At 53.6% G+C, this 57671-nt stretch carries 53 protein-coding genes and 1 pseudogene (1 of these 54 running past the window's edge); 30 read left to right on the forward strand and 24 right to left on the reverse strand.

What is annotated here, in order from left to right; translation table 11 throughout:
* The first annotated feature begins 36 nt into the window (after positions 1 to 36).
* The 7 genes from aspS to RDN66_RS12285 all read left to right on the forward strand — a co-directional run bounded on the left by aspS (position 37) and on the right by RDN66_RS12285 (position 5927).
* Positions 37 to 1824, forward strand: coding sequence for an aspartate--tRNA ligase (gene aspS, locus RDN66_RS12255; protein WP_202217739.1), 1788 nt, complete (start codon positions 37 to 39; stop codon positions 1822 to 1824).
* A gap of 1 nt (position 1825) precedes the next feature.
* The gene (nudB, locus tag RDN66_RS12260; RefSeq protein ID WP_035891712.1) at positions 1826 to 2269 is read left to right on the forward strand and encodes a dihydroneopterin triphosphate diphosphatase; all 444 of its coding nucleotides are present in this window, start codon (positions 1826 to 1828) and stop codon (positions 2267 to 2269) included.
* Positions 2270 to 2297: 28 nt separating this feature from the next.
* Positions 2298 to 3041 carry a YebC/PmpR family DNA-binding transcriptional regulator gene (locus RDN66_RS12265; RefSeq protein WP_035891711.1) on the forward strand — a complete coding sequence of 248 codons (744 nt, stop codon included), beginning with the start codon at positions 2298 to 2300 and terminating at the stop codon, positions 3039 to 3041.
* Positions 3042 to 3075: 34 nt separating this feature from the next.
* Positions 3076 to 3597: a crossover junction endodeoxyribonuclease RuvC gene (ruvC, locus tag RDN66_RS12270; RefSeq protein ID WP_035891708.1), complete on the forward strand. Its 522-nt coding sequence runs from the start codon at positions 3076 to 3078 to the stop codon at positions 3595 to 3597.
* An 81-nt stretch (positions 3598 to 3678) separates the two neighbouring features.
* Positions 3679 to 4290, forward strand: coding sequence for a Holliday junction branch migration protein RuvA (gene ruvA, locus RDN66_RS12275; protein WP_035891707.1), 612 nt, complete (start codon positions 3679 to 3681; stop codon positions 4288 to 4290).
* 8 nt (positions 4291 to 4298) lie between these two features.
* Positions 4299 to 5309 (forward strand): Holliday junction branch migration DNA helicase RuvB, encoded by a 1011-nt coding sequence (gene ruvB / locus RDN66_RS12280; RefSeq protein WP_202217741.1) that lies wholly within the window; start codon positions 4299 to 4301, stop codon positions 5307 to 5309.
* Between the two features lie 165 nt (positions 5310 to 5474).
* Positions 5475 to 5927, forward strand: a complete 453-nt coding sequence (locus RDN66_RS12285; protein WP_202217742.1) for a hypothetical protein — start codon at positions 5475 to 5477, stop codon at positions 5925 to 5927.
* Positions 5928 to 6010: 83 nt separating this feature from the next.
* Here the strand turns inward: RDN66_RS12285 and znuB are convergent, their stop codons facing one another.
* A complete protein-coding gene (gene znuB, locus RDN66_RS12290) occupies positions 6011 to 6799 on the reverse strand; it encodes a zinc ABC transporter permease subunit ZnuB (RefSeq protein ID WP_202217743.1) in 789 nt (262 codons plus the stop codon).
* A complete protein-coding gene (gene znuC / locus RDN66_RS12295; RefSeq protein WP_035891701.1) occupies positions 6796 to 7551 on the reverse strand; it encodes a zinc ABC transporter ATP-binding protein ZnuC in 756 nt (251 codons plus the stop codon). The genes znuB and znuC overlap by 4 nt, the downstream gene beginning before the upstream one ends.
* 77 nt (positions 7552 to 7628) lie before the next feature.
* Here znuC and znuA point away from each other — a divergent pair, with 77 nt between their 5' ends.
* From znuA to lpxM, 3 genes are all read left to right on the forward strand, one after another.
* On the forward strand, positions 7629 to 8588 hold the full coding sequence (gene znuA, locus RDN66_RS12300; RefSeq protein ID WP_035891699.1) for a zinc ABC transporter substrate-binding protein ZnuA: 960 nt from the start codon (positions 7629 to 7631) through the stop codon (positions 8586 to 8588).
* 12 nt (positions 8589 to 8600) lie between these two features.
* The gene (gene mepM / locus RDN66_RS12305) at positions 8601 to 9923 is read left to right on the forward strand and encodes a murein DD-endopeptidase MepM (protein ID WP_035891697.1); all 1323 of its coding nucleotides are present in this window, start codon (positions 8601 to 8603) and stop codon (positions 9921 to 9923) included.
* 130 nt (positions 9924 to 10053) lie between these two features.
* Entirely contained in the window at positions 10054 to 11031 is a 978-nt protein-coding gene (lpxM, locus tag RDN66_RS12310) for a lauroyl-Kdo(2)-lipid IV(A) myristoyltransferase (protein ID WP_123652041.1), read from the forward strand.
* Positions 11032 to 11116: 85 nt separating this feature from the next.
* Here the strand turns inward: lpxM and pyk are convergent, their stop codons facing one another.
* Entirely contained in the window at positions 11117 to 12559 is a 1443-nt protein-coding gene (gene pyk, locus RDN66_RS12315) for a pyruvate kinase (protein ID WP_035891694.1), read from the reverse strand.
* Between the two features lie 101 nt (positions 12560 to 12660).
* Positions 12661 to 13530, reverse strand: coding sequence for a MurR/RpiR family transcriptional regulator (locus RDN66_RS12320; protein WP_035891692.1), 870 nt, complete (start codon positions 13528 to 13530; stop codon positions 12661 to 12663).
* 397 nt (positions 13531 to 13927) lie between these two features.
* Here RDN66_RS12320 and zwf point away from each other — a divergent pair, with 397 nt between their 5' ends.
* The 3 genes from zwf to RDN66_RS12335 all read left to right on the forward strand — a co-directional run bounded on the left by zwf (position 13928) and on the right by RDN66_RS12335 (position 18128).
* Entirely contained in the window at positions 13928 to 15403 is a 1476-nt protein-coding gene (gene zwf / locus RDN66_RS12325; RefSeq protein WP_035891689.1) for a glucose-6-phosphate dehydrogenase, read from the forward strand.
* A gap of 232 nt (positions 15404 to 15635) precedes the next feature.
* Positions 15636 to 17447 (forward strand): phosphogluconate dehydratase, encoded by a 1812-nt coding sequence (gene edd / locus RDN66_RS12330; protein WP_035891688.1) that lies wholly within the window; start codon positions 15636 to 15638, stop codon positions 17445 to 17447.
* Positions 17448 to 17486: 39 nt separating this feature from the next.
* Entirely contained in the window at positions 17487 to 18128 is a 642-nt protein-coding gene (locus tag RDN66_RS12335) for a bifunctional 4-hydroxy-2-oxoglutarate aldolase/2-dehydro-3-deoxy-phosphogluconate aldolase (RefSeq protein ID WP_061284674.1), read from the forward strand.
* A 76-nt stretch (positions 18129 to 18204) separates the two neighbouring features.
* On the opposite strand, the gene purT is transcribed toward RDN66_RS12335, so the two are convergent.
* Positions 18205 to 19383, reverse strand: coding sequence for a formate-dependent phosphoribosylglycinamide formyltransferase (purT, locus tag RDN66_RS12340; protein ID WP_202217745.1), 1179 nt, complete (start codon positions 19381 to 19383; stop codon positions 18205 to 18207).
* 177 nt (positions 19384 to 19560) lie between these two features.
* Between purT and ptrB the strand changes: the two genes are divergently transcribed.
* Complete coding sequence (ptrB, locus tag RDN66_RS12345) at positions 19561 to 21612, forward strand: oligopeptidase B (protein ID WP_202217746.1); 2052 nt, start codon at positions 19561 to 19563, stop codon at positions 21610 to 21612.
* Here the strand turns inward: ptrB and exoX are convergent, their stop codons facing one another.
* The 3 genes from exoX to RDN66_RS12360 form a co-directional block, all read right to left on the reverse strand.
* A complete protein-coding gene (gene exoX, locus RDN66_RS12350) occupies positions 21613 to 22272 on the reverse strand; it encodes an exodeoxyribonuclease X (RefSeq protein ID WP_202217747.1) in 660 nt (219 codons plus the stop codon).
* A 22-nt stretch (positions 22273 to 22294) separates the two neighbouring features.
* Positions 22295 to 22963 (reverse strand): carbon-nitrogen hydrolase family protein, encoded by a 669-nt coding sequence (locus RDN66_RS12355; protein ID WP_202217748.1) that lies wholly within the window; start codon positions 22961 to 22963, stop codon positions 22295 to 22297.
* A gap of 89 nt (positions 22964 to 23052) precedes the next feature.
* Positions 23053 to 23283 carry a DNA polymerase III subunit theta gene (locus RDN66_RS12360; protein WP_035891678.1) on the reverse strand — a complete coding sequence of 77 codons (231 nt, stop codon included), beginning with the start codon at positions 23281 to 23283 and terminating at the stop codon, positions 23053 to 23055.
* Between the two features lie 137 nt (positions 23284 to 23420).
* On the opposite strand from RDN66_RS12360, the gene yobA reads away from it, so the two are divergent.
* From yobA to lpxP, 4 genes are all read left to right on the forward strand, one after another.
* Positions 23421 to 23795 carry a CopC domain-containing protein YobA gene (gene yobA, locus RDN66_RS12365; protein ID WP_308537882.1) on the forward strand — a complete coding sequence of 125 codons (375 nt, stop codon included), beginning with the start codon at positions 23421 to 23423 and terminating at the stop codon, positions 23793 to 23795.
* 1 nt (position 23796) lies between these two features.
* Complete coding sequence (copD, locus tag RDN66_RS12370; protein ID WP_202217750.1) at positions 23797 to 24666, forward strand: copper homeostasis membrane protein CopD; 870 nt, start codon at positions 23797 to 23799, stop codon at positions 24664 to 24666.
* Between the two features lie 12 nt (positions 24667 to 24678).
* Positions 24679 to 25017 carry a YebY family protein gene (locus RDN66_RS12375; protein ID WP_115074432.1) on the forward strand — a complete coding sequence of 113 codons (339 nt, stop codon included), beginning with the start codon at positions 24679 to 24681 and terminating at the stop codon, positions 25015 to 25017.
* Between the two features lie 742 nt (positions 25018 to 25759).
* The gene (lpxP, locus tag RDN66_RS12380) at positions 25760 to 26695 is read left to right on the forward strand and encodes a kdo(2)-lipid IV(A) palmitoleoyltransferase (RefSeq protein ID WP_202217751.1); all 936 of its coding nucleotides are present in this window, start codon (positions 25760 to 25762) and stop codon (positions 26693 to 26695) included.
* Positions 26696 to 26726: 31 nt separating this feature from the next.
* Here lpxP and RDN66_RS12385 read toward each other — a convergent pair whose 3' ends face one another.
* The 4 genes from RDN66_RS12385 to yebS form a co-directional block, all read right to left on the reverse strand.
* Positions 26727 to 26966 (reverse strand): YebV family protein, encoded by a 240-nt coding sequence (locus tag RDN66_RS12385; RefSeq protein WP_035891671.1) that lies wholly within the window; start codon positions 26964 to 26966, stop codon positions 26727 to 26729.
* Between the two features lie 110 nt (positions 26967 to 27076).
* Positions 27077 to 28516 carry a 16S rRNA (cytosine(1407)-C(5))-methyltransferase RsmF gene (gene rsmF, locus RDN66_RS12390; protein WP_202217752.1) on the reverse strand — a complete coding sequence of 480 codons (1440 nt, stop codon included), beginning with the start codon at positions 28514 to 28516 and terminating at the stop codon, positions 27077 to 27079.
* Positions 28517 to 28595: 79 nt separating this feature from the next.
* On the reverse strand, positions 28596 to 31229 hold the full coding sequence (locus tag RDN66_RS12395) for a PqiB family protein (protein ID WP_202217753.1): 2634 nt from the start codon (positions 31227 to 31229) through the stop codon (positions 28596 to 28598).
* A complete protein-coding gene (yebS, locus tag RDN66_RS12400) occupies positions 31198 to 32481 on the reverse strand; it encodes a membrane integrity lipid transport subunit YebS (RefSeq protein WP_035891665.1) in 1284 nt (427 codons plus the stop codon). The genes RDN66_RS12395 and yebS overlap by 32 nt, the downstream gene beginning before the upstream one ends.
* Before the next feature lie 143 nt (positions 32482 to 32624).
* On the opposite strand from yebS, the gene RDN66_RS12405 reads away from it, so the two are divergent.
* The 4 genes from RDN66_RS12405 to htpX all read left to right on the forward strand — a co-directional run bounded on the left by RDN66_RS12405 (position 32625) and on the right by htpX (position 37059).
* Entirely contained in the window at positions 32625 to 33122 is a 498-nt protein-coding gene (locus RDN66_RS12405; RefSeq protein WP_035891663.1) for a GAF domain-containing protein, read from the forward strand.
* 97 nt (positions 33123 to 33219) lie between these two features.
* Entirely contained in the window at positions 33220 to 33912 is a 693-nt protein-coding gene (gene proQ, locus RDN66_RS12410) for an RNA chaperone ProQ (protein WP_035891662.1), read from the forward strand.
* Positions 33913 to 33931: 19 nt separating this feature from the next.
* Positions 33932 to 35980 (forward strand): carboxy terminal-processing peptidase, encoded by a 2049-nt coding sequence (gene prc / locus RDN66_RS12415; protein WP_202217754.1) that lies wholly within the window; start codon positions 33932 to 33934, stop codon positions 35978 to 35980.
* Positions 35981 to 36174: 194 nt separating this feature from the next.
* Complete coding sequence (gene htpX, locus RDN66_RS12420; RefSeq protein ID WP_035891656.1) at positions 36175 to 37059, forward strand: protease HtpX; 885 nt, start codon at positions 36175 to 36177, stop codon at positions 37057 to 37059.
* A gap of 52 nt (positions 37060 to 37111) precedes the next feature.
* Here htpX and pgaD read toward each other — a convergent pair whose 3' ends face one another.
* The 4 genes from pgaD to pgaA are packed head-to-tail and all read right to left on the reverse strand — an operon-like array spanning position 37112 to position 43333.
* On the reverse strand, positions 37112 to 37546 hold the full coding sequence (gene pgaD / locus RDN66_RS12425; RefSeq protein ID WP_035891655.1) for a poly-beta-1,6-N-acetyl-D-glucosamine biosynthesis protein PgaD: 435 nt from the start codon (positions 37544 to 37546) through the stop codon (positions 37112 to 37114).
* Entirely contained in the window at positions 37546 to 38874 is a 1329-nt protein-coding gene (gene pgaC / locus RDN66_RS12430; RefSeq protein ID WP_202217755.1) for a poly-beta-1,6-N-acetyl-D-glucosamine synthase, read from the reverse strand. Before pgaC ends, pgaD begins: the two co-directional genes overlap by 1 nt.
* On the reverse strand, positions 38871 to 40877 hold the full coding sequence (pgaB, locus tag RDN66_RS12435; RefSeq protein ID WP_202217756.1) for a poly-beta-1,6-N-acetyl-D-glucosamine N-deacetylase PgaB: 2007 nt from the start codon (positions 40875 to 40877) through the stop codon (positions 38871 to 38873). The genes pgaC and pgaB overlap by 4 nt, the downstream gene beginning before the upstream one ends.
* 8 nt (positions 40878 to 40885) lie before the next feature.
* Positions 40886 to 43333 (reverse strand): poly-beta-1,6 N-acetyl-D-glucosamine export porin PgaA, encoded by a 2448-nt coding sequence (gene pgaA / locus RDN66_RS12440; protein ID WP_308537883.1) that lies wholly within the window; start codon positions 43331 to 43333, stop codon positions 40886 to 40888.
* Between the two features lie 618 nt (positions 43334 to 43951).
* Between pgaA and RDN66_RS12445 the strand changes: the two genes are divergently transcribed.
* Positions 43952 to 44551, forward strand: coding sequence for a LuxR C-terminal-related transcriptional regulator (locus RDN66_RS12445; protein ID WP_308537884.1), 600 nt, complete (start codon positions 43952 to 43954; stop codon positions 44549 to 44551).
* Between the two features lie 19 nt (positions 44552 to 44570).
* Here RDN66_RS12445 and RDN66_RS12450 read toward each other — a convergent pair whose 3' ends face one another.
* Complete coding sequence (locus RDN66_RS12450; RefSeq protein ID WP_123652027.1) at positions 44571 to 45944, reverse strand: MFS transporter; 1374 nt, start codon at positions 45942 to 45944, stop codon at positions 44571 to 44573.
* Between the two features lie 177 nt (positions 45945 to 46121).
* Here RDN66_RS12450 and kdgR point away from each other — a divergent pair, with 177 nt between their 5' ends.
* The gene (gene kdgR / locus RDN66_RS12455; protein WP_035891649.1) at positions 46122 to 46913 is read left to right on the forward strand and encodes a DNA-binding transcriptional regulator KdgR; all 792 of its coding nucleotides are present in this window, start codon (positions 46122 to 46124) and stop codon (positions 46911 to 46913) included.
* Positions 46914 to 46963: 50 nt separating this feature from the next.
* Here kdgR and RDN66_RS12460 read toward each other — a convergent pair whose 3' ends face one another.
* Complete coding sequence (locus RDN66_RS12460; RefSeq protein ID WP_035891647.1) at positions 46964 to 47203, reverse strand: YobH family protein; 240 nt, start codon at positions 47201 to 47203, stop codon at positions 46964 to 46966.
* A 168-nt stretch (positions 47204 to 47371) separates the two neighbouring features.
* Here RDN66_RS12460 and mgrB point away from each other — a divergent pair, with 168 nt between their 5' ends.
* From mgrB to rlmA, 5 genes and pseudogenes are all read left to right on the forward strand, one after another.
* Positions 47372 to 47515 carry a PhoP/PhoQ regulator MgrB gene (gene mgrB, locus RDN66_RS12465; RefSeq protein WP_035891646.1) on the forward strand — a complete coding sequence of 48 codons (144 nt, stop codon included), beginning with the start codon at positions 47372 to 47374 and terminating at the stop codon, positions 47513 to 47515.
* A gap of 73 nt (positions 47516 to 47588) precedes the next feature.
* A complete protein-coding gene (locus tag RDN66_RS12470) occupies positions 47589 to 47882 on the forward strand; it encodes a YebO family protein (protein WP_202217757.1) in 294 nt (97 codons plus the stop codon).
* A 759-nt stretch (positions 47883 to 48641) separates the two neighbouring features.
* A pseudogene (locus tag RDN66_RS12475) lies at positions 48642 to 48786 on the forward strand (DUF2627 domain-containing protein).
* Positions 48787 to 48798: 12 nt separating this feature from the next.
* On the forward strand, positions 48799 to 49008 hold the full coding sequence (gene cspE / locus RDN66_RS12480) for a transcription antiterminator/RNA stability regulator CspE (RefSeq protein WP_001062678.1): 210 nt from the start codon (positions 48799 to 48801) through the stop codon (positions 49006 to 49008).
* Between the two features lie 157 nt (positions 49009 to 49165).
* Positions 49166 to 49963: a 23S rRNA (guanine(745)-N(1))-methyltransferase gene (gene rlmA, locus RDN66_RS12485; RefSeq protein WP_202217758.1), complete on the forward strand. Its 798-nt coding sequence runs from the start codon at positions 49166 to 49168 to the stop codon at positions 49961 to 49963.
* Here the strand turns inward: rlmA and mntP are convergent.
* From mntP to manX, 5 genes are all read right to left on the reverse strand, one after another.
* A complete protein-coding gene (gene mntP, locus RDN66_RS12490) occupies positions 49960 to 50529 on the reverse strand; it encodes a manganese efflux pump MntP (protein WP_035891640.1) in 570 nt (189 codons plus the stop codon). The genes rlmA and mntP overlap by 4 nt on opposite strands.
* Before the next feature lie 378 nt (positions 50530 to 50907).
* On the reverse strand, positions 50908 to 51366 hold the full coding sequence (locus RDN66_RS12495; RefSeq protein WP_035891639.1) for a DUF986 family protein: 459 nt from the start codon (positions 51364 to 51366) through the stop codon (positions 50908 to 50910).
* Positions 51367 to 51419: 53 nt separating this feature from the next.
* Complete coding sequence (locus RDN66_RS12500; protein ID WP_035891638.1) at positions 51420 to 52274, reverse strand: PTS mannose transporter subunit IID; 855 nt, start codon at positions 52272 to 52274, stop codon at positions 51420 to 51422.
* A 12-nt stretch (positions 52275 to 52286) separates the two neighbouring features.
* Entirely contained in the window at positions 52287 to 53087 is an 801-nt protein-coding gene (locus RDN66_RS12505) for a PTS mannose/fructose/sorbose transporter subunit IIC (protein WP_035891636.1), read from the reverse strand.
* A 62-nt stretch (positions 53088 to 53149) separates the two neighbouring features.
* Complete coding sequence (gene manX / locus RDN66_RS12510; RefSeq protein ID WP_035891635.1) at positions 53150 to 54118, reverse strand: PTS mannose transporter subunit IIAB; 969 nt, start codon at positions 54116 to 54118, stop codon at positions 53150 to 53152.
* Positions 54119 to 54573: 455 nt separating this feature from the next.
* Here manX and yoaE point away from each other — a divergent pair, with 455 nt between their 5' ends.
* Positions 54574 to 56127, forward strand: a complete 1554-nt coding sequence (gene yoaE, locus RDN66_RS12515; RefSeq protein ID WP_202217759.1) for a CNNM family cation transport protein YoaE — start codon at positions 54574 to 54576, stop codon at positions 56125 to 56127.
* Between the two features lie 91 nt (positions 56128 to 56218).
* Here yoaE and RDN66_RS12520 read toward each other — a convergent pair whose 3' ends face one another.
* Positions 56219 to 57671: the 3' portion of an EAL domain-containing protein gene (locus RDN66_RS12520; protein WP_308537885.1), read on the reverse strand. Its footprint extends 113 nt past the window's final position; the window shows 1453 of its 1566 coding nt (coding positions 114-1566); its start codon lies off the right edge, out of view; its stop codon occupies positions 56219 to 56221.

The following is a 57671-nucleotide window of genomic DNA, read 5'->3' on the forward strand; positions in this document are numbered from 1 at the left end:
CGACAATCCGCCGACGGCTAAGTTAAGGGATATCTCATGCGTACAGAATATTGCGGACAGCTTCGACAGTCCCACGTTGGGCAGCAGGTGACTCTGTGTGGTTGGGTCAACCGCCGTCGTGATCTCGGTAGCCTCATTTTTATCGACATGCGCGACCGTGAAGGCATCGTACAGGTGTTCTTCGATCCGGACCGTGCGGATGCCTTGAAGTTAGCCTCTGAACTGCGTAATGAGTTCTGCATTCAGGTTACCGGCACCGTTCGTGCGCGTGACGAAAAGAACATCAACGCGGATATGGCGACCGGTGCGATTGAAGTTCTGGCTTCTGACCTGGTTATCATCAACCGTTCAGAATCACTGCCGCTGGACTCCAACCACGTTAACACCGAAGAAGCGCGTCTGAAGTACCGCTACCTCGACCTGCGTCGTCCAGAGATGGCTCAGCGCCTGAAAACTCGCGCTAAAATCACCAGCTTCGTACGTCGCTTTATGGACGATCACGGTTTCCTCGATATCGAAACCCCGATGCTGACCAAAGCGACCCCGGAAGGCGCGCGCGACTACCTGGTACCGTCTCGCGTACATAAAGGTAAATTCTACGCGCTGCCACAGTCTCCTCAGCTGTTCAAACAGCTGCTGATGATGTCCGGCTTCGACCGCTACTATCAGATTGTTAAATGCTTCCGTGACGAAGACCTGCGCGCTGACCGTCAGCCTGAATTCACCCAGATCGACGTCGAAACCTCCTTCATGACCGCACCACAGGTGCGTGAAGTGATGGAAGCGCTGGTGCGTCAGCTGTGGCTGGAAATCAAAGGTGTGGATCTGGGCGACTTCCCGATTATGACCTTCGCCGAAGCTGAACGCCGTTACGGTTCCGATAAACCGGATCTGCGTAACCCAATGGAGCTGGTTGACGTTGCTGACTTGCTGAAGTCCGTTGAGTTCGCGGTCTTCTCCGGCCCGGCAAACGATCCAAAAGGTCGCGTGGCGGCTCTGCGCGTACCGGGTGGTGCTGCGCTGACTCGTAAGCTGATTGATGAATACGGCAACTTCGTGAAGATTTACGGCGCGAAAGGCCTGGCTTACATCAAAGTGACCGAACGTGCAAAAGGCGTGGAAGGTATCACCAGCCCGGTGGCTAAGTTCCTGACCCCAGAAATCATTGAAGCCATCCTTGAGCGCACCGGTGCGCAGGACGGCGACATGATCTTCTTCGGCGCTGACAACAAGAAAGTGGTTGCCGACGCGATGGGCGCACTGCGCCTGAAGCTGGGTAAAGACCTGAGCCTGACCGACGAAAACATGTGGGCACCGCTGTGGGTTATCGACTTCCCAATGTTTGAAGACGATGGTGAAGGCGGTCTGACCGCAATGCACCACCCGTTCACGTCGCCGAAAGACATGACCGCTGAAGAACTGAAAGCGGCACCGGAAGACGCGGTAGCAAACGCCTACGATATGGTTATCAACGGCTATGAAGTGGGCGGCGGTTCCGTGCGTATTCACCGTGGTGACATGCAGCAGACCGTGTTCGGCATTCTCGGCATCAACGAACAAGAGCAGCGCGAGAAGTTTGGCTTCCTGCTGGACGCGCTGAAATACGGTACGCCTCCGCACGCGGGTCTGGCATTCGGTCTTGACCGTCTGACCATGCTGCTGACCGGCACCGATAACATCCGTGACGTTATCGCCTTCCCGAAAACCACCGCGGCAGCCTGTCTGATGACCGAAGCGCCAAGCTTCGCAAATCCGGCATCTCTGGGCGAACTGGGTATTCAGGTTGTGGCGAAAGAGCCAAAAACGTCGGCGGAGAACGAGTAACATGCCATTCAAGCGGCCCGTCTCTATTCTGGTGGTGATTTACGCCCAGGACAGTAAGCGGGTGCTGATGCTGCAGCGACGCGATGACCCTGATTTCTGGCAGTCGGTTACCGGCAGCCTGGAAGAGGGGGAAACCGCGTCGCAGGCCGCCATGCGTGAAGTAAAGGAAGAGGTCACTATAGACGTTGTTTCTGAGCAACTGACCTTGATGGACTGTCAACGCACGGTGGAGTTTGAAATTTTTCAACATTTACGTCATCGCTATGCGCCGGGCGTTGAGCGCAATACAGAATCCTGGTTCTGTCTTGCGCTGCCCCATGAGCGGGAGGTTGTGTTCACCGAGCACCTGACCTACCAGTGGCTCGATGCGCCCGCCGCGGCGGCGCTCACCAAGTCGTGGAGCAACCGGCAGGCGATTGAAGAATTTGTCATTAACGCTGCCTGAAAGGGCATAGTTTTTTGGAGATATTTTTATGGCAGGTCATAGTAAATGGGCCAACACCAGACATCGTAAAGCGGCGCAGGATGCTAAGCGCGGCAAAATCTTCACCAAGATCATTCGTGAGCTGGTGACAGCGGCCAAACTGGGCGGCGGCGATCCGGATGCGAACCCACGTCTGCGTGCTGCGGTAGATAAAGCCCTGGCCAACAACATGACGCGTGACACCCTGAACCGTGCTATCGCGCGCGGTGTGGGCGGTGATGAAGATTCCAACATGGAAACCATCATCTATGAAGGTTACGGTCCTGGCGGCACCGCGGTGATGATCGAATGTCTGTCCGACAACCGTAACCGTACCGTTGCTGAAGTGCGTCATGCGTTCAGCAAAACCGGTGGCAACCTCGGTACCGACGGTTCCGTTGCTTACCTTTTCAGCAAAAAAGGGATTATTTCCTTTGAGCAGGGCGACGAAGACACCATCATGGAAGCGGCGCTGGAAGCTGGTGCTGAAGACGTTGTGACCTTCGACGACGGCGCGATTGACGTGTACACCGCGTGGGAAGAAATGGGTAAAGTACGTGACGCGCTGGAAGCGGCTGGCCTGAAGGCTGACGCGGCAGAAGTGTCTATGATCCCGTCCACCAAAGCGGACATGGATGCTGAAACGGCACCAAAACTGATGCGTCTCATCGACATGCTGGAAGACTGTGACGACGTTCAGGAAGTCTACCACAACGGCGAAATCTCTGACGAGGTTGCAGCAACCTTAGAATGAGGTGGTTGTTCCGCAACCTGACAGGAGGTGCGTGATGTCTATTATTCTCGGCATTGACCCGGGGTCGCGCATCACCGGTTATGGTGTCATTCGCCAGGTTGGCAGACAGCTAACCTACCTTGGCAGCGGATGCATCCGCACCAAGGTTGACGATCTTCCGTCACGCCTGAAGCTGATTTATGCAGGCGTGACGGAAATTATCACCCAGTTCCAGCCGGACTATTTCGCTATTGAGCAGGTTTTTATGGCGAAAAACGCCGACTCGGCGCTTAAGCTGGGACAGGCGCGCGGGGTAGCGATTGTCGCCGCAACCAATCAGGAACTCCCGGTTTTTGAGTACGCCGCCCGCCAGGTGAAACAGACCGTCGTGGGTATTGGTAGTGCGGAAAAAAGCCAGGTTCAGCATATGGTCCGTACGCTGTTAAAGCTTCCCGCCAACCCTCAGGCCGATGCCGCCGATGCGCTGGCTATCGCCATTACCCACTGCCACGTCAGCCAGAACGCCATGCAAATGAGCGATACCCGGCTGAACTTAGCGCGTGGACGATTACGATAATCACAAATCAGGCTGGATAAATATCCAGCCTTTTTTTATGATAGTACATTACTCTTTTAGCCCTTAACGCAGGAGCGTCACGTGATAGGCAGACTCAGAGGCATCATTCTCGAAAAACAACCCCCGCTGGTTCTTCTGGAGACGGGCGGCGTAGGCTATGAAGTGCATATGCCAATGACCTGCTTTTATGAGCTGCCGGAAGCCGGGCAGGAAGCGATTGTTTTCACCCACTTTGTCGTCCGTGAAGACGCGCAGCTGCTATACGGCTTTAATAACAAGCAGGAACGTACGCTGTTTAAAGAGCTGATTAAGACCAACGGCGTTGGTCCGAAGCTGGCGTTGGCCATTCTCTCCGGCATGTCGGCGCAGCAGTTCGTCAACGCGGTAGAGCGCGAAGAGCTTGGGGCGCTGGTTAAGCTGCCGGGCATCGGCAAGAAAACGGCGGAACGCCTTATTGTCGAAATGAAAGATCGCTTTAAAGGTCTGCATGGCGATCTCTTTACGCCAGCCGCCGATCTGGTGCTGACGTCTCCTGCGGGCCCGAGCGCCGACGACGCCGAGCAGGAAGCGGTTGCTGCGCTGGTGGCGCTGGGCTATAAACCTCAGGAAGCCAGCCGAATGGTGAGCAAAGTTGCCCGTTCGGATGCCAGCAGCGAAACATTGATCCGCGAAGCGCTTCGCGCGGCGCTATGAGGTAGAGGATGATTGAAGCAGACCGCCTGATTTCGTCAGGCAGTAGCATGGCAGAAGAGGTGGCGGATCGCGCCATCCGTCCTAAGTTACTGGCCGAATATATCGGTCAGCCGCATGTTCGTTCGCAGATGGAGATCTTTATCCAGGCGGCGAAGCTGCGCGGCGACGCGCTTGACCACCTGCTTATTTTTGGCCCGCCGGGGCTTGGGAAGACCACGCTCGCCAATATCGTTGCCAACGAAATGGGCGTAAACCTGCGCACCACGTCAGGCCCGGTGCTGGAAAAAGCGGGCGATCTGGCGGCGATGCTGACCAACCTCGAACCTCATGATGTGCTGTTTATCGATGAGATCCATCGTCTTTCGCCGGTGGTGGAAGAGGTGCTCTATCCAGCAATGGAAGATTACCAGCTCGATATCATGATTGGGGAAGGCCCGGCTGCGCGGTCGATTAAAATCGACCTGCCGCCGTTTACCCTGATTGGCGCCACCACGCGCGCAGGTTCTCTGACGTCACCGCTGCGTGACCGCTTCGGCATCGTGCAGCGCCTGGAGTTTTATCAGGTACCAGATTTACAGCATATCGTGGGGCGCAGCGCGCGCTTTATGGGGCTGGAGATGAGCGATGATGGTGCGCTGGAAGTGGCTCGTCGTGCGCGCGGAACGCCGCGTATCGCCAACCGTCTGCTGCGCCGAGTTCGAGACTTTGCGGAAGTGAAACATGACGGTACCATTTCGGCAGATATCGCCGCCCAGGCGCTGGATATGCTCAATGTCGATGCGGAAGGCTTTGACTATATGGACCGTAAGCTGTTGCTTGCGGTCATTGATAAATTCTTCGGTGGGCCGGTTGGGTTGGATAACCTCGCGGCGGCAATCGGGGAAGAGCGCGAAACGATTGAAGACGTGCTGGAGCCGTATCTGATTCAGCAGGGATTCTTGCAGCGCACTCCGCGCGGCCGTATGGCGACGACGCGGGCGTGGAATCACTTCGGTATTACGCCGCCGGAAATGCCGTAATGACGAGCAGACGGAATGATATATTCCGTCTGTGACCCTGACCCATTATTTTCCTCATCAGATTTATCATCCATGTCATTTTAGATATTTCGCTCATTTGTGATGAATTTATAGCGAAACCCCCATGCTATAAATCAATTTCATCAATACATGAGGAGTAACAAAATGAAATCAATGACCGTCCTATCAATTGCTGCCCTGACTATCGTCGCGATGTCTGGCGTAGCGAATGCGGCTATTTCCGGAACCCAGACATGGAAAATGGTAAATGACCAACTTCAAAATACCAGTAACGGACAAACATTGTGTATGACCGGTGTTGCTTTCCAGCAGGCAACGATGGGAGTATGTGGTTCTAATCCAGGTATGCAAAATATTCGTCAGGTCACTTTCGAGATGAATGGCGCACTGCGACTGGATGCGCATCCAAATTATGCTTACACACCATTAGACGGTAAAATTTATATCCGCGAATATGATACCGTTGTGAGTAATTGGGACTATATCAACGGACAGCTGAAAAAAGTTGATTCCGATGGTGTTCTCAAGTGTCTTGATATTGACGGCGGCAAAAACGTTCAGGGCGCCAAATTGTATTTAGCAGCTTGTACCCAGTAATAAAATAAGCACCGGTACTATCATCGGTGCTTATTTATTTAGCCGATTTCAAATCACCTCCTATGGAGGTGTTTATCGTTTATTTAGGCATTCGGTTGTTTTTTCATCATACTGAAAATAAACAACAGGGCAGCACACAGCACCACCGACGGACCCGCAGGCGTGTCATAGAACGCTGAGAATGTTAAACCACCGGTGACCGCTATCATGCCCACGCCAACGGCGACGCCCGCCATCTGCTCCGGCGTGCGAGCGAAACGACGCGCCGTGGCCGCCGGGATAATCAGTAACGACGTAATAATCAGCGCGCCGACAAACTTCATCGCCACGCCAATGGTGAGTGCCGTGACCAGCATCAGCAGCAGCTTCACCCGCTGCAGCTTCACGCCGTCGACAAAGGCCAGATCCGGGCTGATGGTCATCGACAGTAAATTGCGCCACTGCCAGAACAGAATCGCCAGCACCACCATCACGCCCAGCGCAATGGAGATAAGATCCTGCGGCGTAACCGCCAGCAGGTCGCCGAACAGATAGGCCATCAGATCGACGCGGATATTCGACATCAGGCTGACCACCACCAGGCCCAACGACAGCGCGCTGTGCGCCATAATACCCAGCAGGGTGTCCACAGCGAGGTGAGGGCGTTTCTCCAGCCACACCAGACCGCCCGCCAGCAGCAGCGTCACAAAGATAACCGCATAGAATGGATTAACGTTCAGCAGCAGGCCAAACGCCACGCCCAGCAGAGAAGCGTGCGCCAGCGTATCGCCAAAATAGGACATCCGTCGCCAGACAACAAACGAGCCAAGCGGGCCGGCAGCACACGCCAGCATCATTCCGGCAAGCCAGCCGGGAAGTAAAATTTCAATCATGACTGCCCATTTCCCCGACGTAGAACGATACGGCCCTGTAAATCATGGCGATGATTATGCTGATGGCGGTAAATACCCAGCTGTTCTGCACCGCGAGGGCCAAACATTGAGATAAATTCCGGATGCATAGAAACCACGTCCGGTGTACCGGAGCAGCAGATATGGTGGTTAAGGCAAAGCACGTCGTCGGTTTTCGCCATCACCAGATGCAGATCGTGCGAGACCATCAGTACCGCGCAGTCGAGTTCCTGGCGAAGCTGGTTGATGAGATCGTAAAGCGCAACCTGACCGTTAACGTCCACGCCCTGAGTCGGTTCATCCAGTACCAGCAGCTGCGGTTTATTCAGCAGCGCACGCGCGAGCAGAACGCGCTGGGTTTCCCCGCCGGAAAGCTTCTGCATGGGGGCGTCTTGCAGATGTCCCGCCTGAACGCGCTTCAGCGCGGGCAGAATATCTTCTTTTCGCGTCGCCGGATGTAAACGTAAAAATCGCTTGACGGTCAGCGGCAATGTGGCGTCGAGGTGTAACTTTTGCGGCACATAACCAATGCGCAGGTGTTTATCGCGGATGACAACACCTTCGCTAGGTGCTACGAGGCCGAGCACCACGCGTACCAGCGTTGATTTGCCCGCGCCATTCGGACCAAGCAGCGTCAGAATGCGGCCTGGCTTGAGATTCAGCGAGACGTCAGCGAGCACCCGGCGTTGGCCGAAGGTGACGGAGACATTTTCCAGAGATACAAGATTCGTCATAGCAATTAGGGGTTGCACAAGATAGTGAATGTTATAATATCACACTTCACTTATTCATTTCGATTAATAGACGCATTATGTTACAGAAAAATACGCTTCTTTTCGCAGCTTTATCCGCTGCACTTTGGGGAACGACAGCACAGCATGCTGATGCTGCCGTTGTAGCATCGCTCAAGCCGTTAGGCTTTATTGCTTCAGCCATTGCAGATGGCGTCACTGAGACGCAAGTATTACTGCCAGACGGTGCGTCTGAACATGATTATTCACTACGTCCGTCTGATGCAAAACGCTTACAGAACGCGGACTTAGTCGTATGGATTGGTCCTGAAATGGAAGCATTTATGGACAAGTCATCGCAAAGCATTCCCGACAATAAAAAAGTCACCATCGCTCAGCTTGACGGTGTGAAACCGTTGCTCATGAAAGGGGCAGATGACGATGACCATGATGCCGGTGACGGAGATGACCATGACCACGCTCACGGCGAAAAAGGTGACGCGCATCACCATCATGGTGAGTACAACATGCATCTGTGGCTCTCCCCAGAGATAGCGCGGCTGTCGGCGGTTGCAATCCATGACAAATTAGTGGAACTTATGCCCCAGAGTCGAGCCCGGCTCGATGCCAACCTGAAGGATTTTGAGGCCAATCTGGCCGCAACCGATAAGCAGGTGGCGAACGAGCTGGCACCGGTAAAAGGAAAAGGGTACTTCGTTTTTCATGATGCCTATGGCTATTACGAAAAACACTACGGTTTGACGCCGCTTGGGCACTTCACCGTTAACCCCGAAATTCAACCTGGTGCGCAGCGTTTACATCAAATAAGAACACAGTTGGTTGAGCAAAAAGCAACCTGCGTTTTTGCTGAGCCACAATTCAGGCCCGCCGTCGTTGAATCAGTTGCGCGGGGAACCAGCGTTCGCATGGGAACGCTCGATCCTCTAGGCACGAACATTAAGCTGAGTAAAGAGAGCTATCCGGCGTTTCTTACTCAACTGGCGACCCAGTATGCGAGCTGCCTGAAAGGAGATAAGTAAGGAAGTGAATACGTGCAGCAGATAGCCCGCTCTGTCGCTCTGGCATTTAACAATTTGCCGCGGCCCCACCGCGTTATGCTGGGGTCACTCACCGTTCTCACGTTGGCCGTCGCTGTCTGGCGGCCTTACGTTTACCATCCAACCTCTTCATCCCCCGTCGTCCGTACGATTGAGCTGGAGAAAAAAGAAATTCGCTCGCTTCTGCCTGAGGCCAGCGAACCGATTGATCAGTCCGCGCAGGAAGACGAAGCCATCCCTCAGGATGAGCTGGACGATAAAGCCGATAACGAAACGGGCGTGCATGAGTATGTGGTATCCACGGGCGATACCCTGAGCAGCATTCTGAATCAGTACGGCATCGATATGGGGAATATCAGCCAGCTCGCCTCGGTTGATAAAGATCTGAAAAATATGAAAGTGGGGCAGCAGCTCTCCTGGACGCTGAATGACGATGGTGATTTACAGCGTTTAACCTGGGAGATGTCGCGCCGCGAAACCCGTACCTACGATCGCGTTGCTAATGGTTTTAAAATGAGCAGCGAGTTGCAGAAGGGCGACTGGGTTAACAGCCTGGTGAAAGGTACCGTTGGTGGAAGTTTCGTCACCAGCGCCGTCAACGCCGGCTTAACCAGCGCGGAAGTCAGCGCGGTGATTAAATCAATGCAGTGGCAGATGGACTTCCGTAAGCTGAAAAAAGGCGACGAGTTCTCGGTGCTGATGTCACGCGAAATGCTGAACGGCAAGCGTGAACAGAGCCAACTGCTGGGCGTACGTTTGCGTTCCGACGGTAAAGATTATTACGCGATCCGCGCCGAAGACGGTAAGTTCTACGACCGTAACGGTACCGGGCTGGCGAAGGGCTTCCTGCGCTTCCCAACCGCGCGCCAGTTCCGCGTATCGTCTAACTTTAACCCGCGTCGTCTGAACCCGGTAACCGGTCGCGTAGCGCCGCACCGCGGCGTGGACTTCGCGATGCCGCAAGGCACGCCGGTGCTGGCCGTCGGTGACGGTGAAGTGGTGGTAGCGAAGCGCAGTGGCGCAGCAGGTTACTATGTAGCCGTGCGTCATGGTCGTACCTACACCACGCGCTATATGCACCTGCGTAAGCTGCTGGTGAAACCAGGTCAGAAGGTTAAACGTGGTGACCGTATTGCGCTCTCCGGTAACACTGGTCGCTCTACTGGCCCGCACCTGCACTATGAAGTATGGATCAACCAGCAGGCGGTGAACCCGCTGACGGCGAAGTTGCCACGCACCGAAGGGCTGACCGGTTCGGATCGTACCGATTACCTGGCCCAGGTGAAAGAAGTGCTGCCGCAGCTGCGTTTCGACTAATTTCGCCTAAGAAGTATCCGTTCAGAGCCGGTGCCTTTACAGCACCGGCTTTTTCTTTTGTGCGAAGCACCCGGCCTCGCTACACTATCTGATTATCCACATTGACCGATGATTCAACCCCGGAATAGGCATGGAAACGAAAAAAAATAACAGTGAATACATTCCCGAGTTTGAGAAATCTTTCCGCCATCCTCAATACTGGGGTGCCTGGTTAGGCGTACTGGCATTTGCGGGGATTGCTTACGTACCGGCAAAAATCCGTGACCCTATTTTGGGTAAGCTCGGTCGCCTGGCGGGTAAATTTGGCCGCAGCGCTCGCCGTCGCGCGCAGATCAATCTACTGTACTGCTTCCCGGATAAAAGCGAAGCTGAGCGCGAAGCCATTATTGATGAGATGTTTGCCACCGCGCCGCAGGCAATGGTTATGATGGCAGAGCTGGCGCTGAAAGGGCCGGAAAAAATTCTGCCGCGCCTCGACTGGCAGGGGCAGGAGATTATCGATGAGCTCCGCGCCAATGGCGAAAACGTCATTTTCCTCGTACCGCACGGCTGGGGCGTTGATATTCCAGCAATGGTGATGGCGTCGCAGGGCCAGAAGATGGCGGCGATGTTCCATAATCAGGGCAACAAAGTCTTCGACTACGTCTGGAACACCGTTCGTCGTCGTTTTGGCGGTCGTCTGCACGCCCGTAACGACGGCATCAAGCCGTTTATTCAGTCCGTCCGTCAGGGCTACTGGGGCTACTATCTGCCGGACCAGGATCACGGCCCAGAGCACAGCGAGTTCGTGGATTTCTTTGCTACCTATAAAGCCACGCTGCCGGCGATTGGCCGTCTGATGAAGGTGTGCCGCGCGCGCGTGGTGCCGCTGTTCCCGGTTTATGATGGCAAAACGCATCGTCTGACCATTCTGGTCCGACCGCCTATGGATGACCTGCTGGAAGCGGATGACAACACCATTGCGCGTCGAATGAACGAAGAGGTGGAGATTTTCGTTGGGCCGCATACTGAGCAGTACACGTGGATCCTAAAGCTGCTGAAAACGCGCAAGCCGGGTGAAACCGAGCCGTATCAGCGTAAAGAACTCTATCCAAAGAAAAAGAAATAGCCCCGTAGCCCGGCGACACGACGCTTAGCCGGCTACGCAGATAAAAAAACCGGACATTGTCCGGTTTTTTTATAGCGAGAATAACTTACTCAACGGTCAGAATACGCGTGGTGTTGGTTGAACCCACGGTGCTCATCACGTCGCCCTGGGTAACGATAACCAGGTCTCCAGACATCAGATAGCCTTTATCACGCAGCAGATTTACCGCGTCGTGTGCCGCCGCAACGCCGTCACATTCGCTGTCGAAGAAGACTGGCGTCACGCCGCGATACAGCGCTGTCAGGTTCAACGTACGCTCATGGCGGGACATCGCGAAGATAGGCAGCCCGGAGGTGATACGGGAGGTCATCAGCGCGGTACGGCCAGACTCGGTCATGGTGATGATGGCGGTCACGCCTTTCAGGTGGTTAGCCGCATACATTGCCGACATGGCAATGGCTTCTTCCACGTTGTCGAACTGCACGTCCAGACGGTGTTTAGAAACGTTGATGCTTGGGATCTTTTCTGCACCCAGGCAAACGCGCGCCATGGCGGCAACGGTTTCAGAAGGGTACTGACCCGCAGCGGTTTCCGCTGAGAGCATCACCGCATCGGTACCGTCCAGCACGGCGTTCGCCACGTCCATGACTTCTGCGCGGGTTGGCATTGGGTTGGTGATCATCGACTCCATCATCTGGGTCGCGGTGATCACGGAGCGGTTAAGCTGACGAGCGCGACGAATCAGCGCTTTCTGGATACCGACCAGCTCAGGGTCGCCGATTTCAACGCCGAGGTCACCACGAGCAACCATCACGACGTCGGAGGCCAGAATGATGTCATCCATCGCGTCCTGGCTGCACACGGCTTCCGCACGTTCCACTTTGGCGACGATTTTGGCATCGCAGCCGGCTTCGCGCGCCAGACGGCGAGCGTAGTTCAGGTCTTCACCGCAGCGCGGGAAGGAGACGGCCAGGTAATCAACGCCAATTTTAGCCGCGGTATGAATATCCGCTTTGTCTTTATCGGTCAGCGCTTCAGCCGAGAGGCCACCGCCTAACTTGTTGATGCCTTTATTGTTGGACAGCGGGCCACCGACGGTCACTTCGGTGAATACCTTCATGCCCTGGATTTCCAACACTTTCAACTGTACGCGGCCATCGTCCAGCAGTAGGATGTCGCCCGGCACGACGTCAGCAGGCAGACCTTTATAGTCGATGCCCACTTTCTCTTTGTCGCCTTCGCCTTTACCGAGGTTGGCATCGAGCAGGAATTTGTCGCCGATATTGAGGAAAACTTTACCTTCTTTGAAGGTAGAAACGCGAATCTTTGGTCCTTGCAGATCGCCAAGAATAGCTACATGGCGGCCCAGTTTTGCTGCGATTTCGCGTACTTTGTCAGCGCGTAGCTGATGATCTTCTGGCGTACCGTGAGAGAAGTTCATGCGTACGACGTTAGCACCGGCGGAAATTACCTTCTCGAGGTTGTTATCGCGGTCGGTTGCTGGGCCTAACGTGGTGACGATCTTGGTTCTGCGAAGCCTTCTGGACATGTAATACTCCGTTGACTAATACAACTCAGGTGTTGCGTGAACAGGGATCCGGTATCAATCATTACCGAATGTTTAAATCGAATACACCGTTATTATCGGTTTTAGTGATTATCGCTGTGTGCTGAAAGCTCTTTATCAAACCGCGATTCCTTTAATGCTTCTTTGACTCGCTTCAAGTTATCCCTGAATTTCGCCCCTCGACGTAAGGTAAAACCAGTTGCCAGGACATCGATCACGGTTAGCTGCGCAAGTCGGGAAACCATCGGCATATAGATGTCGGTATCTTCGGGAACGTCCAGCGTGATAGCGAGGGTCGCTTCTCTGGCCAGCGGCGTGCCGGCGGAGGTGATGGCGATAACCATAGCATCATTTTCCCTCGCCACTTGGGCGACCTCGACCAGGCTTTTGGTTCTGCCGGTATGGGAAATCAGCACCACAACGTCATCGTCGCTGCAATTCATACAGCTCATACGTTGCAATACGATGTCATCAGAATAGATGACCGGGACGTTAAAGCGAAAAAACTTGTTCATCGCGTCATGCGCCACGGCGGCGGAAGAACCCAGGCCAAAGAAAGCAATTTTCTTGGCCTGCGTTAGCAGGTCTACCGCACGATTAACCGCCGACATATCGAGCGACTGACGAACGTGTGCCAGGCTCGCCATGGCCGACTCGAAAATTTTCGCCGTATAAGCCTCAACGCTGTCATCTTCATCAACATTACGATTAACATACGGTGTACCGTTGGCCAGGCTTTGGGCAAGATGGAGTTTGAAGTCGGGGAAACCCCGGGTCTCCATACTGCGGCAGAAGCGGTTAACGGTGGGTTCGCTGACCTCAGCTTCAAGCGCGAGTGCGGCAATGCTTGAATGGATTGCCTGTTCTGGCGCGGCCAGAATAACTTCCGCCACTTTTCGCTCGGATTTGCTAAGGTTTTCCAGTTGGGTCTGGATTCTTTCCAGCATGTTCATCGTGACAAGTTGCTCATAGATTGAAACGATTCCATTAATGGGTGAAATCTGCAGGCGTTTTAGCAAGAATATACCCCTGAAGCTGAGTGAAAAGCGAAGAGGAACAGCAAAAAATGTTGTTTTTTTTCATAACATGATCACCGTCGTATTTTAACAGACGAGGCTCAGGCGAAAGAACGAACAAAACTGGCGGATTGCCTAATGCCGCAGCCGCAATGGTTCCGAATTGTGCGATCGGAGCCGGCGAAAGGCGTTAAAGGGTTTCGGCAATTTCGTAAACACAGTACAGTGCACCGTAAGAAAATTACAACGATATCCGTCGCTTTTCGGCAAAAGCTGAACGGTGACGGGTAGATAGCCTGGCATAGAACCGGGAATATAAACTGAGGAGAATGACATGGCGGTAACGCAAACGGCCCAGGCATGCGATCTGGTCATTTTCGGCGCGAAGGGCGACTTGGCCCGCCGGAAATTGCTGCCTTCCCTGTATCAGCTGGAAAAAGCTGGCCAGATTAATCCGGACACCCGGATTATCGGCGTCGGCCGTGCCGACTGGGATAAAGCGGCATACACCAAGGTTGTCCGCGAAGCGCTCGAAACCTTCATGAAAGAGAAGATTGATGAAGGTTTGTGGAACACCCTCAGCGCACGCCTTGACTTCTGCAACCTCGATGTCAACGATGCGCCAGCATTTTCGCGTCTTGGCGAGATGCTCGATCAAAAAAATCGCACCACCATCAACTACTTCGCTATGCCGCCAAGCACCTTTGGCGCCATCTGCCGCGGCTTGGGTGAAGCGAAGCTGAACGCTAAACCGGCGCGCGTCGTCATGGAAAAACCGCTGGGCACTTCGCTGGAAACTTCCCGCGAGATTAATGACCAGGTGGGCGAATATTTTGAAGAGTGCCAGGTTTATCGTATTGACCACTATCTGGGTAAAGAAACGGTTCTGAACCTGCTGGCGCTGCGCTTTGCCAACTCTCTGTTTGTGAACAACTGGGATAACCGCACTATCGATCACGTGGAAATTACCGTTGCTGAGGAAGTCGGGATTGAAGGCCGCTGGGGTTACTTCGACCAGGCCGGTCAGATGCGCGATATGATTCAAAACCACCTGCTGCAAATTCTGTGCATGATTGCGATGGCTCCGCCGTCCGATCTGAGCGCCGACAGCATTCGTGATGAGAAAGTGAAAGTGCTGAAGTCGCTGCGTCGCATCGACCGCAGCAACGTTCGTGATAAAACCGTGCGCGGTCAGTATACCGCAGGGTTCGCGCAGGGGCAGAAAGTCCCAGGCTACCTTGAAGAAGAGGGCGCTAACAAATCCAGCAGCACCGAAACCTTCGTTTCTATTCGCGTGGATATTGATAACTGGCGTTGGGCAGGCGTGCCGTTCTACCTGCGTACCGGCAAACGTCTGCCGACCAAATGCTCTGAGGTTGTCGTTTACTTCAAAAACCCAGAACTGAACCTGTTCAAAGAAACCTGGCCTGAACTGCCGCAGAACAAGCTGACTATTCGTCTGCAGCCGGATGAAGGCGTGGATATTCAGATCCTTAACAAGGTTCCTGGTCTGGAGCACAAGCATAACCTGCAGGTGACCAAGCTGGATCTGAGCTACTCAGAGACCTTTAATCAGACTCACCTGGCGGATGCCTATGAACGTCTGCTGTTGGAAACCATGCGTGGTATCCAGGCGCTGTTCGTTCGCCGCGACGAAGTGGAAGAGGCCTGGAAGTGGGTCGACTCCATCACTGAAGCATGGGCAAGCGATAAAGACGCTCCTAAACCATACCAGGCTGGCACCTGGGGACCGGTTGCTTCGGTCGCGATGATCACCCGTGACGGCCGTTCCTGGAACGAGTTCGAATAAGGGACCGCGATAATCCGGAAGGGTTATTTTACCGGTAACATGATCTAACACAGCATGTAGTGCTATTTTTGCTCATTTAAGCCCCGAGTGGATTCACCACCGGGGCTTTTTTTATTACACTACGGGTAGACCTTTGCCTCTGAGCTGCGCTATACGGTGATTTTCGATAAATCAGACCAATGATTTACCCGTGTAAGATAGCGGCCTGGACAGAAAAATTTGAGGAGCCTTTATGAACTCTGTAATGTTACGGGTAACAAATCGTATTATTGAACGCTCGCGCGACACGCGTGAAGCCTACCTGGCGCGTATCAATCAGGCCAAAACTGAAACGGTTCACCGTTCTGAACTGGCCTGCGGTAATCTGGCGCACGGTTTTGCCGCCTGCCAGCCCGACGATAAAGCATCGCTGAAGAGCATGCTGCGTAACAATATCGCGATCATTACCTCCTATAACGACATGCTTTCTGCCCATCAGCCGTATGAACACTACCCGGATGTGATCCGTAAAGCGCTGCATAGCGTGAATGCGGTCGGTCAGGTCGCGGGCGGCGTGCCGGCTATGTGCGACGGCGTAACCCAAGGGCAGGACGGCATGGAGCTTTCTCTGCTGAGCCGCGAAGTGATTGCGATGTCTGCTGCGGTAGGCCTGTCTCATAATATGTTTGACGGCGCGCTGTACCTTGGTGTGTGTGACAAAATCGTCCCAGGGCTTGCCATGGCGGCGCTCTCCTTTGGTCATCTGCCTTCCGTCTTTATTCCATCGGGCCCGATGGCGAGTGGTCTGCCGAACAAAGAAAAAGTACGCATTCGTCAGCTTTATGCTGAAGGCAAAGTGGATCGTAATGCGCTGCTGGAGTCCGAAGCCGCGTCCTATCACGCGCCGGGCACCTGCACTTTCTACGGTACCGCCAACACCAACCAGATGGTGATCGAATTTATGGGCATGCAGCTACCGGGCTCCTCTTTTGTTCATCCGGATGCCCCGCTGCGTGCAGAACTGACCGCTGCCGCTGCGCGTCAGGTGACGCGTATGACCGGTAACGGTAACGAGTGGATGCCGCTCGGTAAGATGATCGACGAAAAAGTGGTGGTTAACGGTATCGTGGCGCTGCTGGCAACCGGCGGTTCGACCAACCACACCATGCACCTGGTGGCGATGGCGCGCGCGGCGGGCATCATCATCAACTGGGATGATTTCTCCGACCTGTCTGAAGTCGTGCCGCTGATGGCGCGTCTCTACCCGAACGGCCCGGCGGATATCAACCACTTCCAGGCGGCGGGCGGTGTACCTGTGCTGGTCCGTGAACTGCTGAAGGGCGGTCTTCTGCATGAAGACGTAAACACGGTAGCCGGTTTCGGTCTCTCTCACTACACCATGGAGCCGTGGCTGAACGAAGGCAAGCTCGACTGGCGCGAAGGCGCTACGGCTTCGCTGGATGACAACATCATCGCCACCTTCGACAAGCCGTTCTCTAAACATGGTGGTACCAAAGTCCTGAGCGGCAACCTGGGCCGCGCGGTCATGAAAACCTCAGCCGTCCCGGTTGAAAACCAGATTATTGAAGCGCCAGCGGTGGTGTTTGAAAGTCAGCACGATGTGCTGCCAGCCTTCGAAGCTGGCTTATTGGATAAAGATTGCGTGGTTGTTGTGCGCCATCAAGGGCCAAAAGCGAACGGCATGCCAGAATTACATAAACTTATGCCGCCACTTGGTGTATTATTGGACCGCTGTTTCAAAATTGCGTTAGTCACTGATGGACGACTGTCCGGTGCATCCGGTAAAGTGCCGTCAGCGATCCACGTAACCCCTGAAGCATATGACGGTGGCCTGCTGGCGAAAGTGCGAGATGGCGACATGATCCGCGTCAATGGCCAGACCGGCGAGCTGACGCTGCTGGTTGATGAAGCCGAACTGGCCGCACGCCAACCGCATATTCCTGATCTGAGCGCTTCGCGCGTGGGGACAGGCCGTGAACTGTTTGGCGCATTACGGGAAAAACTGTCCGGCGCAGAGCAGGGCGCAACCTGTATTACCTTTTAAGATGACACGTTTTGTAGATCTGGCGAGAGAAAATTTCTGATGAAAAACTGGAAAACAACTGCAGAAGCAATCCTGACCACTGGCCCGGTAGTACCGGTAATCGTGGTTAACAAGCTTGAGCACGCTGTACCGATGGCGAAAGCGCTGGTTGCTGGTGGCGTACGCGTACTGGAAGTGACGCTGCGTACTGCCTGTGCGATGGACGCTATCCGTGCTATCGCAAAAGAAGTGCCGGACGCTATTGTGGGTGCGGGTACCGTGACCAACGCTCAGCAGCTGAAAGAAGTGACCGAAGCTGGCGCGCAGTTTGCTATCAGCCCAGGCCTGACCGACAACCTGCTGAAAGCCGCTACCGCGGGCACCATTCCACTGATCCCAGGTATCTGCTCCGTGTCTGAACTGATGCTGGGTATGGAACACGGCCTGAAAGAGTTCAAATTCTTCCCAGCTGAAGCGAACGGTGGCGTGAAAGCGCTGCAGGCAATCGCGGGTCCGTTCTCTCAGATTCGTTTCTGCCCAACCGGCGGTATCTCTCCAGCTAACTACCGTGACTACCTGGCGCTGAAAAGCGTTCTGTGCATCGGCGGTTCCTGGCTGGTTCCGGCCGACGCGCTGGAAGCAGGCGACTACGATCGCATCACCAAACTGGCTCGCGAAGCGGTTGAAGGCGCGAAGCTGTAAGGTGTTCGCTGCGCCCGGACTGATAGCCGGGTAAGCAAAAGAAGGGCGGGTATGCGTAAGCAGCCCGCCTTTTTTCTTATCCCTGAACGACGACTGCCGCCGCGGCGATTTTGGCGCGTTCCACGGCCTCTTCAACGCTGTCTGCGGTTGCCAGCGCGACGCCCATGCGACGAGAACCCGCGATATCTGGTTTGCCAAACAGGCGCAGCTGTACGCCAGCATCCAGTGCATTCTGCACGTTATTAAAGGTGACGTTGCGACTGGTCAGCGTCGGCAGCAGTACGGCAGAAGCGGACGGACCGTACTGACGGATACCACCAATCGGCAGCCCGAGGAAGGCGCGAACGTGCAGGGCAAATTCCGATACATCCTGCGAAATCAGCGTCACCATGCCGGTATCGTGTGGGCGAGGGGACACTTCGCTGAATACCACGTCATCACCGCACACAAACAGCTCCACACCGAAGAGACCGTATCCGCCCAGCGCCAGCACGACCTCGCGGGCGATCTCCTGCGCGCGCGTCAGCGCCAGTTCGCTCATCTGCTGCGGCTGCCAGGATTCACGAAAGTCGCCATCTTCCTGGCGATGGCCGACAGGAGCGCAGAAGTGCACGCCGTCGACGGCGTTAACGGTCAGTAGGGTGATTTCGAAATCAAAATTAACCACGCCTTCCACAATCACTCGGCCCGCACCGGCGCGACCGCCTTCCTGCGCATACTGCCAGGCCTGCGCCAGCTGGTCTTCATGACGAATAAAGGTCTGGCCTTTTCCGGATGAACTCATGACGGGCTTCACGATGCACGGCAGACCGATATCGGTGACCGCGTCACGGAACTGCGCTTCGCTGTCGGCAAAGTGGTAGGCTGAGGTTGGAAGCTTGAGGGTTTCTGCCGCCAGACGGCGAATGCCTTCGCGGTTCATCGTCAATTTGGTCGCCCGGGCGCACGGCACCACCTTCTGGCCCGCCTGCTCAAGCTCAATCAGCGTATCCGTGGCGATGGCTTCGATTTCCGGGACGATAAAGTCCGGTTTTTCCTGCGCAACCAGTGCTTTCAGGACATTGCCATCGAGCATATTGATAACGTAAGCGCGGTGCGCGACGTGCATCGCTGGCGCATCGGCGTAACGATCGACGGCGATCACTTCAATGCCTAAGCGCTGGCATTCGATCGCCACTTCTTTACCTAACTCACCTGAACCCAGAAGCATTACGCGCGTCGCAGCGGGACGCAAAGCTGTTCCTAATAACGTCATTACCCATTCCACCGTCTATCCAAAGTTTGGCGCATTATAAACGAAAACGTTTGCGTCTGTCTTGCAAGTGGCACAAAAGGCTGATGAAACGTAGGATGAGGGGATAGGTTAAGTTGGCAATGAGCGCGACTTTTGCCAGGCTTAATAATGAATTAACACAACAAGAAGAATAACGAGATGCCACCTAAAGCGAAACGGATACCCCACACCATGACATTGCATGGTGATACGCGCGTCGATAACTACTACTGGCTTCGCGATGACACCCGCACCAAACCGGCAGTGCTTGACTATTTACAGCAGGAAAACGCCTACGGACGCGAAGTGATGTCCTCCCAGCGCAGTCTACAGGATCGCGTGTTGAAAGAGATTGTCGACAGGATCCCCCCGCGTGAGGTCTCCGCGCCTTATATCAAAAACGGTTATCGCTACCGCCAGGTTTTTGAGCCAGGGCGCGAATATGCGATTTACCAGCGTCAGGCGTTAGATAGTGATGAATGGACGTTGCTGATTGATGAAAATAAGCGGGCGGCGCACAGCGAGTTTTATACCCTGGGCGGGCTGAACGTAGCGCCGGACAATAACCTGCTGGCGGTGACCGAAGATTTCCTTTCCCGCCGTCAGTACAGCCTGCGTATTCGCCATCTGGAAAACGAAACCTGGCTGCCAGAAGTGATTGACGATGTCTCGCCGGGCGTGGTGTGGTCAAATGATTCCCGCGTGCTTTACTACGTTCGCCAGCACCCCACGACGCTGTTGCCGTGGCAGGTCTGGCGGCATCAGGTTGGGGCATCTACCGAACAAGATGAACTTATCTATGAGGAGCAGGACGAGACGTTTTACGTCAGCCTGCACAAGACCTCTTCACGCCAGTACGTGGTGATTGTGCTCTCAAGCACCACGACCAGCGAAATGCTGCTGCTCGATGCCGACCTGGCAAACGCCCAGCCGCGCGTCTTTGCGCCGCGCCGTAAAGACCATGAATACAGCCTTGATCACTATCAAAACCAGTTTTACCTGCGCTCTAACCGCGATGGCAAAAACTTTGGTTTGTATCGCAGTGAATCCTGGGAAGAGGCTGAGTGGCAAACTCTGATTGCGCCGCGCGACGCGGTCATGCTGGAAGACTTCACGCTGTTTCGTGACTGGCTGGTGGTTGAAGAGCGCCAGCGTGGCTTAACCAGCCTGCGCCAGATCCATCGCCATAGCCAGCTGGAAACGGCCATCGCTTTTGATGACCCGGCCTACGTGACATGGATTGCCTACAACCCGGAACCGGAAACCGCCTGCCTGCGCTATGGCTACTCGTCGATGACCACCCCTGACACGCTGTTTGAGCTGAACATGGACAGTGGAGAACGCCGCGTGCTGAAGCAGCAGGAGGTGAAAGGTTTTGATGCCAGCCGCTATCGCAGTGAGCGTCTGTGGATTACCGCACGTGATGGCGTAGAGGTCCCGGTTTCACTGGTTTACCGCCATGAACATTTCCGTCGGGGTAAAAATCCGCTGTTGGTCTACGGCTACGGCTCTTACGGTGCCAGCATGGACGCCGACTTCAGCAGCAGCCGCTTAAGCCTGCTTGACCGTGGCTTTGTCTTTGCTATCGCCCATATTCGCGGCGGCGGTGAGTTGGGGCAGTTATGGTACGAAGAGGGGAAATTCCTCAAGAAGAAAAATACCTTCAACGATTATCTGGATGCGACGGAAGCGCTGCTGGCCAAAGGCTACGGTGACCCCTCGCTGTGCTATGGCATGGGCGGAAGCGCGGGAGGCATGCTGATGGGCACGGTGGTCAACGAGCGTCCCGATCTGTTCCACGGTGTCGTCGCACAGGTGCCGTTCGTTGATGTCGTGACCACCATGCTCGACGAGTCGATTCCGCTGACCACCGGCGAGTTTGAAGAATGGGGCAACCCGCAGGATGAAACTTACTATCGCTATATGAAATCCTACAGCCCTTACGACAATGTGCGTGCGCAGGCCTATCCGCATCTGCTGGTGACATCGGGGCTGCATGATTCCCAGGTGCAGTACTGGGAACCCGCAAAATGGGTCGCTAAGCTGCGCGAGCTGAAGGTAGACGACAATCTGTTGCTGCTGTGCACCGAGATGGACTCCGGTCACGGCGGGAAGTCCGGACGCTATAAAAGCTATGAAGGAGTGGCGCTGGAGTTTGCCTTCCTGATTGCCCTGGCGCAGGGAACGTTGCCGGGGCAAACCGAGCGTTAATTACAGCTCGAGGTAGTGCTTAAGCGTAACGCGCATTTCCGGGCTCATGCGGTCGAGGTTGTTAAACAGCCAGCGCAGGTAGCCCGGATCGTTTTTCGCCACTTCCGCGACTTCCTGCCCGCGGTACTTGCCGAAGGTAAAGGTACGCAGCAGCGCCGGTCGGCCGGTGACGTCTACCATTTGATCCGGCGTCCAACCTGACACCTGCATAATATCAATCAGCAACGACGCGGTGATATAGCAGTCGTAAAGCGCGCGGTGATGATGCAGACCTGGTGGTGTCGCCACGCTTAGCTTGCGTGATTTATACAGCGCCATATTGCTGTACTTGATGCCCGGCCACAGGCGGCGGGCCATCTTCATGGTACAGATCCACTCGCCGTCCATTTCAGGCAACACGCGGCGGTCGAAGCTGGCGTTGTGAGCAACATACCACGGGCTACCCTGGTAAAACGGCACCACTTCTTCAATCCACGGTTTGTCGGCCACCATCTCTTCGGTGATCCGGTGGATGGCCATCGCCTGCGGGCTGATAGGGCGGTCCGGGCGAACCAGATGACTCATCGGGTTGACGATTTTACCGTCAATAACATCGACGGAGGCTATCTCGACGACGCCCCCTTGTAGGTCACAGGTTTCTGTATCGATTACGCGCAGCATGGCAAACTCCGGCCTAAAACGTTTAGCGTAATGGAATGATCTCGCCTTGCCAACCCTGGGCGCTCTTTCTGCCCGTCAGCAACAGTTCACCGCCGTCGGCGCGGACGATAAGCTGACCGTTTTCATCCCACAATGCGCTGCCGCCTGAAAACGTGCCGCTGGCATAGTTCGATTTTAAAACGGCAATGGCGTATTTGTGGGCGAAGCGCTGAAGCCGCTGGCTGGTGCGCTGCTGCTGTGGCTCCGCCATGGAGCTGACGGTTGCCAGCACTGAGGCTTGTGGGGAGAGTTCACACCCCTCATGGTTCAGCTCAAAGACGCTGATTTGATCTGATTCGGGAGCGAGACAGGTTCCCTGGCCTTGATGCTGCTTAATGAGGCCTGGGGTATGCGGGGCAAAAATGACAATACCCTTAATGCGTTTGCCGTCGTTGTCCATTGGCAGGCCAGCAATAATGGTCATTTGATGGCGCTGAGCGGCTTCGCTTAACGGCAAAAGCTGAGAATCGTCCGGCGGCGCAGGTAACGTCTGTTCGTCGTCAGGGCCGGTAAGCGAGAGCTCTGGAAATATCAATACCTTACAGGCCTGTTCGGCCGCGACATCGATAAACCGTAAATGGTGGGTAATGTTCTCCGCAATATCTCCCTTACGGGGAGCATATTGCGCTGCTGCGATAGTCCATGTCAGCATAGTTGCATCCTTCAACACGTTGTCATTGGGCTTTTATTCCAGCTTATAGTATCAGGATGCGTGTAAGGAACTGTCACTAAGCGTAAGCATTACTTGGATTTAGGCTCGTATGGCAGCCGGGAAAGATTGACGGAGGCCAAACGGTGCGTAATCAGGCGTTCGCGGAACCAGTCTCGCAGATGCGCTGGCTGTTCACGTTCAACCACTTCGGCGACGACCGGCATGTTATAGCGCTCTTTAAACGCCACGCCAGCGGCAGCCAGATCAACGTTCACTTTGTCCATCTCGTCTTGTGGTAGGGTTGCCAGATTGGTGTGCATGATTTTCTCCTTGGAATAACGCGCAAAAGTTACTAAGAGTATCGCAAAATGGCAAGTCCAGAGGGTGCTCATCTCGACGAGAACATTATACAGCGTTATTCTTTGTCATATATCGATAACAAAAGGGAATGATGGAAATGAAATTCACCGCGCCTCGCGCACTCAGTGCCATGGTGTTTGTCATGGGTTCACTCAGTGCTTCATCCGTCTGGGCTCATGCCCATCTTCAGCAGCAAATCCCAGCAGCAAATTCAGCGGTCAGCCCCGCACCTCACGCATTAACGCTTAACTTCTCTGAAGGTGTTGAGCCTGGCTTCAGCGGTGTGACGTTGATGGGGCCAGATAAGCGCATTATTCCCGTTGGTAAAGCCACGCGTAGCGAAAGCGATAAAGCGCAGCTGGTTATTCCGCTGAACGAAACGCTGGGAGAGGGGCTGTACACCGTCGAATGGCACGTTGTTTCCGTCGACGGGCACAAGACTAAAGGTCAGTACCAGTTTAGCGTGAAGTGATATGCTGGCGGCTCTCTACGTTGGCTTGCGTTTTGCTCACTTTGCCGCGCTGATGGTGGCCTTTGGCTGCACGCTTTATGCGGGGTGGTGGGCACCTACAGAACTCAGGCGTTTGCTGGTCCAGCGCTTTTCTCGGCTACTGCGCAGCGCGTTAGCGGTAAGCGTGCTTTCAGCTATGTTGATGCTGGTGGTGCAGGGCGGGCTGATGGGCGACGGCTGGTCAGATACCTGGCGGCCCGAAGTCTGGCGGGCAGTGATACAGACTCACTTTGGCAGCGTCTGGCTGTGGGAGATTGTCCTCGCGTGGGTCACATTAGGCGTCGCCTGGGTTCAACCTCGACAGATGATGCGTCGGCTTTTGCTTCTGGGCGTCGCACAGTTTATCCTGCTGGCGGGTGTAGGGCATGCCGCCATGTATGACGGCGCGCTTGGTGTGCTGCAACGTATCAATCATGCGGTACATCTCCTTTGTGCTGGCGCATGGGTTGGCGGGCTGGTGCCGTTTCTTTATTGCCTGCGTCTGGCAAAAGGGCGCTGGCGTAAAGCGGCTATTGACACCATGATGCGCTTTTCCCGTTATGGGCACCTGGCGGTGGCTGGGGCGATTGCAAGCGGTCTGGTTAATGCCTGGCTGATTCAGGGTGGGCTTAGCGTTGCAACACCCTACGGGGTCGCGCTGTGGGTGAAGTGCGGCTTCGTGGCGTTAATGGTGATGGTCGCGTTGGCGAATCGTTATCTGCTGGTGCCGAGAATGTCGGCCGCGACGGAACTGACGCAGCGTATTTTCCTGCGAACCACGCAGGCGGAAATTGTCCTGGGGGCTCTGGTGCTGGCGTGTGTAAGCCTGTTCGCCACCTGGGAACCTTTTTAATTGAACTGGCGAATTATGAAAAAGATTATTCTCTCTTTGTTGTTACTTACCACCACCGGCTCAGCGTTGGCTGCACAGATTATTACCGTCAGCCGTTTTGAGGTGGGTAAGGAGAACTGGGCGTTCAACCGCGAAGAGGTCATGCTGACCTGTCGCCCTGATAATGCGCTGTACGTCATCAACCCGAGCACGCTGGTGCAGTATCCGCTTAATGATGTGGCTGAACAGCAGGTGAAAGCGGGCAAGACTCAGGCGCAGCCGCTAAGCATCATCCAGATTGACGATCCTAAACAGCCGGGTGTGAAAATGAGCCTGGCACCGTTTATCGAGCGAGCGAAGAAACTCTGCTGATTCTCAGAATATCTGTTTAAAAATCAATAAAAAACCGCAATCATTCTCATGGAATGGCTGCGGTTTTTTTATCTTATGCCGTTTATTCAACGAAATTTTTCAGCTCACAGCGGTTGTGGACTGGAAAACCTGTCACGGTCATCTATTCTTATAAAGCAAGGCGACTTAGCCTGCATTAATGCCAACTTTTAGCGCACGGCTCTCTCCCAAGAGCCATTTCCCTGGACCGAAAACAGGAATCGTTTTCGGTCTCTTTTTATCTGTCGTTTCCTTCCAACAGGTCAAACACGGTATACGACTCGCGTGCTTGTTAAACCAATGTAAACAGATTTTCTGCCGCATCCAAGTACTTTTGTGTCATTTCGCAAAAAAAAATTTCCGTGGAAATGTGATGCAGGAAATGGAACTGCTGAAAAATGCAGAAGAATCATTTCATTCACCAAAATCGCTATCGTGATAATTATATCTATGCTCAGTATTCGAATAATTATTTTAATGCGTGAATAAAAATCGCTATTTTTTTTAAAAGAAAAAGCGCATGCTTGCGGCGAGTTAAGCCACAGCCTGCCACGCCGTATCACACCTCCGTTTTCTGCCGTTTTGTAAATAAACGTCCGGACAGTGAATTTGTCGAATGCAGTACTGTCAAACACTCATACGTACCGCGTTAAGACAGAGGAATGGACTCGTTTTTTTCTTAAGCGTTACCTTGTGCAGTGCTCCACGTTATCCGGAAAAAATGATGTTCCAGAATTTTGATGTTCGTTTGCTTCACCCACGTAATGGGTTGAAGTGGTTTGCGCTTGCTCTCTTATGGCTAGTAGTCCAACTCCCTTATCCGCTTTTACACCTGCTCGGTACCTCCGTCGGTAAAGCCTCGCGTCGTTTTCTGAAACGCCGTGAGCAAATTGCTACGCGCAACATTGAGCTCTGTTTCCCTCATATGACGGCGGAAGCGCGCGAAAAGCTGATTGAACAAAACTTTATGTCTCTGGGCATGGGGCTTATCGAAACCGGTATGGCCTGGTTCTGGAGCGATGCGCGCGTGCGCAAATGGTTTGATGTCGAAGGCTATGCCAACCTAATGCGCGCGCTGACAGAACAGCGTGGGGTGATGGTGGTTGGCGTGCACTTTATGTCACTGGAATTAGGTGGCCGTGCGATGGGGCTCTGTCGTCCGATGATGGCAACCTATCGCCCGCACAACGACCCGTTGATGGAGTGGGTACAAACCACCGGGCGTCTGCGTTCAAACAAAGCGATGATCGATCGCCGTAACCTGCGTGGCCTGGTTCAGGCGCTGAAAGCGGGGGAAGCGGTGTGGTTTGCGCCGGATCAGGACTACGGCCCGAAAGGCAGCGTGTTTGCTCCATTCTTCTCGGTGAGCGAAGCGGCAACCACCAATGGTACTAACGTATTGTCACGCCTTTCCGGTGCGGCGATGCTGACCGTGACGATGGTGCGTAAGCCTGATACGAAAGGCTACACGCTGCACATTAGCGAAGCGATGACCGATTATCCTTGCGGGGATGAAGTGTCGGCGGCGAGCTATATGAACAAAATTATCGAACGCGAGATTTTACGTGCACCGGAGCAGTATCTGTGGGTGCATCGTCGGTTTAAAACCCGACCGCGGGGAGAAGCATCGCTCTACAAAGTGGTGCCACACGCCAAATAAATAACCCGCCTATGGGCGGGTTCCTTTTGGGTTAGACAAGCCGCATAACCCAGGCATCAGACGGTTGATCGTAATGTTTGCGATAAAGCACTGAATGTTCGCCATCAAGAAGGGCCGGGATGCTGATATCGGCATCCCAGGCATCTAACTGCATGCACAAATCGGGATCGGACTTACAAGGGATGCTTAACGTTCGCTCGCCGTGTTGCTCGGCGTGCAGCACGGCATCATCAATTTCGAATGCGCCGATGCGTACGCTGGTTTTGCTCATAATGCTCTCCGTTAATCTGCTGACCGGTGTGGTACGACCAGTGGCCGTACCTTTTCATCCTAGACAACACAGAGCATTTCGCCAATCAAAAAATGCGCTTTTTTTGTGCGCTACTCCGACCTGTTAGCAAAAAGTTTTCCATCGCGCACCAGTTCACGCGGATAGCTGTTCTTCAGACGTGAACCAATACGTTTTGCCAGACCAAGCGGGAACCCCTGGAACGTGACGATGACATCATCATGAGACGGGGCATTTTCCGGGTAGACGTCGCGTCCACGGTACCATTCCTGCGCGTCAGCTGATGTTAATTCGTGGCCGAGTTCAGCGGGGTTGGCCAGCGCAATCACCGCTTCATGCTGCCAGCGGAAACCTTTATTGTGAGTTTCGGCAAGCTTAATACCAATGCGTGAGAAACGCACTTTACCCAGCAGCGGCTCGATTTCTTTCGGGAACAACCAGACTTCTTTGTCACGCTGCCATAGCACCAGCGATTCATCCCATTCAATACCGACGCGGCGTGCAGCATCGATGACGGTATGGGATTCCCGGGTTTTCATCGGTACGAACGGGAATTTACCCACTTTGTAGCCCGGCGCGGGCAGCGGGTCGATCGCCGCCGTTTTCTGTAGTCGGGCCACGAAGAACCCTTCGCAGTCATAAATCTGCGGGAAAACGTGCAGGTAACCTTCCGCAGTCAGCGCCTGGTCGGCAGTAGGGAAAAGGTCGCCTAACGGGAGAACGTGCACCGCATCGGGATAGCGCTCGAGCAGCCAGTTCACCACCGATTCATTCTCATCACGGTTGAGCGTGCAGGTGGAGTAGACCAGCGTACCGCCGGGGCGCAGGGCGTGAAATGCGCTGTCGATAAGCTCACGTTGGGTGTTGGCAATATCCTGATTGCTGGCAAGCGACCAGTTCTTCAGCGCGTCCGGGTCTTTGCGCACTACGCCTTCGCCGGAGCACGGCGCATCCAGCAAGATAGCGTCGAAGCACTCCGGCAACGCCGCGCCGAATACGCGACCATCAAAGTGGGTCAGCGCCGCATTAGCAATGCCGCAGCGGCTGATGTTGGCGTGCAGCACCTTGACCCGGCTGGCGGAAAATTCGTTAGCCAGCAGCATGCCGCGGTTACCCATTCGGGCGGCAATCTGAGTGGTTTTAGAACCCGGTGCCGCGGCGACATCCATCACTCGCGCAGGCGCGTCACCGTCGGCAAACAGGGCCGCAACCGGCAGCATGGAGCTCGCCTCCTGAATATAAAACAGGCCGCTCAAATGCTCTGCGGTACTGCCCAGCGGGAACTCGTCTTCGTTATCACGCTCAATCCAGAAACCTTCGGCGCACCAGGGCACCGGCGTTAACTGCCAGCCATAAGGCGCGACCAGCGCCAGAAAATCATCGACGGTAATTTTGAGCGTGTTGACGCGAATACTCCGGCGCAGTGGGCGCTGGCAGGCATCAATAAATGCTTCAAAGGAGAGATTCTTCGGCATGGCCTCGCGCATTTGCGCAAGGAATTCATCGGGGAAAAAGACTGCGTTTTGAGCCACTGGCGAATACCACAAGGAGATAAAGAGCGCGCAGTTTACCATAAAAATGCGCCGGTGATGGGCACCGGCGCAGAGGTTGTTAGCGTGGCAGGGCGGTGCCCCATTCTCGCCATTCTTTCGGCTCTGACTCCAGCAGCAGGAAGTGTTTTCCTTCCTGCGCTTTTGGCGCCAGCGGAATGCCCGGTGGAGTGGCAAAGGCAATGCCGCCGCGGATGAACTGATTGAAGGTGCCGGTTTTAACGACGCCACCAATCAGCCCGAAATCGAGGCTGTAGCCAGAAGCCAGCCAGAACACCGAGTTGTTGCGTACCAGATGCTGATAACGCTGGCCGATGCGCATTTCGATCATCACGCGGTCGGAGAGGCTACCCAGGCGCAGACCGGTGACGGTCCCGACTTCAAGGCCACGGAATAATACCGGCGTGCCGATACTCAGCGAACCCGCTTCTGGTGCTTCGACGACGATGTTCAGGCCGTTGAGATAGCGTGAGTCGGAGATGGTCGCTTCCTGCAGCTCAAAATCACGACGCATTTCACCGTGGCCCGGCTCGACGTTAACGTACGGTTGCAGCAGGGTATCCAGATGCTCAACGCCTGCCGCCGAAATTTGCGGGGTGATCACCGAGAAGCGAGTGCCGCGCCGGGCGAACGTTGACACGTACTCAGGGTAGAGCACGGCGCTGGCCTGGACTTCGTTGCGTGAGGCGTTCAGCTCAAGGCTTTGCACCTGGCCGATGTCGATACCGAGGTAGCGAATCGGCATGCCGGAGGAGAGCTTATCGGCATCAAAGGCGTGTAGCGTTATCTGCCCGCCGATAGCACGAGCGGCGGTTTCTGATGCATAAAGCAGGCGTTTGTCACCCTTGCGGCTGCCTGCGCCGGCAGCGTTGAGATTATCGAAGCTGATAGCCCCTTTCAGTGCACGTGAAAGCGGTGAGGCTTGCACCGTTAGCCCGCTGCCGTTCAGCTGCACTTTCGCACCCCCTTCAGCCCAGAACACGCTATTTGGGGTCAGCAGTGAGCGGTATTCCGGTTTAATGTGAACTGCGATATCGAACGCATTAGCGCGCGGCTGCACCGAGGTGACTTCGCCGACTTCAAACTTACGATACAGCACGATAGAACCGGTCTGAATATCCGGCAGGGTATCGGCGGTGAGCATCAGGGTAGTGGTAGGGTAGTCGCTTAAATTGTTCTCCTGCGCTTTCTCGAGATTAGAGAACAGCGGGTAGCTCGCCTTCATTGGTCCTTTTTCGCCAGGCAGAATGCGAATGCCGCCGCTTAACCACTCATTGGCGCTGGCACCTAAGAATTCAACGCCGTCGATACCCACTTTGACATCCATCTTGCTGTTGACCACAAATTTGCTGTCGCCGTGGAGCAGGTCGCGGTACTGCGGGTCGATGGCTACCGCAAAGCTAATACCTTTCGCACTTAGCGTGCGTTCCATCACCTGACCGATTCTGACCCCGTGCAGCATGATAGGCTGTCCGGCATCAATGCCGTAGCTTTCCGGCGCGGTCAGCGTCAGCGTCAGGACGCCAGGCTGTTGCAGTAACGTTTTGTCCGCGGCCAACACGGTAAAGCGGTCTTTTGGTTCGCCGTCACCGGGTACCAGTTCAAACGTACTGCCGGTCAGCAGGGTGCTCAGATTCGGATTATCCAGCGACAGCTTCGGCTGATTCAGTTCAATCCGGGTCTTTTCTCGCAGCAGCGAGACGACGCTCGGGTCAACGGTCATTTCACCGGTAACGGAGCTATCCGGATTCAGAGTCAGTTTGGTCAACTGACCCACTTCCAGCCCTTGGTAGAGCATGGGTGTTGAGCCCGCTTTCAAACCGTCGCCGCTCGGCAGCTGAAGCTGGATCAACACGCCGCGTTGGCTGTGGGCGAGGTCTTCATACAGGCCATACTCATCGTTTTGCGCAGCTGCCTGCGAGTCGGGCGGTGAATCAAAAGCGATAGCACCGTTGACCAGCGCCGCGAGGCTTTCGAGCTGCACTTTGGCACCGCTCAGCCCTACATCCGCTTTAATGCCCGACACGTTCCAGAAGCGGCTGCCTTTTTTCACCAGATTGGTGAAACGACGCTCAATCAGGACATCAATGGTTACGCCCTGATTGTTTGGATTAATGGCGTAATCATAAACGCGTCCCACGGGGATTTTGCGGAAATAGACCAGTGAGCCGCTGTTGAGCGAGCCTAAATCCGGCGCGTGCAGGTGAATCATCAGTTCGCCGTTGTTCAGGCGATATTTCGGCTGCGTGTCCAGTGCGGTGAAGTGATCGCGCGCTTCGCCTTTACCGGGCATCATGCCGATATAGTTACCGCCAACCAGCGCATCAAGCCCGGACACCCCGGCGAGGGACGCTTTCGGGGTCACCAGCCAGAACTGAGTTTCATCGCGCAGGGCGTCTTCCATATCGCTTTTAATACTCGCGCGCACTTCAATCTTGCTGCGGTCCTCGGCGAGGCGAATGTCCTGAACCGTACCGACCTCGACGCCCTGGAAGCGCACAGGGGTGCGCCCCGGGACAATACCGTCTGCCGACATGAAGTCGATTGTAATGGTGGTACCGCGATCCTCGTAGCTGTTCCAGATTAGCCAGCCAGCAATCATCAGTGCGATGACCGGCAGCAGCCAGAACGGAGAGATGCGGCGTTTGGTTTTAATTCGCGCCTCAGTCTGTGAAGCGGGCGTTTCCTGACTCATGTGCGTCCCAAAGTATGCGGCTGTCCAGCCATTCAACAGCAAGAATAGTTAATATTACCGCAGCGCCGAAATAAAACGCAGCGGGGCCCATCGTGAAGGCGAGAAGTTGATCACGATTGATGAGCGACATGGTTAACGAAATGACAAACAGATCGAGCATTGACCAACGGCCAATCCAGGTGACAAAACGCAGCAGCAGTATACGCGTGCGCAGCCCCTGTTCACATTTAAAGTGGATGCTAATGAGTAGCGTCAGCATCACGATAATTTTGGTAAACGGCACCAGAATACTGGCGATAAATACCACCGCCGCGACCGCGATGTTACTGTTAGCCAGCGACATGATCCCGGAAAGAATGGTGTCGGTCTGACGCCCACCGTTGACGTAGATAACGGAGATAGGCAGCAGGTTAGCCGGGATCAGAAAGACAATGGAGCTGACCAGCGCCGCCCAACTTTTTTGCAGGCTCTGCCGACGCCGGTAGCGCAGCGGCGTATGGCAACGGCGACAGCGACCACGGGTATCGGCGTGCCCGGTGTAACCGCACGCAATGCAAACCCGCAGGTTGGCATCGGGCCGCGTTGAAGGGCGCTGCGGATAAAAACGCTCCCACAGCTGTTCAACGTTAAGGTGAATCAGAGTCAGGATGCTGAGCACCACCAGAGAGATAAAGGCGAGCAGGCCAATCCCCGGTTGGAGGAAGGCATAGTCCTGGACTTTGATCGAGGCGACCGCGATGCCAACCAGGTAAATATCCAGCATCACCCACTCTTTGAGCTTATCGAGCATCAGCAGGACAGGGCGCAGATTCATGCCCAGAATATTACCGAGCCACAGATAGGCGATGGAGACGACCAGCACGGCAGGCGCGCCGACGGTGCAAAAGAAGACCATTGCTGCGGTAATCGGGTCACCCTGATCAGTCATCTGCCAGATACCCGACAGCAGATTGGCGTCAATACGCACCCCCAGCAGATGAAGGCGCAGCAGTGGCTCACTCCAGGCGAACGGCATCAGTAACAGCATAGTAATGGCCATTGCGCCAAGGCGAGTCAATGACCAGTCGCGCCCGTCGCGCACTTTGGCGTGACAGCGTGGACAATAGGCACTTTGCGATGATTTTACGACCGGTAACCGAAAAAGCATATCGCACTGCGGGCAACGTTGGTAATGTGCCCACGGCAACGGTGCATCAATCTTGTGAATATGTATTTTTTTCGACGGCGTTATGCGTGATGTTTTCAGTGCCATTTATTACATTGAGAAATGAATGTATAACTCTATCTTAACCTAAGTATCGATTCATCTTGAGCCCGAACGCACTTAATGCGTATTTTATAAGGCGATAAGCTGAGTAATGCATCAGTAACACCGTAAACAATAATGGTTATATAATGAGCAAAACAGAATTTTACGCGGATCTTAACCGCGATTTTCAGGCATTGATGGCAGGTGAAACGAGTTTTTTAGCTGTAATCTCTAATACCAGCGCGCTGCTGTACGAGCGTCTTTCTGAGGTGAACTGGGCGGGATTTTATCTGCTGGAAGGCAAAACGCTGGTCCTTGGGCCATTCCAGGGCAAAATTGCCTGCGTGCGTATTCCGGTTGGTCGTGGCGTCTGTGGTACTGCTGTGGCTGAAAATCGCGTGCAGCGCATTGAAGATGTCCATGCCTTTGATGGTCACATTGCCTGTGACGCAGCCAGCAATGCCGAAATCGTCCTGCCTCTTGAGGTGAACGGTCAGGTTATTGGTGTGCTGGACATCGACAGCACGGTCTTCTCCCGCTTTAGCGAAGAAGATGAAAAGGGCTTGCGTGAACTGGTCGGCCACCTTCAAAAAGTGCTTGAAGCGACCGATTATCAAAAATTCTTTGCCCCCGTCGAAGGATAATCAACGGATAACGTAGCATTTACGGATTGCGTCATTATAATGTCGCCTGTTCATGCCTGCGGCTTGTTGGCTACGTCCGTTGTAATCAGGAAATTTCATGGAAAATCAACCTAAGTTGAACAGCAGTAAAGAAGTTATCGCATTTTTAGCCGAACGTTTCCCGCAGTGCTTTAGCGCGGAAGGTGAGGCTCGCCCCCTGAAAGTCGGTATTTTTCAGGATCTCGTAGCGCGTGTTGAAGGGGAAATGAACCTCAGCAAAACTCAACTGCGCTCCGCATTACGTCTTTATACTTCAAGCTGGCGCTACCTCTACGGTATCAAAGCGGGTGCAGTACGCGTCGATCTCGACGGCAACCCATGCGGCGAACTCGACGAGCAGCACGTGGCGCACGCGCGTCAGCAGCTTGAAGAAGCGAAAGCTCGCGTTCAGGCGCAGCGCGCTGAACAGCAGGCAAAAAAACGCGAAGCGGCTGCTGCTGCAGGCGAACAGGGTGACGCACCACGTCGTGAGCGTAAACCACGTCCTCCAGTACGTCGTAAAGAAGGGGCCGAACGTAAGCCACGCGCCGCCGCAGCTAAACCTGCTGCTAAGCCAGTTCGCGAAGTCCGCGAAGAGAAGTTTACCCCGGTATCCGATCTGTCCGCGCTGACAGTCGGCCAGTCCCTGAAAGTTAAAGCCGGCAATAACGCCATGGATGCGACCATCCTGGAAATCACCAAAGATGGCGTTCGCGTTCAGCTTACTTCTGGTATGTCAATGATTGTACGCGCAGAACACCTGGTGTTCTGAAACGGAGGCCTGGCCAGGCATGAACAAATTCTTTAGGCTCTCCGCGCTTGCTGGTCTGTTATTGATAACAGGCCAGGTCTTAGCGGTGGAAGATATTACCCGTGTTGATCAGCTTCCTATTCTTAAGGAAGAGACGCAACACGCGACGGTGAGCGAGCGCGTAACCTCGCGCTTTACCCGTTCTCACTACCGCCAGTTCGATCTCGACGAGGCTTTTTCAGCCAAAATCTTCACCCGCTATCTGAACCTGCTGGACTATAGCCACAATGTGCTGTTGGCCAGCGACGTTGAGCAGTTCTCAGCGAAGAAAGGGCAGATTGGCGATGAGCTGCGTTCTGGCAAACTTGATGTCTTTTACGATCTCTACAATCTGGCGCAAAAACGCCGTTTTGAGCGCTATCAGTACGCGCTGAAGGTGCTTGAGCGCCCGATGGATTTCACCGGCTCCGATACCTTTAATCTTGACCGCAGCAAAGCGCCGTGGCCGAAAGATGAAGCCGAACTGAATAAGCTTTGGGACGGCAAGGTCAAATTTGACCAGTTGAGCCTGAAGCTTGCGGGCAAAGACGATAAAGAGATTCACGACACGCTGGCGCGTCGCTATAAGTTCGCGATCCGCCGCCTGGCGCAAACCAACAGCGAAGATGTGTTCTCGCTGGCGATGACCTCTTTTGCGCGCGAAATCGACCCGCATACCAACTACCTCTCTCCGCGTAACACCGAGCAGTTTAATACCGAAATGAGCCTGTCTCTGGAAGGTATCGGCGCGGTGCTGCAGATGGACGACGACTACACCGTGATTAACTCCATGGTGGCAGGCGGCCCGGCGGCGAAGAGCAAGGCGATAAGCGTAGGCGACCGTATCGTTGGCGTCGGCCAGACCGGTAAAGGCATGGTTGATGTGATCGGTTGGCGTCTTGACGATGTGGTGGCGCTGATTAAAGGACCGAAGGGCAGCAAAGTGCGTCTGGAAGTCCTGCCTGCTGGCAAAGGTTCGAAAACCCGTATCGTGACCCTGACCCGCGAGCGTATTCGTCTTGAAGACCGCGCGGTGAAAATGTCGATTAAAGGTACAGGTAAAGATAAAGTTGGCGTACTGGATATTCCAGGATTCTACGTTGGCCTCACTGAAGACGTGAAGGTTCAACTGCAGAAGCTGGAAAAACAGAACGTCAGCAGCGTGATTATCGATCTCCGTAGCAACGGTGGCGGTGCGCTGACCGAGGCAGTTTCGCTCTCCGGTCTGTTCATCCCTTCTGGCCCGGTGGTGCAGGTACGTGATAACAACGGCAAAGTTCGCGAAGACAGCGATACTGACGGCGTGGTGTATTATAAAGGCCCGCTGGTAGTGCTGGTTGACCGCTTCAGTGCTTCGGCGTCGGAGATCTTTGCCGCGGCGATGCAGGACTATGGTCGTGCGCTGATTGTCGGTGAACCGACCTTCGGTAAAGGCACCGTCCAGCAATACCGTTCGCTGAACCGTATCTACGATCAGATGCTGCGTCCTGAATGGCCTGCGCTGGGTTCCGTCCAGTACACCATCCAGAAGTTCTACCGTATCAACGGCGGCAGTACCCAGCGTAAAGGAGTAACGCCGGATATCATGATGCCTACCGGCACGGAAGAGACCGAAACCGGTGAGAAGTTTGAAGACAACGCACTGCCGTGGGACAGCATTAATGCTGCCACCTATGTGAAGTCTGGCGACATGAAACCGTTTGAACCAGAACTGTTGAAGCTGCATAGCGATCGCATTGCGAAAGATCCAGAGTTCCAGTATATCGCCAAAGATATTGCCCACTTCAACGCATTGAAGGATAAGCGCAGTATCGTGTCTCTGAACTACGCCCAGCGTGAGAAAGAGAACGAAGAGGATGATGCAACCCGTCTGGCGCGGATTAACGATCGCTACAAGCGAGAAGGTAAGCCAGCGCTGAAGAAACTGGAAGATCTGCCAAAAGACTACAAAGAGCCGGATCCATACCTTGACGAGACGGTGGATATCGCCATCGATCTGGCAAGGCTTGAGAAGGCTGCCCCGGCAGAACAGCCGGCGGCGAGCAAGTAAAACACTGACAGGCACAAGCAATTGTGCCTGTTTTTTTATCTCTCTCTTCTTCTCGTAAACAACTATGCTACAAAATGTAAAGTTGTGTCTTTCTCGTGACTTAGCCTAACGTAATCGTTGAAAATTCCCGGATTACCCCTACGATATGGGTAATCGCATAGTGCGTTTTGTTAAAAAGAGGTTAAAAGTAAATTATGATGCGAATCGCGCTCTTCCTGATGACCAACCTGGCAGTGATGGTTGTGTTTGGGCTGGTGCTAAGCCTGACAGGAATTCAGTCGAGCAGCATGACCGGCCTGCTGATTATGGCGCTGTTATTTGGTTTCGGCGGTTCCATTGTGTCATTGATGATGTCGAAATGGATGGCGCTAAAATCCGTCGGTGGGGAAGTGATTGAACAGCCGCGTACCGAACAGGAACGCTGGTTGGTTGATACCGTTGCGCGTCAGGCGCAGCAGGTGGGTATTGCTATGCCACAGGTCGCGCTGTATCACGCGCCGGACATGAACGCCTTTGCTACCGGCGCTCGTCGTGATGCGTCGCTGGTGGCCGTAAGCACCGGTCTGTTGCAGAACATGAGCCGTGACGAAGCCGAGGCGGTCATTGCCCATGAAATCAGCCACATTGCTAACGGCGATATGGTGACCATGACCCTGATTCAGGGCATCGTGAACACCTTCGTTATCTTTATCTCTCGCGTTATTGCGCAGATTGCGGCCGGTTTCCTCGGCGGCAACCGTGATGATGGTGAAGAGAGCAGCAACGGCAATCCGCTGATTTATTTCGCGGTGGCTACGGTGCTGGAGCTGGTATTCGGTATTCTGGCGAGCATTATCACCATGTGGTTCTCACGCTACCGTGAATTCCACGCCGATGCGGGTTCCGCAAAGCTGGTGGGTCGCGAGAAAATGATTGCTGCGCTGCAGCGTCTGAAAACCAGCTATGAACCGCAGGAAGCCAGCAGCATGATGGCATTCTGCATCAACGGTAAATCCAAATCGCTGAGCGAAATGTTCATGACTCACCCACCGCTGGATAAGCGTATTGAAGCGTTGCGCAGCGGCGAGTACATGAAATAATCCCTCGGGGTTCTGAGAATGCCAGTCGGTAACACGACTGGCATTATTGTTTTTACTCCTCAACTTCTTCCTGCCGATTAATCTTTAAATCAATAATGCGGCCAATTCCATCGTGATAGACCGTGAGCAGATTATTACGGCTCATCTCCGAAATGATTTGGGGTTCAACCTCAAAGCTTCTTGCCAGTTCGTCCCGCGGCAACGCCAACCGCCAGGTATGACGGCGAGCGTGGGATCGCCGTCGGTTGTACTGGTACCAGATAATCAGCAGCCAGCCGTTAAGTGCGGCAATCAGCAAATAGGCCAGCACGGCATTAAACGATCCGGTAATCGCGTCCCAGCGGCCATATTTCTGCTCGGTAAACTGCATCAGCAGATTGGCGTAAAGAAAAAACAGAAAACCGCACCAGGCGAGCGCCGTGAGCACGGCATCAAAAAGCCGGGGAAACGGTCGGTGCTCGGTTAAAATCAACGTACTTTCGTTCATCAAATGCTCCTTTTTCCACGATCCGGACTTACCCAGCGAGCCCTTGCGCGCTGGCGTTTCAACATGACTTTGGGAAAGGCAACCACGGTGGTAAATAGCCCAATCATCCAGTAAACCATCGGAAACCAAATGACCCAGAACAGCGCCCCGGCGACCTGTCTTTCATAGCGCCGCTCAATGTACAAACTGACGACGAATTGCAGCAGACACATGACCCCTAGCAGCATGCCGGTAAAGCCCGGAGGGAAAAGACACTCCACCGTCAGGTTTGCCGGAAGCGGTGCGAGGTAGCTGAGGATAAAAAGCAGCACCGTTGTCGCGTAAGCAAAGGCCCAGAATGTTGACAGGGCGTACTCGGCAAACAGCGGCCACATGCGGTGATGCTCCCAGCGGGTCAGAATGCGTAGATTCACCAGAAACACTTCTGCGCCGCCCTGTGCCCAGCGAAGCCGCTGTCGCCACAGGCCTTTTAAGGTTTCCGGCATTAAAATCCAGCACAGTGCGCGCGGTTCGAAGAAGATGTCCCAGTGATGGAGCTGGAGCTTCCAACTGATATCGATATCTTCGGTTATCATGTCCGGGCTCCAGTAGCCTACCTCGGCCAGCGCCTGTCGGCGAAAGGCGGCAATGACGCCAGAGACGGTAAATACGCGGCCATAAATTCGCTGCGTACGTTTGATTAGCCCGATAATGGATGAAAACTCGCCCACCTGAATGCGCCCGATAAGCGTAGAACGCGTGCGGATGCGAGGGTTGCCGGTGACCGCGCCGACGTGGGGGTACTGAATCAAGGGTGCCACCAGATAGGCAGCGGTATCGCGGTCAAGCAGGGCGTCGCCGTCAATACAGACCAGCAGGTCGCCTCTGGCCGCTGCGGCACCCGCTTTCAAGGCTACCGCTTTTCCCTGATTTTCCGCCAGATGGATAACCCTCAGCCCCGGTTGTTCTTGCGCTATCTGCGCTAATACGTCGGCGGTGTTATCGGAAGAACCGTCGTTAATGGCGATAACCTCAATATTGGGATACCGCTGCGCCATGGCGGCCGCGATGGTCTCGCGAGCGTTCTGGGCTTCGTTAAAACAGGGGATCAGAATCGACACCAGCGGGTTACCCGGTAATGATGGCGCAGGCATGTCGTGACTCCACGGCCAGTGTCGTTCCAGTTGAAACCAGAAATAGAGCCCGCCGGTTATCCATAATACCGACATAAACAGCGGCCAGAAAAAGACGAAATCCAGAATCAGTTCACCGGTAAATACGGCGGCGACGCCAAACGGTAGCCCGAAAACCAGACATAAAATGCAAAAAGCGAGCAGACGATCGGTCATTTGTTTGGGTACCAATACGATGAGAATTCAGGCCTGATTTGTGAAATATCAGGTTGGTTATGGATAAAATCGTCGGGGTAATAGCTGTAATTTTTAACACCCTGTAGCTGAAGCAGACGCATCCACGCCACCATCTGCTTATCAGCAATGGCGCTATGTTGGTGCCAGTCTCTGGCTTGTAGCTCAAAAATAGTTTTGTTAAGCCCACCAGGGCGCTGTGCGACGGCGTTTACCACGCGCGTCAGCCACTCATCGCTGTTTTTCGCGGGTACGGATTCCATTAATGGCATCGCCATCGGAACGGTCCAGTCGTAAGCCCGGAGAAAATCATCCAGATTTTGCGCAAACCAGGCTTCGCTTTCGGGTTCAATAAGCGGCAGCGCGAAAATATTGCGTGCTGTTTTTATCTGTGGGCCGCGAATGGCTTTAGCGGCCAAGCTCAGGCGTTGGGTGAAATCGATAAGCTTCTGGCTTTTAAAACGAGTCCAGGCGTGTAGCGCCGACGGAGTTTGCTGGAAGCGATCCATATCGAACGCTTGTCCTGTGCGTTCCCACGCTTGCAGGGCATCTGGGCTGATATCCTCATAATCCGTCAGCACGGCATCATCATGGAACAGAATGCCGTTGAAGGGGGCGTAGCGGGCGAGATCCTGATAAATATCGATGACCTGCTGCTGCGTTTGCGGGTTCCACGGCGAGAGCCGCACGTAGGGTTCAGTGGACATCTGCGCGCGTTGGGTTTTTGGGTCCCAGCGCTGTACGCGGGGAAGTGAAGACGCGAGGTTGAAGGAGAGTACGGGCATCCAGGCGAACACCTGGACTTTCGCGCGGGTTTGCAATTGCCAGGCGACAAAGTTAAACAGGTCGGCGCGCATGGGGAGATGGCGGTTGGGGAAATAGAGCGCGTTAATTTTGCCATCGCCAGCCGGGTCTGAAAACGCCTGTAGAAATACGTGGGTGATTTTCATGTCGTAGACACGCTGCACCAGTTTATCGATGTTGCGGGTCTGCTGTGCGGTATCGCGGTCGTAGACATAGTCGAGGTCGACGTGCATCACGCGGACGGGTTCCTGTTCCTGAACCTGCGTGACCGTACTGGCAAACGTCTTGATAGAAGGATTTCCTGAGATAAGCAGGCGAGGAATATTATCAAGATGGCGCACGTCACCAAGCCCATCGGCAAGCGTGAAGGCCAACTGATAACCCTGACGTTTTGCTATAGCAAGCGACGTGCCGTTTGCCTCGCCGTAAGGCCATACCCAGGCGCGCGGTGCTTTGCCGGTCACTTGTTCGATTTTGCTGGTAACGTGGCGTACGTCTTCGCTAATACGCTGGTCAAACTGGGCGTCGGTTTCATAGCGCCCGGTGGTTTTATCGTAGAATCGATTAGCGATGGCGGGTTCGAGACTGCCTTGAGGGTTCGCTTGAATGCCGTAATGGGAAGCCCAGGTATGGGCGCCAATTTCCACCCGTGAAGAGTGGCTCAATTCCCGGACCATGTCCCAGGTAGCAAAGCGTTCACGCGGGGTCATCAGCCCGCCGAAGTTAACCGCCTGTCGCGCTGGAGTATCAACCCAGCTTCCGACCGGCGCCCACAGAGCGGGGACGTCCCAGGCCTGAAGCAGCGGCCAGACGCGGGTATAAAAACTGCTGTAGCCATCATCAAAGCTCAACAGAAACGCTTTTGGCGGCAGCGTTTTACGTCCCTGGTGCGCGTCCAGAATGTCCTGAACGCTGATGGCTCGATAACCGTTATGGAGCAGCCAGCCAATCTGATCGTTGAGGGCACTGGTTCGTACCGTCAGATAGCGTTGATCGGCTGCATCATCTTCGACATCGTGATAAGCCAGCACCAGGAAACGATTGGTGGGCCACGGTTTTTCCGCCTCCAGTGGCGTTCTATTTTGTGGCGGAGTGAAGGTCAGCGGTTTGGCACAAACTCCCGCACTCAGGCACAACCAACCGGCGAGAACCAGGCGGCAACCCAGACTTCTGTTCAACATAATCATCCTTAAAAACGTAGCGTTGCATCAATGGCGATAGCGAGGTTACTTTCGCGTTTGCCGTCATAAGGGCGCTTGTCCCAGCTCAGCACCACGCCGGTATCAACGACGTTGTTCCACTGAAGTCGTTGACCATAGCCGACGAGGGTAATCGCGCCGGGAGCCTGTGCTTTTTGCCAGTAACCGCCACCTCCGGCGAGCAGCTGTTGGCTCCAGAGCGTGTCGTAGTGGCGATACATGAGATGCTCAAGGGCAAACGTCGCGGCAGCGGAGAAATCGCGGGCCGGGTTGTAATAATCGGTATCGACCCGACTGTTGGTACTGGCCGAGAGTTCCGGCATGAGAGACAGCGTCAGCGCCGGTGTCTGCCACAGGCGTTCTGAGCCCGTGAGGGTGTATTCCTGTCGGTGGTTGCCGTCAGTGAAGTCGCTTAGCGCCGCGCTGAGGCGGTACTCGCGTCTTTCGTTCTGATACCAGCGGAGCCAGGCCTCGCCTCGATTAGCGCTAATGCCGCTACGCAATGCGCGCAGCGGGGTGGTGCGGGAAATTCGTTCGAGGTTGCTGCCTATCTGCCAGCTATCTCCGAGGCTATAGCGGGTGGAAAGCCGGGCACCCGCTTTGCGGGTGCCGTGAAAATGAATAGAGGACACCTCTGCCTCGGCCCAGAAATCACGCGGTCGCCACTCAATACCGCCAAACTGCTGGCGGCTGATGCCTTTGCCTTCATCAAATTGCCCTTGTGCAAAACGGCTGCCCGCAAAAGGACGCCAGCTACCGTCAATCGGTGGGCCGTAAAGGGTGGCATCCCAGGAGAGGTCGTGCGAACCGCTAATGGGGTTATCGGAATGAAGACCTTTACCCACGTTCAACTTCAGCTCTGAGAAATGGTGAAGGCTGCGCATTCTTGCCAGGTCGCGAGAGTCGGTGTCCTTTGGCGTTCTGGCAACGACATCGTTGGTGAGCAGTTCCATTTGCTGCCATTCGTGAAGGTCCATGGCCACGTACGCCTGCTGACGCTCCAGTTCAATGTTGGTGGGCTCTAGCGCTTCTGCCATCTTTAGCGTCCGTTCTGCGGCGCGGGGCAACCCGCGGGCCTGTAGCAAGGTGGCGTAATCAATTTTCAGCCCTTGATTGCCCGGTGCTGTCGATGTCAGATGTTGCGCAAGTGCCTCCGCTTCAGGCAACGAGTGGGTTTGCAGCAGATACTGAAAATAGAGGGATTGACCGGTAAGCCATCTATCATTTGGCTGTGGCGAGGGATCTCCGTAGTCATAGCGGGCCCAGGGAGTCTGTTTCACGATGCTATCGACGTACTCACGTGCGGCCTCATAATGGCCGGTATTCAGCAGGGCAAAGAAGAGATCCTGCCGGTCGTCATCAGGATCGGGCTTATAGTTCGGGTGTTGTGCAAGGAGCGCAAACGCGGCGTCGGCATTTTTTTGTTCGAGATAAGCGGAAATGACCCAGCCGATAGCCCAATCTGGTAGGGACTGGCCTTGCGCAATGAGCGATTGATATGCGCTGATGACGCCGGGGTAATCGGCGTTAGCGTACAGGGCGCCGAGTCTATCTATTTGCGCACGATATCTGTCCGCCTGCGCATCGGGTTGGGCCTCCCAGCGTGTTAGCAGAGTGCGATAGCGGCTCAGGGTACGTTGAGGGAGTACAAAGCGCTCCTGCTCCGTTCGTGTTGGCAGCGCAGCCACGCGCACCATGCTGGCCGCATCATTCAACGCCAGACGACGTTGTTGTTCTGGTGACGGCGTAATTTCCCGCGAAAAGGAAAGGGCGGGACTATCGATCCGGTTTTGCGCCAGCGCGTCGACCCATTCCTGCCGTATTTCAGGGGTATCCTCACCGCGGTTAAGTATTCGCGTATCAACCAAAAGCCGGTCGGCATTTTTCCCCTGACGCTGATACACATAAGCGAGCGTTTGCAGATGCGCGAGACTCGGCTGCGACGCGAGCAGGCGCTGCGCCTCCTGTAGGGCGAGATCATCCTTCCCCGCGTCGGCTAACGTTTTCACGTAGCTAATGCGATAGTCATCGTTGTCCGGTGACAGGGTAATGACTTGCTCCCAGAGGGGAAGAGCATTATCCCACTGATGAAGGTTGCGCCAGGACTGTGCCGTTGCCGCGATCGCGCGTGAGGGCATCGGCATATAAACCTGATAACGCTCCCAGAGATGAATAACGTCCCAATCTCGTCCTGCCCAGGAGGCTACCTGCAGCCAATCCGCAACCTGCTGTGAGGTTAACGGATGGTGCTGCTCATAGCGCTGAACATAAAGGAGATACGGCGCATAATTTCCGTCGCGTGCCTGCTGAATTTGTTGGTCATATATCGATTCAGTGCCCAGTACTCGCCCAGGGAAAAGTAATAACAAGCTAATTGAAATCGACAATGTTGCACGATGATAAAGGTATGATTTATTGAAATGAATTGTACTTTCCATATCTATTAGCCATTGGTGTATCAAAAGTCACTGCAAAACCTATCCGCCTTTCAGCGCTGGGTGAAAGGTAAGGTAATGAACGCATTTATCCTGATTGCACATTGCGATGGTCGGTTTATTTTATGGAAATAAATGGCTTCCTTATTAATGGCTGGGAGTGCCAAGCAATATACACCTGATATGGTTGTTGTTAAATATGTTCGAGGAAGGTTAATGTTTTAGGATTTATCTGTGGTGATTCGGAATTTTTGTAATCGAAAGATCGAGTTTGTATTTTTATCGCATTGATATTATTGTATTTTATTGTTTTTTGATTTTTTTGAAACCATTCTGGCAACTGCGTTTTAGTATTCTTTTTCAGGCTTTTATGGGCACATTTGGGACAGTTTTTGACAGAAATTCCTAATGTCCAGAATGCTCTCTTTTACTCTGTTGCAATTTAATTATAATTAACCGCACTAGACGTAATGATACTTCTTTTTAGAGAAGGGATGAATTCATAAAATACACCTTTATTAAAGGTGGTGAAGCCCTATCATCATAATAAAAATATTGTGAGGCGGCATTCTATCCACTTCTTCCATGGACGCTCTTGTTTGAAAATATAAAGGGATGATTGTGGCAACATCAATACTGTTAGTGACGCAGGATTGTTATCTCGTCAAAGGTATAAAAATATTTTTCCCTGACATCATCCAACTCAGTTCGATTAACCACCAGGTTTTTGAAAGTCAGGCTGACGAGTATTCTGTACTGATCGACAGCCGCTCACCGCTGCGTTGTTATGACTACCTGATTATAAATGCCGTAAAGGCCAGGAAGCCTGTCTATTGCGTGATGCTGGATATGCGTCAACGGGAGTCACATCTGTTTAGCCTGAAGATGTTTTTAAACACATCGCGATCATCAGGGGATATGGCAGGCCTACTCACGCTGTTTCTTAATATGAAGAGCAAACGTCTCACGCCAGTATGGCTCGAGAATCTCGGACTTAGTGTGCATGAGCAAAGCATGCTTCGCATGCTGAACGCAGGGATGTCGATGGAGGAAATAGCGGGTGTATTGAAGGTGTCGGTTAAAGGGCTTTACCGGGAAAGAACGGCGCTCTATGAACGCCTTGGCGCCACGAATTTTAACGAGGCCTGCCTGTTTATCTTCCGCAACCGTCTTCTGGACGATTTGAGTGATGGCCCATTGGCAATGCGCCATACCCCTTGAGGTATGACGCTCGACAGATTTAGCTTTGCGCGCGCGGTTGCGTGACGCGCAGTCCGCTGAACAACGTGGCGACGACTGCTAGCGTACCGGCCAACAGCAGCGATACGTGAGTACCGCCGTTGCCAAAAGAGTTAAACATCAGGGCGACGAGCGCTGCACCGGTACTTTGTCCCAGCAATCGCGCGGTACCGAGCATGCCGCTGGCGCCACCGCTGCGGTTACGCGGTGCGGAAGCAATAATGGTGTGGTTGTTCGGTGATTGGAAGAGGCCAAAGCCAGCACCGCACAGCAGCATACGCCAGATAATATCGATATCGCTCGGTGACGACGGCAGCAGCGCCAATCCAAACAGGCCGCAAGCCATAATTGCCATACCCAGCGCCCCGAGCAGACCCGCATGAACGCGCTCGATAAGATAGCCCGCTAGCGGAGCCATCACCATGGTCGCCAGCGGCCACGGCGTCAGCAGCAATCCAGTCTCTACCTCGGTACGGCCGACAACCGACTGCAGGAAGAACGGCAGAGACACCATTGCCAGCATTTGCGCACAGAAAGAGCAGATAGAAGTGCAAATGGAGAGTGAGAACAGCGGAATACGCAGCAGGTCGACCGGTAGCAGCGGCACCGGCAGACGTAGCTGGCGACGGACGAAGAAGAAGCCAATCACCAACAGCGCAACGATTTCCAGCAGCACCACTTGAGTGGACTGCCCTTGAGCAAAGCCACTCAGCGCCGTGATAAGCAAACCGAAAGTGAGCGCATTCATCACCGCGCTCGGCAGGTCGAAGCGTTGTGTCTGACTACGTGTACCGTTTGAAGGCAGGAAGCGGACGGCCAGTAACCAGGCAATAATCCCGAGCGGCACGTTAATAAAGAAAAGCCACTGCCAGCTGGCGAGTGAAAGAATCGCCGCTGCAATAGTGGGGCCTGCTGCCGAAGAGACCGCGACCACGAAAGAGTTTATCCCCATCCCACGACCTAACTGACGCTGCGGGTAAATTAGGCGAATGAGCGCCGTGTTGACGCTCATGAGCGCGGCACCGCCGAAGCCTTGCAGAATACGCGCTAACGTAAGCATTTCCAGGGAATTGGAGAACGCGCAAAACAGTGAAGCCAGCGTGAAGACCACCAGACCCGCTTTATAAATGCGGTGGTAGCCAATCATGTCGCCGAGGAAAGAGAGGGAGAGCAGGGAGATAACAATCGCTATCTGGTAGGCGTTGACTATCCAGATGGACGCTGCCGGTGAGGCGTGCAAATCTGTCGCTATGGTGGGTAGCGCAACGTTAGCAATAGCCCCGTCTAGCACTGCCATCGTAATACCGATAACAATGGTAAGAATAGCCCCGTAACGTTGTGGGATCGGAAGGCCATCAATCAGGTTTCGAGTCATGTTAGAAACTTGTTTTCATGTAAATTATTATCCAGAGAATGATTCTAGCATCGATTATTCGTTTGAATGTCGTAGATTTGTAACCAGGTCACAGAAGTTTCATTGCTACGGAGGCATTGCGAAATTATAATAAAAACCGGTTCTAATTTTTATAAAACAGTTGCGATGAGGTGATAAATGTCAGCAACGGATTTGGACAAACAACCAGATTCTGTCTCTTCGGTACTCAAGGTATTTGGTATCCTGCAGGCACTTGGCGAAGAACGCGAAATTGGTATTACTGAACTGTCGCAACGCGTCATGATGTCAAAAAGCACCGTCTATCGCTTTTTGCAAACCATGAAATCATTGGGATACGTTGCCCAGGAAGGAGAATCCGAAAAGTATTCACTCACGCTGAAGCTGTTTGAGCTAGGTGCGCGTGCCCTGCAGAACGTCGATTTAATCCGCAGTGCGGATATCCAGATGCGCGAACTCTCTCGTCTGACGAAAGAGACCATTCACCTGGGCGCGCTGGATGAAGACAGCATTGTCTACATTCATAAAATCGACTCTATGTACAACCTGCGTATGTACTCTCGCGTAGGTCGCCGGAATCCACTGTACAGCACCGCGATTGGTAAAGTACTGCTGGCATGGCGCGATACGGCTGAGGTTCGTCAGATCCTCGAAGGGGTTGAGTATAAATGCAGCACCGAGCGTACCATTGCGAATACCGATGAACTGATTACCGTTCTGGAGCAGGTACGTAAACAGGGCTGGGGTGAAGATAACGAAGAACAGGAAGAAGGGCTGCGCTGTATCGGCGTACCGGTATTCGATCGTTTTGGCGTGGTGATCGCCGGGTTGAGTATTTCTTTCCCAACGCTGCGTTTTTCTGAAGAACGTCTGCATGAGTATGTGGCGATGCTGCATACCGCAGCGCGTAAAATTTCAGAGCAGATGGGATACAACGATTACCCGTTCTGAGTTTGAAATAAGAAAGCCCGGCGTTGAACCGGGCTTTTTTTTACTCATTTTTAACCGTTATCGACCACGCTTGTACTTTTTCTCAGCAGCGGGCAACTAGACCGACCGACCACACCATTGTCACCGTGTAGATAAAATGCGGTGCTATAGCCTTGTGCAGTCAGATACTTACATTGCAGGCCCAGGCCGCCAGCCGTTTTCTGGCTTCCCACCAGTACGCCGTAACCGCTCAGGAGCACCCCGATCGATACGATAACCAGAAAAACGATAGTTCTGATAAACAGGCGCATAAGAATTCCTCTTCTATTATTTCTTTCATGAATACTACGTTACTGCGATAACGGATTGACACAAGTCTCTGATTCCTAAAAGCGGGAGATGCCGTTACAGTTAGCCGCGGTTTAAGGTTAGCATGCTAACCTGGTTGCATCTGAATAAGAATTCATGCGGAGAGTGGAGTGAAAAAGTTTCGGTGGGTATTACTAATACTCGTGATTGCCGCCTGCCTGCTGCTCTGGACACAGATGATCAACGTGATGTGCGATCAGGATGTTCAGTTTTTCAGCGGCATTTGCAGCATTAACCGGTTTATACCCTGGTAAAACATTTTTGCCGGCTATGATTTCCTTCCGTAATGTGAGTGGTAGAATAGATCGTTCCTTTTGAGGTGGTAAAATGAGTGATCTTGTAAGTTCTGGGGCATTAAATCTGGTATCTCTGGCATTTTCCTTCCTGCTGCTGTTAGTCGGTCTGGTGTTGTGGTTCTTTGTGAATCGCGCCAGCTCCCGCGCTAACGAGCAAATTGAACTCCTTGAATCGCTGCTCGATCAGCAAAAGCGCCAGAATGCGCTGCTGCGTCGTTTATGCGAAGCCAATGAGCCGGAAGCGAAGCAAGAAGAGGCACCAAAAGCAGAAGAAGTTGAAGACGAAAGCAAAGATGATTTCATTCGCCTGGTGGCAGAACGATAGTATCTTTAACAGCCAACGCCGGGCAGCCTGATTCAGGCTGCCGGACGCCGCTCGATGCACTGTCCTGGTGCGCTTATTTCCGCTCTCCTTACTCTCAGCCGTTACGCCACATGCCACGCTTATTGCGCAATGGAGAAAGGATATATTTGTCCCCTGTCCAGACGGCCTTATCTATAACGTTATGTTATTATTGCCTATAAATCATTCAATGAATCTATTCCTCACGCAGAGATATTATTGTTCGTATTAACCTTGTACGAAGTGGTTAATTAATCACCCGGTGGGTCAAGCATAATCTGCACCATAATAGCGAAACGTTTTTATTGCTTTGTATTGAAGCAATGTCACGAAACTTTCATTATTTTGGTGCAATATAAGATGTGATTGTGAGTCGTATGCTCATCGTTTGGTCGACGGGTTCGGACAGGGTACTTATAACTGACGGGCTAATCGGCATGCGAAAATGTTATAGCGAAAATAATCTAACGATATAAAAAATTTTTGAGGCGATAAGGTTAATCTGGACGCTGAAAAAAAGTTGGTCTATGTTAAAAATGTCTTACGTTACCGTAAGCTAGGTCACATTTCAGGTCTGCTAACATTCATTAAACACCGCGTTTTGTTGTGGGGAAATGCGCCTCGAGACAACGGAATTGTTGGGATTTGTGCGGCTGATCGAGACACCTTTAAAAATGGCTTGCCATTATTAACGTTGTATGTGATAACACGTTTTGGGTTAAACGAGGTACAGTTCTGTTTATGTATGGCATTATCAGTAAAGAAGTTCTGAGTAAACACGTTGACGTTGAATACCGCTTCTCTGCCGAACCTTATATTAGTGCCGCATGCAGTCATGTCTCAGTTTTATCTATGAAAACGCCTGCGGGCGCAGAAAACACTCTAAGGAATTTTGCAAATGGCAAAGATTAAAGGTCAAGTTAAGTGGTTCAACGAGTCTAAAGGTTTTGGTTTCATTACTCCTGCTGACGGCAGCAAAGATGTATTCGTACATTTCTCTGCAATCCAGGGTAACGGCTTCAAAACTCTGGCTGAAGGTCAGAACGTTGAGTTCGAAATTCAGGACGGTCAGAAAGGCCCAGCGGCTGTTAACGTAACCGCTATCTGATTCGACAATCACTGATCTTGCAGCGCGTTAGCGCGACATTATCAGACATAAAGCCTCGCTAATGCGGGGCTTTATCATTTTATGCCCATCGCTTCACCTTTCTCCTTCGCCTGAATAGCGGTACACTTTCGCCCTTTAAAATAGAGCCGGAGTTGCTATGTCCTACAGTTGTCCGCTTTGCCATGCGCCGTTAGCGCGCAGCGGCAATAGTTATCTTTGCCCGCAGCGTCATCAGTTCGATCGGGCGAAAGAGGGATACGTTAACCTCCTGCCAGTACAGCATAAACGCTCCCGTGACCCCGGTGATAGCGCCGAGATGATGCAGGCGCGTCGCGCTTTTCTTGATGCCGGGCACTATCAGCCGCTTCGCGATGCCGTCAGCGCTAAATTACGCGCGATCAAACCCGAACACCTGCTGGATATTGGCTGCGGGGAAGGGTACTACACCCACGCTTTTGCAGATGAAGCACAGGTAACCTGGGGGCTGGACGTGTCGAAAACCGCGATTCGTTATGGTGCGAAGCGCTATCCGCAGGTAGATTTCTGCGTAGCATCCAGTCAACGTCTCCCTTTTGCTGATAACAGCATGGATGCGGTAGTGCGTATTTATGCGCCTTGTAATCCACAAGAGCTGAAGCGGGTGGTGAAACTGGGCGGTTGGGTGATAACCGTAACGCCGGGGCCACGACATCTGGTCGAGCTGAAAGGGCTGATTTATAACGAAGTGCAGCTTCACGCGCCGCATTCAGAAGTGCTGGATGGCTTTACCCTACAAAGCCACGATGCGCTGGCCTATCCAATGCAGTTGACCGGTCAGGAAGCGGTTACGCTTTTGCAGATGACGCCGTTTGCGTGGCGGGCGAAGCCGGAAGTGTGGGAGAAGTTAGCGGAGCAGACACAGTTTGCATGCCAGACGGATTTCGCGATTCACGCCTGGCAAAGAGATGCGGATTAACCCATATAGTGGGCGTAAAGAATCTGCGCACCGATAGCAATCAGCACAATCCCGCCCAAAATTTCGGCCCGTTTGCCAAGCAGCGGGCCGATAAAGCGACCCACCATCATCCCTAAGGTAGACATCAAGAAGGTCGCGCAGCCGATGGCAAACGCGGTTGCGAGAATGTTGACCTGCAGGAAGGCCAGGCCAACGCCGACGGCCATTGCGTCCAGGCTGGTGGCAATGGCGGTGGTCACCAGCAGCCAGAAACCATGACGACGCGGAGTTTCTGCATCATTGTCGTCATCTGTGCCACGGAACCCTTCCAATACCATACGGCCGCCGAGGAACACCAGCAGAACGAAAGCGACCCAGTGGCTCCACTCCATAACGAACTGACTCGCCAGCATGCCAAGACCCCAGCCAATAAGCGGCGTTAGCATTTCAATGATGCCAAAAATGAGGCCAGTACGCAGGGCTTCGGAGAATTTAGGTTTGTGTAGCGTGGCGCCTTTACCAATCGATGCAGCGAACGCATCCATTGACATGCCAAGGGCGAGAAGGATAGTGGCGGTTAAGTTCATGCGAAGGTCCAGACCGGGAAGTTTCCATATGACACATTCCTGCCCCCAGTAATCAGCAGTAAATGCGTCTATGGTCTCGCTTGACTACGATGTAATCCGTACGCACCACGTTTTTCAACGAGTATGTTGACACGTACATTTCCATTTAATGGAAATTAGCTACTCCCCAACGACGGGCGCAACCTTAACATATTTTTAGAATATAAAACAACTCTAAGGCTTGCTTATTTAATCTTTTAATGATAACGATTTTCATTTAGATTTATTGGGTAATCAGGAGGTTAACAAATATGGAGGTATTTTGCGGAATAAACATAGCCAACGCTATAATTGATCTGTTTGAAAATAGCACAGATATAGCGATGGCTATATTTTAACTCATTGAGAATTAACGAGAAGTTTGTAAATCTTTTCCAGGTCGTCAATATTCTTTACGCGGACAAGAAGGCGGCGCTGTTCTAATTGCATAACCAGTACACCATCTTCCGATAAATTCATTTTTTGGATTCGACTGTATTTAATCCAGGCATTTGCAAAGAAGAAGCCTTCGGTTTTAAAGATAATTTTCGGGCTACGGATCCAGAACAGATAAAATCCAGTCAGCGCTAGAGCACATAATAACCATGTGGTGATTAATTCACCGTGGTTATTCACATTGTTGTAAACCAGGATAACGATCAGTACAACGAAGATAACGCTGTCGACACGGCCAGCGCGCAGCAGCGGAACGGACAGCAGAGTGGTGCCATGACGGCGGGGCATGATGAACTGGTCGTAGATGGCAAATGCCAGCATTGCAATGATAAAGAGAACCAGTACCAGATCCGTGATTGTCATTAAGCCTCCAGATAAAAAAAACCGGGGGCAGGGCCCCCGGCATAATACAGATATTACAGACCCAGCAGGCCGACAGCGTAGCCTGCGATACCAATGACGAAGAAGCCAATGATGATCCACAGGGCGTTAACTTTCTTACGCAGCAGCCACATACAGGCGAAGGTCAGCAGCAGCGGTACCAGACCCGGCATCAGCTGATCCAGGATGGTCTGCACGGTGGTAACACGAGTCTGACCATCCTGACCGGTGATGGTCGAAACCACCAGCGGGATGTTCACGTGCGTCCACTTGTTAACCAATGCCCCCATGACAAACAGGCCGAGGATTGACGCCCCCTCAGTCAGTTTCTGCAGGAAGCCGCCGCCCATATCCTTAACGATGTCGATCCCTTTCTGGTAGCCGTAAGCCACGCCGTAGTAACGGGTCAGCAGACGTACTGCGTTGAAGAGGATGAAGAACAGCAGTGGCCCAAGCAGGCTGCCGCTCATCGCGATACCGGCACCCAGTGCCGCGAATACCGGACGTACGGTACCCCAGAAGATTGGGTCACCCACGCCTGCCAGCGGACCCATCAGACCAACTTTGATACCGTTGATAGCACCATCGTCGATCTCTGCGCCGTTCGCACGCTGCTCTTCCATCGCCAGCGTTACGCCGAGTACCGGCGCTGCTACGTATGGATGGGTGTTAAAGAATTCCAGGTGACGCTTGATGGCCTGTTTACGCGCATCGTTGTTCTCTGGGTACAGACGACGAATCGCTGGAACCATAGAGAAGCAGAAGCCCAGCGCCTGCATACGTTCGAAGTTCCATGAACCCTGGAACAGGTTAGAACGAATGAACACGCCACGAATATCACTCGGTGTGAGTTTTTTCTCGGTGGTGGTAGTTTTAGTCATATCAACCATTTCGCTCACCTGTTAGTCCAGTTCGTTATCAAGATCGTTATTACCAGCAGCCTGAACTGGCGCACCGGCTACGCGGTTATATTTCGGGCTCAGCTGAATGTAGAGGATGGCCATAACTGCACCAATCACACCCAGAGCAACCAGGTTGAAGTTAGTAAACGCCGCGGTAACGAAGCCGAGATAGAAGAACGGCATCAGGTAGCCTGCGCGCATCATGTTGATGACCATCGCATAACCAACTACCACAATCATACCACCGGCGATGTTCAGACCGCTGGTGACCACTTCTGGCAGGGCGTTCAACAGGCCCTGAACTTCACTGGTGCCTACGGATACGGCAACGATAACCGCTGGGATAGCGATACGCATTGCTTGCAGGAACAGGGAAGAGACGTGCAGCCACGAGATGGCCGTCAGGTTACCGTTTTCCGCCGCTTTATCCGCCGCGTGCTGGAAGGCAACGGTGATAGTACGAACGATGATGGTCAGAACCTGGCCTGCAGCTGCCAGTGGAATCGCCAGAGCGATACCTGCACCAATGCTTTGGTGACCGGCAATAACCAGAACGGTTGAAATAATTGAGGCTAATGCGGCATCTGGTGCTACTGCTGCACCGATGTTCATCCAGCCCAGCGCGATCATTTCAAGGGTACCACCGATGATAATACCGGTTTTCATGTCCCCGAGAACGGCACCGATTAGCGTACAGGCCACCAGCGGACGGTGGAACTGAAATTCATCAAGTACCGACTCCATACCCGCGATACATGCGACGATGAACACCAGCACAATCTGAAGAGTGGTAATCTCCATTGTACTTCTCCTATTGCTTATACAGACTTAAGTGTGAAGGCTAAAAAACGTTGCCCGAGCGGTTATTTATCCGCTTTGGCAATCAGATCCATCATTTTCAGTTTCTGATCGGTGGAGACCTTACGGGCTTCCAGCTCAATACCGCGGGCATTCAGTTTCTTGAAGGCTTCGATATCTTTTTCATCAACGGAAATCGCGTTGTTGACCTGGGTTTTGCCCTGACGGAATGCCATGCCACCAATGTTTACGCTGGTCAGTTTCACGCCGCCTTCGACGATACGTTCAACGTCGGTCGGGTTGGTGAACAGCAGCATCACACGATCGCCTGCATATTTTGGGTTGTTGTAAACGCGGATCATTTTGGCGACATCGACAACGTGTGCCGTTACGCCTGGAGGAGCAACCTGAGTCAGCAGGGTTTTACGCACGGTATCGGCGGCAACTTCATCGCTGACGACAATGATGCGGGTGACGTTGGTCTCTTTGGTCCAACGGGTCGCAACCTGGCCGTGAATCAGACGGTCATCGATACGCGCCAGACCGATGGTCATGTAGTCGTTCGGGCCCATTGGTTTCGCCGGAGCGGCGGCTTTCGGTGCAGCAGGAGCCGCAACCGGAGCAGCTTTCTCGACAGGTTTGGCTTTCAGCGCTTTCACGCCTTCGCTACCGGTTTCAACCGCCAGCGCAACCAGCTCGTCAAAGCTTGGGTTATCGTCACGCGCCATGAAGGTTTCGACCAGCATCGGTACGTTGACGCCCGCAATCACTTCATAGTTTTCTTTATCAACAACAATGCGGCTTGCCGCGTTGAATGGGCTACCGCCCCAGGTGTCAACAAGGAACAACACGCCTTTGCTGGTATCAAGCTTAGCCAGTTGCGCATTGTATTTTTCGATTAACGTGTCTGCATTCTCGCCAGGCACGAAATCGATCCAGCCAACATTGTCCTGCTCGCCCAACAGCATTTCTGCCGTTTTCAGCAGTTGTTCTGCTGCCCAACCATGTGTGCCTATTACAATAGCAATCGTCACTTGCTACCTCCTTTATTATCGTGTGTATCAGTAGGGCTGATACATTCATGAGTCGACACGTTACCGAATCGATTCAGACAAGGGTTAGAGACAAAAAATAAATAACTACCGAGAATTATTTTAGACAGTGAAAGAATAATTAATGTGATGAAGATCCGTAATTTAGTTAAAGAGCCGCAATTATTTTGTGGTGCAAAAAATTACCTTACATTTTGCAAAGACTCGTAAATCTCTGCCTAAATGTCATTTGTTTTTGCTATGTTAATGCTTCGTTTAATCACACAGGAGTATAGGGCATCAGCCCGATGTATGGATCGTCACCGACGCCTTTTTGCACACGCTCGCTTTTGCGACGCACTTCCCGGCCTTTCGCGCCACGCTTTTTTATCGTCTGGTATCGTCTCGCTTAAACATGACATAGCGATGACTCGTCTCGTCTCTCGTTGGAGTGGTTTATGGAATTGCTAATGGACCCGTCAATCTGGGCTGGATTATTGACGCTTGTCGTTCTGGAAATCGTTCTCGGTATTGATAACCTGGTGTTTATCGCCATCCTTGCCGATAAATTGCCACCAAAACAACGAGATAAAGCGCGTCTGATTGGCCTGTCGCTCGCGTTAGTGATGCGTCTGGGATTGCTTTCCGTCATCTCATGGATGGTCACGCTGACCGCGCCGCTCTTCAGCGTATGGGGGCAGACGTTCTCCGGACGAGACCTTATTATGTTGGTCGGGGGTCTATTCCTGCTGTTTAAAGCGACGACCGAGCTGCACGAACGGCTGGAAAACCGCCAGCACGATTCCGGGCACGGTAAAGGCTATTCCAGCTTCTGGGTCGTGGTGGCGCAGATTGTCGTACTGGATGCCGTCTTCTCGCTTGATGCGGTGATTACCGCGGTCGGGATGGTGAACCATCTGCCGGTGATGATGGCGGCAGTCGTGATTGCGATGGGCGTGATGCTGCTGGCCTCGAAGCCGTTGACGAATTTCGTCAACCAGCACCCAACGGTGGTGGTGCTGTGTCTGAGCTTCCTGCTGATGATTGGTCTGAGCCTGGTTGCCGAAGGCTTCGGCTTCCATATTCCGAAAGGCTATCTGTACGCGGCGATTGGCTTCTCGATTATTATTGAGCTGTTCAACCAGATTGCCCGTCGTAACTTTATTCGCCACCAGTCGACGCTGCCGTTACGTGCGCGTACGGCAGATGCCATTTTGCGCCTCATGGGCAACCGTAAGCAGGTGAATGCGGCAAATGACGAAGGTCAACAGCCGACGATGCCGGTGCCGGAAGGCGCGTTCGTGGAAGAAGAACGCTATATGATTAACGGCGTTCTGACGCTGGCCTCTCGTTCGCTGCGCAGCATTATGACCCCGCGTGGGGAAATTAGCTGGGTGGATGCGGACCTGAGTACCGAAGAAATCCGCCAGCAGCTGCTGTCATCGCCACACAGCCTGTTCCCGGTGTGTCGGGGTGAGCTGGATGAAATCGTCGGTATCGTGCGTGCTAAAGAGCTGCTGGTGGCGCTGGAAGCGGGTGAAGACGTCCTGGCAATAGCCTCGGCAACACCGGCGATTATCGTCCCGGACACGCTGGATCCTATCAACCTGCTGGGCGTACTGCGTCGGGCGCGCGGAAGCTTCGTTATCGTGACCAACGAGTTTGGTGTGGTACAGGGGCTGGTCACGCCGCTGGACGTGCTGGAAGCGATTGCCGGTGAATTCCCGGACGCCGACGAAACGCCGGAAATTGTGGCGGATGGTGACGGCTGGCTGGTGAAGGGCACCACCGACCTGCACGCGTTCCAGCATGCATTGGGGCTGGATAACCTGGTGGATGATGATATCGCGACGGTGGCGGGGCTGGTGATTGCCGTCAACGGGCAGATCCCACATATTGGCGATGTGATTGAACTGCCATCGTTGCACATCACGATTACGGCGGCCAATAACTATCGTGTCGATCAGATTCGCGTGGTGAAGCTGGCTTCACCACACGACGAAGACGAATAAGGTAGTTGAGTAATCCCGGCGGCGCTTTGCCTGGCGGGACTACGAGAAGAAGTGACTTTGGGGAACTCCCGGGTCACTTCGTTCACTCGGGCTACGATATCTGCGAATTAAATTTGTTATGCGTCGCCAGCCACTCGGGAAATGCCTCCAGCGGCATCGGCTGCGCATAGAGATACCCTTGCAACAAATGCACGCCGTGCTGCTGCAAATAGAGCGCCTGTTCCTGAGTTTCAACCCCTTCAGCAACCAGCTCAATATTCAACCGCTGACCCAGCGCGATAATGATATCCGTCACCGCCGAGTTCACCGCATCGGTGCCAATGGCGCTGGTAAAAGATTTATCAATTTTCAGGATGTCTGGATGCAGCATTTCAAGCCAGGAGAGCGAACTGTTGCCGGTGCCAAAATCATCGATCGCCAGTTTAATCTGATGGTTCCCCAGCTCGCTGCGTAACGGGTAGCTCACGTCATTCAGCGCGTCACGCTCGGTGAGCTCTACCGTCAGTTGCTGTATAGGGTTTACGTTGAACCAATTCTGCTTTAAATCTTTCAACAATTTGCCGTTTTTAAAGTGCGGAGCCGCAACGTTGATGCCTATCTGAAAATCGCTATTCTGAGGGAACAAATGCAGACGCTGCGCTGTTTCGCTGATGACGTAGCGGGTCAGCGGAATAATCAGGTTTTGCGTTTCGGCAATGGGAATAAACACGTCCGGCGCGACCCAGCCGACGCGCGGATTGTTCCAGCGCAACAGGATCTCCACGCCGATACAGCGCTGCGCGCGAGCATCCATTTGCGGCTGGCAATAAAGGCCGAACTCTTTACCAGCGATGCCCATGTTAATTTCCCGGGAAAAGCTCAGTCGACCAGCGGTCGCAAGCCAGGCAATCCACGTAAACAGAACGCTCATGATGAGCGCCAGCGGCAGGTCGGTGACCAGATTAGTGAGCGCAAGCCGGTTCGGACCTGGGCTTAGCGCCGCGACGCTAAACGGGAAGGCAGTAGAAGCACGGAGATACACCTGATTGCCCGTGCTGTCTAACTGCCCGGTTATCCCAATATCGTGCTGATAATGCTGGTCAGCGACGTTCAGGCTAACGTGCGTTATCAGCGGTGGGGCGGACTCAAGAATGATATTGCTGATTAAATCAATGTTGATGGAGACCATCACGCCATCCTGACCATCCGCCGATGCAGGAAACCACTGGACAAGGATAGGGCTGCCTATCATTAAGGAATGATCGGTTGTGAGCAGGAGCAATGGATTTTTAGTTGGCAACTGCGGCTGAAGTGAATGGACGTCGATATTGCGTGAACCCAGCGCGCTGGAGCAATAAAGCTTGCCCGATTTAACCAGCGCAATAGAGCGTACCGTTTGCAGCATGACGGCCAGTTTACGCAGCGGCAGATGAATGGCCTCACACGGCTGTCCGACCAGGGCGAGCATCTCTGCACGTTGTGTTTTTAGCGGTTGTAGGATTCGGTTGAGACGGTCGACGGAGTGGGCCGTGAGAGCATCAATCTGATGCTGATTTATGCTGCGC

The organism is uncultured Kluyvera sp., from assembly GCF_902485085.1.
GTDB classification, from domain to species: domain Bacteria; phylum Pseudomonadota; class Gammaproteobacteria; order Enterobacterales; family Enterobacteriaceae; genus Kluyvera; species Kluyvera ascorbata.

Bases quoted from the DNA above. Each gene is read 5' to 3' on its own strand.
- RDN66_RS12285 (WP_202217742.1), top strand. From the start codon at position 5,475: ATGAAATCAATGACCGTCCTATCAATTGCTGCCCTGACTATCGTCGCG.
- RDN66_RS12395 (WP_202217753.1), bottom strand. From the start codon at position 31,229: ATGAGTCAGGAAACGCCCGCTTCACAGACTGAGGCGCGAATTAAAACC.
- pgaA (WP_308537883.1), bottom strand. From the start codon at position 43,333: ATGGAAAGTACAATTCATTTCAATAAATCATACCTTTATCATCGTGCA.
- ruvB (WP_202217741.1), top strand. From the start codon at position 4,299: ATGATTGAAGCAGACCGCCTGATTTCGTCAGGCAGTAGCATGGCAGAA.
- zwf (WP_035891689.1), top strand. From the start codon at position 13,928: ATGGCGGTAACGCAAACGGCCCAGGCATGCGATCTGGTCATTTTCGGC.
- RDN66_RS12460 (WP_035891647.1), bottom strand. From the start codon at position 47,203: ATGCGCCTGTTTATCAGAACTATCGTTTTTCTGGTTATCGTATCGATC.
- proQ (WP_035891662.1), top strand. From the start codon at position 33,220: ATGGAAAATCAACCTAAGTTGAACAGCAGTAAAGAAGTTATCGCATTT.
- lpxP (WP_202217751.1), top strand. From the start codon at position 25,760: ATGTTCCAGAATTTTGATGTTCGTTTGCTTCACCCACGTAATGGGTTG.
- mntP (WP_035891640.1), bottom strand. From the start codon at position 50,529: ATGAACTTAACCGCCACTATCCTTCTCGCCCTTGGCATGTCAATGGAT.
- yobA (WP_308537882.1), top strand. From the start codon at position 23,421: ATGAAATTCACCGCGCCTCGCGCACTCAGTGCCATGGTGTTTGTCATG.
- znuB (WP_202217743.1), bottom strand. From the start codon at position 6,799: ATGATTGAAATTTTACTTCCCGGCTGGCTTGCCGGAATGATGCTGGCG.
- cspE (WP_001062678.1), top strand. From the start codon at position 48,799: ATGGCAAAGATTAAAGGTCAAGTTAAGTGGTTCAACGAGTCTAAAGGT.
- ptrB (WP_202217746.1), top strand. From the start codon at position 19,561: ATGCCACCTAAAGCGAAACGGATACCCCACACCATGACATTGCATGGT.
- ruvC (WP_035891708.1), top strand. From the start codon at position 3,076: ATGTCTATTATTCTCGGCATTGACCCGGGGTCGCGCATCACCGGTTAT.
- aspS (WP_202217739.1), top strand. From the start codon at position 37: ATGCGTACAGAATATTGCGGACAGCTTCGACAGTCCCACGTTGGGCAG.
- pgaB (WP_202217756.1), bottom strand. From the start codon at position 40,877: ATGTTGAACAGAAGTCTGGGTTGCCGCCTGGTTCTCGCCGGTTGGTTG.
- RDN66_RS12505 (WP_035891636.1), bottom strand. From the start codon at position 53,087: ATGGAGATTACCACTCTTCAGATTGTGCTGGTGTTCATCGTCGCATGT.
- exoX (WP_202217747.1), bottom strand. From the start codon at position 22,272: ATGCTGCGCGTAATCGATACAGAAACCTGTGACCTACAAGGGGGCGTC.
- edd (WP_035891688.1), top strand. From the start codon at position 15,636: ATGAACTCTGTAATGTTACGGGTAACAAATCGTATTATTGAACGCTCG.
- RDN66_RS12470 (WP_202217757.1), top strand. From the start codon at position 47,589: ATGAGTGATCTTGTAAGTTCTGGGGCATTAAATCTGGTATCTCTGGCA.
- pgaC (WP_202217755.1), bottom strand. From the start codon at position 38,874: ATGACCGATCGTCTGCTCGCTTTTTGCATTTTATGTCTGGTTTTCGGG.
- yoaE (WP_202217759.1), top strand. From the start codon at position 54,574: ATGGAATTGCTAATGGACCCGTCAATCTGGGCTGGATTATTGACGCTT.
- prc (WP_202217754.1), top strand. From the start codon at position 33,932: ATGAACAAATTCTTTAGGCTCTCCGCGCTTGCTGGTCTGTTATTGATA.
- yebS (WP_035891665.1), bottom strand. From the start codon at position 32,481: ATGGCACTGAAAACATCACGCATAACGCCGTCGAAAAAAATACATATT.
- znuC (WP_035891701.1), bottom strand. From the start codon at position 7,551: ATGACGAATCTTGTATCTCTGGAAAATGTCTCCGTCACCTTCGGCCAA.
- htpX (WP_035891656.1), top strand. From the start codon at position 36,175: ATGATGCGAATCGCGCTCTTCCTGATGACCAACCTGGCAGTGATGGTT.
- purT (WP_202217745.1), bottom strand. From the start codon at position 19,383: ATGACGTTATTAGGAACAGCTTTGCGTCCCGCTGCGACGCGCGTAATG.
- RDN66_RS12495 (WP_035891639.1), bottom strand. From the start codon at position 51,366: ATGACAATCACGGATCTGGTACTGGTTCTCTTTATCATTGCAATGCTG.
- kdgR (WP_035891649.1), top strand. From the start codon at position 46,122: ATGTCAGCAACGGATTTGGACAAACAACCAGATTCTGTCTCTTCGGTA.
- RDN66_RS12265 (WP_035891711.1), top strand. From the start codon at position 2,298: ATGGCAGGTCATAGTAAATGGGCCAACACCAGACATCGTAAAGCGGCG.
- rlmA (WP_202217758.1), top strand. From the start codon at position 49,166: ATGTCCTACAGTTGTCCGCTTTGCCATGCGCCGTTAGCGCGCAGCGGC.
- RDN66_RS12450 (WP_123652027.1), bottom strand. From the start codon at position 45,944: ATGACTCGAAACCTGATTGATGGCCTTCCGATCCCACAACGTTACGGG.
- RDN66_RS12385 (WP_035891671.1), bottom strand. From the start codon at position 26,966: ATGAGCAAAACCAGCGTACGCATCGGCGCATTCGAAATTGATGATGCC.
- znuA (WP_035891699.1), top strand. From the start codon at position 7,629: ATGTTACAGAAAAATACGCTTCTTTTCGCAGCTTTATCCGCTGCACTT.
- copD (WP_202217750.1), top strand. From the start codon at position 23,797: ATGCTGGCGGCTCTCTACGTTGGCTTGCGTTTTGCTCACTTTGCCGCG.
- RDN66_RS12335 (WP_061284674.1), top strand. From the start codon at position 17,487: ATGAAAAACTGGAAAACAACTGCAGAAGCAATCCTGACCACTGGCCCG.
- pyk (WP_035891694.1), bottom strand. From the start codon at position 12,559: ATGTCCAGAAGGCTTCGCAGAACCAAGATCGTCACCACGTTAGGCCCA.
- lpxM (WP_123652041.1), top strand. From the start codon at position 10,054: ATGGAAACGAAAAAAAATAACAGTGAATACATTCCCGAGTTTGAGAAA.
- RDN66_RS12405 (WP_035891663.1), top strand. From the start codon at position 32,625: ATGAGCAAAACAGAATTTTACGCGGATCTTAACCGCGATTTTCAGGCA.
- RDN66_RS12500 (WP_035891638.1), bottom strand. From the start codon at position 52,274: ATGGTTGATATGACTAAAACTACCACCACCGAGAAAAAACTCACACCG.
- pgaD (WP_035891655.1), bottom strand. From the start codon at position 37,546: ATGAACGAAAGTACGTTGATTTTAACCGAGCACCGACCGTTTCCCCGG.
- RDN66_RS12320 (WP_035891692.1), bottom strand. From the start codon at position 13,530: ATGAACATGCTGGAAAGAATCCAGACCCAACTGGAAAACCTTAGCAAA.
- nudB (WP_035891712.1), top strand. From the start codon at position 1,826: ATGCCATTCAAGCGGCCCGTCTCTATTCTGGTGGTGATTTACGCCCAG.
- RDN66_RS12355 (WP_202217748.1), bottom strand. From the start codon at position 22,963: ATGCTGACATGGACTATCGCAGCAGCGCAATATGCTCCCCGTAAGGGA.
- RDN66_RS12360 (WP_035891678.1), bottom strand. From the start codon at position 23,283: ATGCACACCAATCTGGCAACCCTACCACAAGACGAGATGGACAAAGTG.